We start from the raw sequence: 57,671 nt of genomic DNA, 5'->3' as shown, positions 1-57,671 counted from the left end.
TGTTGCGAGTGGTCGCACGGGACGGGCGGCTGGTGGTCGACGAGCGTCGTCGGCTGCCGGGCCGGGGTGCGTGGCTGCATCCCGAGCAAGGTTGCCTGACCAAGGCCGAGCGACGCCGGGCCTTTGCCAGAGCGTTACGGGTCTCTGGAACACTGGACGGCGGTGATCTGCGGCGGCACCTCGAGCAGCGCGCCGGAGAACCAGCGTGACGTGAGCCACGTTCGAATATCCGGGACATGTCCCGGCCGGGCATGGTTGATCGATCACCGGGTGGGGGACCTCCCCTCACTGAGTCGGAACGAAGGAAGCAGGTCGACCCGTCATGAGTCAGCCGTGAAGCTGAAGCCATGAACGCGCGACGATAGGACGAGGTCAGCGGGTCCTTACCGCCTGGCCTCATCAGTTGAGGAGAGCAGTGGCAGGTAAGGCCCGCGTACACGAGCTCGCCAAGGAGCTCGGTGTTACGAGTAAGGAAGTTCTCGCCAAGCTGAAGGAGCAGGGCGAGTTCGTGAAATCCGCGTCGTCCACCGTCGAGGCGCCCGTCGCCCGGCGGTTGCGTGACGCGTTTTCCGCCAAGGACGGCAAGCCTGGCGGCAGGTCGGGCGGCCGCAAGCCGATGCCCGGCCCCGCGCCGTCGAAGAACGGTGCCGTCCCGGCGCCCCCCAGGACTCCGGACACCACCCAGGACAAGCCGCGCCCGTCCGGCGTGCCGGGCCCCCGGCCCGGCCCGCGACCGGGCCCGCAGGCGCCGCGCACCCAGGAGGTGCCCGCGGCCAAGGCCGGCCCGAAGCCGCCGACGTCGCCGACATCGCCGACGCCAAGGCCGCCCGGCCCGAAGCCGGGTCCGGCGAAGCCCGCGCAGTCCGGCACTCCGTCCGTGGTGCCGCCCAAGCCGCAGGGTCCCAAGCCCGGTGGCCCGAAGCCCGGTCCGCGTACGCCGCGGGTGGGCAACAACCCGTTCGGCGTTGGTTCCGGTGCGCCCGCACCGCGTCCCACCCCGCCGCGTCCCGGTGGTGACCGGCCTTCCGGTGGCGACCGTGGCCCACGGCCCGGTGCCGAACGTCCGGGCGGCGAGCGTTCCGGTGGCGAGCGGCCGGCCGCGGGCCCGCGTCCGGGCGGCAACCGGCCGAGCCCCGGCAACATGCCGCCGCGCCCGAACCCGGGCATGATGCCCGGCCGCGCGCAGCGGCCCGCTCCGCCGTCCGGTGGCCGTGGTGGTCCCGGCGGTGGCCGTGGTGCGGGTGCACCCGGCCGTGGTGGTCCCGGTGGCGCCGGTCGTGGTGGTCCCGGTGGCGGTTACCGTGGCGGCCCTGGTGGCGGCGGCGGTGGCGGTTACCGCGGCGGTCCCGGTGGTGGCGGCGGCGGTGCGCCGGCCGGTGGTGGCTTCCGTGGTGGCGGTGGCCGTCCCGGTGGTGGCCGCGGTGGCACCGCGGGCGCCTTCGGCCGTCCCGGTGGCCCCTCGCGCAAGGGCCGCAAGTCGAAGCGGCAGAAGCGCCAGGAGTACATGGACAACATGCAGGCGCCCAGCGTCGGTGGTGTCCGGCTGCCCAAGGGTGGCGGCGAGACGATCCGGCTGCCGCGCGGCGCTTCGCTGACCGACTTCGCGGAGAAGATCGACGCGAACCCGGCCTCGCTGGTGCAGGTGTTGTTCCACCTCGGTGAGATGGTCACCGCGACCCAGTCGGTGTCCGACGAGATCCTCGAGCTGCTCGGCTCGGAGATGAACTACAACGTGCAGGTGGTCAGCCCCGAGGAGGAGGACCGCGAGCTGCTCGAGTCCTTCGACATCACCTACGGCGAGGATGCCGGCGACGAGACGGACCTGCAGGTCCGGCCGCCGGTGGTGACCGTCATGGGGCACGTCGACCACGGGAAGACGCGCCTGCTGGACACCGTCCGCAAGACGAAGGTGCGCGAGAGCGAGGCCGGTGGCATCACCCAGCACATCGGCGCCTACCAGGTCGAGACCGAACTGGAGGGCACGAAGCGGCTGATCACCTTCATCGACACCCCGGGTCACGAGGCGTTCACCGCCATGCGTGCCCGTGGTGCGCAGTCCACCGACATCGCGGTGATCGTGGTCGCCGCCGATGACGGCGTGATGCCGCAGACGGTCGAGGCGATCAACCACGCCCAGGCGGCCAAGCTGCCGATCGTGGTCGCGGTCAACAAGATCGACAAGGAGGGTGCGAACCCGCAGAAGATCCGCCAGCAGCTCACCGAGTACGGCCTGGTGGCCGAGGAGTACGGCGGCGACACGATGTTCGTCGACATCTCCGCCAGGGAGAACATCAACATCGATGGGCTGCTCGAGGCGATCCTGCTGACCGCCGACGCCACGCTGGACCTCCGTGCCAACCCGGAGATGGAGGCCCAGGGTGTCGCGATCGAGGCGCACCTGGACCGCGGACGCGGCCCGGTCGCCACGGTGCTGGTGCAGCGCGGCACGCTGCGGGTCGGCGACTCGGTCGTGGCGGGCGACGCCTACGGCCGGGTCCGGCGGATGGTCGACGAGTTCAACGAGGACGTCACCGAGGCGCTCCCGTCCCGGCCGGTGCAGGTCATCGGCTTCACCTCGGTGCCGGGCGCTGGTGACAAGTTCCTGGTCGTGGAGGAGGACCGGGTGGCCCGGCAGATCGCCGAACGCCGCCAGGCCCGCATCCGCAACGCGCAGAACGCCGCGAAGCGCAAGCGCGTCAGCCTGGAAGACCTCGACTCCGCGCTGAAGGAGACCTCGACCCTCAACCTGATCATCAAGGGTGACAACTCGGGTACCGTCGAGGCGCTCGAGGCGGCCCTGGTGCAGCTGGATGTCGGGGACGAGGTCGAGCTCAACGTGGTCCACCGCGGTGTCGGTGGGGTGACCGAGAGCGACATCGACCTGGCGACCGCGTCGGACGCGATCGTGCTGGGCTTCAACGTGCGGGCTCAGGGCAAGGCGACCGAGCGGGCCAACCGCGACGGTGTCGACGTCCGGTACTACACGGTGATCTACCAGGCGATCGAGGAGATCGAGCAGGCGCTCAAGGGCATGCTCAAGCCGGAGTACGAAGAGGTCGAACTCGGCAAGGCGGAGGTCCGCGAGGTCTTCAAGTCCTCCAAGTTCGGCACCATCGCCGGTTGCCTGGTGACCTCCGGCGAGATCCGGCGCAACGCCAAGGCCCGGTTGCTGCGGGACAACACGGTGATCGCCGAGAACCTGCCGGTCAGCTCGTTGCGGCGGTTCAAGGACGACGTGGTCGAGGTCCGCGAGGGCTACGAGTGCGGTCTCACCCTCGGGACCTACAGCGACATCAAGGTCGATGACGTGGTGGAGACCTACGAGCAGCGCGAGAAGCCGCGCGCGTAAACCATGGGTTGGGAGGGGCGTGCTCGCCCGGTGTCATGCGGGACACCCGCACCCGGGGCAGTTCGCCCCTCCGGCCTTTACGGTGTCCGTTGGGGGTAGCTCCCCCAACCCCGCCAGGGGGCAAGCCCCTGGACCCCGAGGTGGTTGCGTTTGGCATTGAGGGAGCCTGAGGGTCATTGTTCGTAGGTGCGTTGGAGCTCGACGTGCTGCTGGGCGACGTGCGGTCGTTGAAGCAGAAGCGGTCGGTGGTCCGGCCGTTGGTCGCGGAGCTGCGCAAGCGGTTCGAGGTGGCGGTGGCCGAGGCCGGCCATTTGGACCTGCACCGGCGGGCGCTCATCGGGGTGGCGGTGGTCGCTGCCGACGGCACGCACGTGCGTGACGTGCTCGACGAGTGCGAACGGTTCGTGGTGGGCAGGCCGGAACTGGAACTGCTGTCCGCGCACCGCAGGTTGATCGGGCCCGAAGACTGAGCGCGGAAACCAGCGCGTCGAAAAATCGGAAACAGCAGAAAGACTGTCCGAAAGCCGGACACAGGTGAAAGAGGAGCTGCGCCATGGCCGACCCGGCTCGCGCACGCAGGCTGTCGAAGCGGATCTCCCAGATCGTCGCGTCGGCGATCGAACACGAGATCAAGGACCCGCGGCTCAGCTACGTGACGATCACCGACACGAAGGTGACCGCGGACCTGCATGACGCGACGGTCTACTACACGGTGCTCGGTGAGAAGCTCGATTCCGTACCGGATTTCGCGGGCGCGGCCGCCGCGCTCGAGTCGGCACGCGGGGTGCTGCGCAGCAAGGTCGGGCAGGGCACCGGGGTGCGGTTCACGCCGACGCTGACGTTCGTCGCCGACACCGTCCAGGACACCGCCCGGCACATCGAAGACCTTCTCGCCAAGGCCCGGGAGGCCGATGCGGAAGTCGCGCGCCGAGCCACCGGCGCCCAGCACGCCGGCGAGTCGGACCCTTACCGCGCCCCCCGCGAGGACGAGGAAGACTAAGACTGATCGACGCGGCCGGCTTGCTTGACGGTGCGGATAGCGGGCCGGTTGCGTGTCTCATCGCAACCGGCCCGCCGCTTGTGAACCGGAAATCGGCCGGCCGCGAATCTGGGGCTAGATCGGCTTGCGGGCGACGATCAGGTCGCGGTTGATCGCCTGATCCACCCGGTGGCAGAAGTCCCCGAGGTCGGTGCGGACGGCGAGACCGGCGTTGGTGAGGATGTCGGCCAGTTCGTCACGCTTGACGACGTGGGTGTTCCACGAAAGGCCGATCGCTCCGCCGGGCTTGAGCGTGCGGACCCACACCGGCACCGCGGCCGCGAGGAGTTCGCGCGGGCTGCGGGAAAGCCCCTCGGCCTGGTGGCTGCCGTGCTGCACGCCGTAGGGCGCGTCGGTGACGATCACGTCGACCGAGCCGGCGGGCACCAGTTCGTCGGTGCGTAGCGTGTCGGAGTTGAAGAAGGTGAGCCGGCGCGTGTCGCCCGCCTTGTACGACTCCTTGGTCAGGCCGAACTCGATCTCCAGCCGCTGACCCAGCTTGACCTTGTTCCGGCGCAGCTGCCCGGAGTTCGCGGTGTGCTTGATCCGCTTGGTGCGCAACCAGGTGACGATGAACTTCTGGTATGCCTCGAAATCCCGGCGGTCGAGCTCGACTCCGGTCGCGTCGAGACCGTACATCATCGCCTGGTTGAGCGTGGTTCCCCGGCCGCACAACGGATCCAGCACGTGCCGCACCCGGCCGAATCCCTCCACAGTGGACAGCAAGGTGACGTTGAGCAACAGCTTGGTGAACAACTCGTTCGTCTTGCCGCTGTATTTCTGGATGGTGAGCAGGTCCGAGTCGAACCTGTCCAGCGGAGTCACCGTGAGCGGCCGGAGCACCTCGTCGCTGATCTCGAACAGCGCATACAGCGACGACAGGTTCGACAGCCGCGCAACGTCCTCTTCGGACATCGGCGTCGCGGTGGAGAAGGTCACGTAATCGACCCCGCCGAGGCGTCGTTGCCCCACCTCGACCGGTTCGGTGCTCAGCGTGGCGCCGAACGCGGTCAGCTCGGCGCGTAGCAGCGCGGGCGAGGCGTCGGCGTAGACCCGGTTGGCGGCGGGGTAGACGAGGATCGCGTAGTGGAACATCGCAGGACAGCGTAACTTGCGTGACATGAGCATCCCTGCCCAGCACGACCTTTCCGGTGTCGCCGAGCTGCTGCGTGCGGCCACCGACGTAACGCTGCTCGCGCACGTCCGCCCCGACGCCGACGCGCTTGGCAGCGCGCTGGCGCTCGGCCGTGCCCTCCACCTGCGCGGCGCTACTGTGCGCGTCTCCTTCGCAGTGCCCGGGCAGACCCCGGAAAGCCTGCGCGGCCTGGACGTGGCGAGCCTGATCGTGCCCGTGGCCGAGGTGCCCGCGAGTTCGTCGCTGCTGATCTGCGTGGACACACCGAGCCCGAGCCGGCTGGGCAGCCTCGCCGACCGGATCGAGGCCACCCGCGCGGCCGGCGGTTCGGTGCTGGTGATCGACCACCACGCTTCGAACCTGCGCTACGGAACACACCACCTGGTCGACCCGCACGCGGAAGCCACCGCGGTGCTGGTGCTCGAACTGCTCGACGAGCTGGGCGTGCCGCTCGACGAGCCGATCGCCCGCTGTCTCTACGCCGGCCTGGTCACCGACACCGGCGGGTTCCGCCGCGCGACCCCGGCCACGCACCAGGCCGCGGCGAGGCTGCTGCAGGCCGGCGTCGATCCGGAGCGGCTCACCCGGGAGATCATCGACGACCATCCCTTCGCCTGGCTGCCGATGCTGTCGAAGGTGCTGGGCACCGCGCGGCTGGAACCGGAGTCGGCGCAGGGCTTCGGGCTCGTGCACGCGACGGTGTCGGCCGAAGCCTCGGCCATGGTGCGCATGGAGGAAACCGAGGCCGTGGTCGACGTGGTCCGCTCGACGCGGGACGCGGAGGTCGCCGCGGTGCTGAAGGAGCAGGCCCCGGGCGAATGGACCGTGTCGCTGCGCGCGCTGGGCAAGATCGACGTGTCGGCGGCGGCCCGCAGCCTCGGTGGCGGAGGCCACCGCCTCGCTTCCGGCGCCACCGTGTACGGCACCGTCGAAGAGGCGCTAGCGCAGGTGCGGAACGCCCTTTCCGCGGCTCCGTTGATCGAGCTCTCCGCCGGCCGGGACGTCCAAGAGCGGTGAGAACACCCGAAACACGGACGTCACAGCCTGACTGTCCGCCCACGTTTCTGGAAAATCGGTAACTGTTGTAGCGGGGTTTGTCAGTTACGCTGATGGCCGTGGTCGTCGATCAGGTACCCGCCAAACGCGTGTTCGGGCTGGCTGTACCCGCGCTTGGCGTTCTCGCCGCGGAGCCGCTCTACGTCCTGGTGGACACCGCGGTCGTCGGGCACCTCGGCGCGCTGCCGCTGGCCGGGCTCGCGCTCGGCGGGGTCGTGCTGTCACAGGTGTCGACGCAGCTGACGTTCCTGTCCTACGGCACGACCGCGCGCACCGCCCGGCTGCATGGCGCCGGCCGCCGGGCCGACGCGGTGAGCGAGGGCGTCCAGGCCACCTGGCTGGCGATCGTGGTGGGCATCGTGGTGCTGGTCGCCGGCCAACTGCTGGCGGGGCCGATCGCGCAAGCGCTTTCCGGCAGCCAGGAGGTGGGCTCCGCGGCGGTCTCGTGGCTGCGCATCGCGTTGTTCGGCGCGCCGCTGATCCTGGTGACCATGGCCGGGAACGGCTGGATGCGCGGCGTCCAGGACGCGGTACGCCCACTCCGGTATGTGTTGGCGGGCAATGGAATGTCCGCCGTACTCTGTCCGGTGCTGGTGTATGGCGCGGGCTGGGGCCTGGAGGGCTCGGCCGTGGCGAACGTCGCGGCACAGGTCGTATCCGCGGCATTGTTCGTGCGTGCTCTGGTCAGGCAGCGGGTGCCGCTTCGGCCGCGGCCTTCGATCATGTGGGCACAACTGGGCCTCGGCCGGGACCTGGTGCTGCGGAGCCTCGGCTTCCAGGCGTGCTTCGTGTCGGCCGCCGCGGTCGCCGCGCGGACCTCGACCGCGGCGGTCGGCGCGCATCAGGTCGTCCTGCAACTGTGGGTGTTCCTGTCGCTGGTGCTGGACTCGATCGCGATCGCGGCACAGTCACTGGTGGGTGCCGCGCTGGGCGCGGGGGACGAGCGGCAGGCACGCGGGATCGCCGCTCAGATCACCCGGTACGGCCTGATTCTCGGCTGCGCGCTGTGCGTGCTGTTCGCCGTTGTGTCGCAGGTTCTCCCGCACGCGTTCACCTCCGACCCGGACGTGCTCGGCCAGATCCCGCACGCCTGGTGGTTCTTCGTTGTGCTGCAACCGATCGCCGGAGTGGTGTTCGCCTTGGACGGTGTGCTGCTCGGCGCCGGGGACGCCGCGTTCCTGCGCACCGCCACCCTGGTCAGTGCGGGCGCCGGTTTTCTCCCGTTGATCTGGATCTCGCTCGTGCTGGACTGGGGCCTGGCCGGGATCTGGACCGGCCTGTCGCTGTTCATGATCCTGCGCCTGGCCGCCGTCGTGCTGCGCTGGCGCTCGGGCCGCTGGGCGGTGGTCGGCGCGGTCCGCTGAGGGTAGCGTCCTTTTTGGACTTTCCGGGCGAGGTGTGGGCAAAACCACCGCGGCGACGGGTAAGGATCTCGGCCACGACACCGATACAAATACTGGGACGGCAGCGCGGGCGTCTCAGTATTGTTCAGAACGTGTTCGGGTAGCCAGGCCGTGACTTCTCCTCGCCGGTTGCCGGTTGATCACGCTGGCGGCCTGCCTCCCCGCCCGCGTGCAGCGTTGCGGTGTGTTCCCGATCGCGCCCGTCTCGCGTTTTGAATGGTCCTCCGTATTCCGCAACCTAAGAAGGGAATTCATCAGTGCCGCCCGAGCAGGCACCCGGGATCCGCAAGGCAAGCCGCCGATCCTGGCTCATCTGGTTGACCGCCGCCACCGTCTATCTCCTCGCCGTGTTCCACCGCACCTCTCTCGGGGTGGCCGGCCTGCAGGCCGCGGACCGATTCCACGTCGGTGCCGCGGCGCTCGGTACCTTCACCGTTCTCCAGGTCGGCGTCTACGCCGCCATGCAGATCCCGACCGGGGTACTGGTCGATCGCCACGGTCCCCGCAAGATCCTCACCGTCGCCCTGGTCTTCCTCGGCCTCGGACAGGTTCTGATGGCCGTCGCGACCTCCTACAGCCTGGGCCTGATCGCCCGTGGCGTGCTCGGATTCGGCGACGCGCTGACCTTCGTCAGCGTGCTGCGCCTGGTCGCCCTGCACTTCCCCGGCCGCCAGTACGCGGTCGTCACCTCGTTCACCTCGGCCATCGGCTTCGTCGGCAATTTCGCCGCGACCGTCCCGCTGACCCTGTTGCTGGCCGGCCCCGGGTGGGTCCCGACCTTCCTGGTCACCGGCCTGCTCACGGCCGCCTTCGCGATCTTCGTGTCCCTGCGGGTCCGGGACACTCCGGCGGGACGCATGGTGAAGCCATCCCGGGTGGACGGGCGCGAGCTGGCGCGCCAGGTCGCCGGCGCGTGGCGGGTGCCGGGCACCCGGCTCGGGTTCTGGGTGCATTTCGCCACGATGTTCGCGCCGAACACGCTGACCCTGCTGTGGGGCGTGCCGTTTTTGGTCCAGGCCCAAGGCTTGCCGACCGCGACGGCCAGCGCGCTGCTCACCGTGTTCGTGTTCGGCTCGCTGATCGGCGGACCGCTGATCGGCAGCACCATTTCGGCCCGGCCGAGCTGGCGCATGCCGCTGGTCTGCGGTTATCTCGGTGGCGCGGCCGGCGTGTGGGCCCTGTTGCTGGCCTGGCCGGGTACGGTCCCGATCGCGGTCCTGGTGCCCAGCTTCGCGTTTCTTTCCCTGGGCGGGCCCGCCTCGATGATCGGTTTCGCGCTGGCGCGGGACTACAACCCGTTGCGCCGGGTGGGCACCGCGACCGGCGTGGTCAACGTCGGTGGCTTCGTCGCCACGACGATCACGGCGCTGGCCATCGGTGTGCTGTTGCAAACCTTCGGCGGCAACTTCCGGATCGCGCTGCTGTCCGTGTTCGCGGTGCTCGGGTTCGGCACCTTCCGGGTGCTCGTGTGGTGGCGCCGGGCCCGCGCCGAAATGTTCGCGGCCCAGGCCCGTGGTGAGGAGATTCCGTTCCAGGTACGCCGGCGATCCTGGGACGCGCCAGTGCCGCAGACCGCCTCGGCCTGAGCCGGCCGGTGGGGGAGCGGGTGGCCTTCGGTGAGGAGGAGATCCCGGAGTGAGAAACCGCCTCGGGCCCGGCTACCCGCACCGCCACGCAAGCCGCTTCGAAACAGTCTCTAAAGTTCAGCCGTGCCCGAAGCGAAAAGGTCCCGTCCCGCACCCGAGCCCGGTCTCCTCGTCATCGACAAGGCGCCGGGGATGACCTCCCACGACGTGGTGGCTCGGGTGCGCAAGATCATGGGCACCCGCAAGGTCGGCCATGCCGGCACGCTCGACCCGATGGCCACCGGCGTGCTCGTGCTGGGTATCGAACGCGCGACCAAGCTGCTCGGTCATCTCGCGCTCGACCGCAAGACCTACCTCGCCACGTTCTTCCTCGGCGCCAGCACCGTCACCGACGACGCCGAGGGAGAACGAGTGTCCACAGCGGACCCCGCGGCCATGGCGGCGGTCACCGACGAGGCCATCGCGGCCGGAATCGCCGACCTCACCGGGGAAATCGACCAGGTGCCCAGCGCGGTCAGCGCGGTCAAGGTCGGGGGCAAGCGTGCCTACGCCCGGGTGCGCTCCGGCGAAGAGGTCGCCCTCAAACCCCGCCCGGTGACCGTCTACCGGTTCGATCTGCTGGCCACCCGGCGGGAAGCGGATCACATCGAACTCGACGCGGTCGTCGAATGCTCCTCGGGCACCTACGTCCGGGCGCTGGCCCGGGACCTCGGGCAGGCGCTCGGCGCCGGCGGGCACCTCGCCGCCCTGCGCCGCACCACGGTCGGGCCGTTCACCCTCGCCCGCGCGCGTACCCTCGCCCAGCTCGAAGCCGACCCCGGGCTGACCCACAACCTCGACGACGCCGTCGCTGCCGCCTTCCCCCGCTACGAAGTGGACGCACGCGCGGCCCGGTCTCTCCAATATGGACAGCAGATCCGAGCGTCCGGCATCGAGGGCACCTACGGCGTGTTCGGCCCGGACGGGCACGCCGTCGCGCTGGCCGTCGACGCGGGCGGCGTCTCCCGCACCGTCGTCGTCCTGGATCCCGCGTAGAGCCCGCGACGGTGTCCCCTCAAGGCTGACGGGCGCCGGCCGCGACGCTGTGTTGTTCTGGTCGCTCGCGCGGCCGGCGCGATGTCCTTTAAACCTGAATGACGTCGGCCGCTACGCTCCTGTTCCGTGCAGACATGGCGCGGCCTGGAAGATCTCCCCAGCGGCTGGGGACGGTGTGTGGTCACCATCGGTGTGTTCGACGGGGTGCACCGGGGACATCAAGCTCTCATCGGCCGGACGGTCGAGATCGCCCGGCAGCGCGGCCTGCCCAGCGTCGTGCTGACCTTCGACCCCCACCCCTCCGAGGTCGTCCGCCCCGGCAGTCACCCAGCCCAACTGACCACCCTGCGGCGCAAGGCGGAGCTCGTCGAGCAACTCGGCGTCGACGTGTTCGCCGTGCTGCCGTTCACACCGGAACTGTCCCGGCTCCCCGCGCACGAGTTCGTGCACGAGATACTGGTCGACCGGCTGCACGCGGCCGCCGTGGTGGTGGGCGAGAACTTCACCTTCGGTGCCAAGGCGGCGGGCAACGTGGCGTTGCTGCGCGAGTTGGGGCGCCGGTTCGGGTTCGTCGCCTACGGCGCGGAACTCCAAGGCGACACCATGCGTAACGGAGAGCCAGCCGAGATCAACTTCTCTTCGACCTACGTGCGGTCGTGCATCGACGCGGGTGATGTCGCCGCGGCCGCTGCGGCCCTGGGCCGGCCGCACCGGCTCGAAGGCATCGTGGTGCGCGGCGAAGGGCGGGGCCGCAAGCTCGGCTTCCCGACCGCGAACCTGTCCACCCCGCACTTCGCCGCGGTGCCCGCGGACGGGGTCTACGCGGCCTGGTTCGTCCTCGCCGCGGAGCCGCACCGCAGGCTTGCCGCGGCCGTGTCGGTCGGCACGAACCCGACCTTCTTCGGACGGGAGCGCACGGTCGAAGCCTTCGTGCTCGACCTGGACGAGGACCTCTACGGCGAGCGGGTGGCGCTGGACTTCGTCAGCCACCTGCGCGGTCAGGTCACCTTCACCGACGTCGAGGCCCTGGTCGAGCAGATCGACGCCGACGTGGCCAAGGTCCGGGAGATACTGCGGTAGCGGCGCGTGCGATTGCGAATCGATGTCCGAAGTCGACCCAGGCAGGCGGGCCCGGCTGGCAAGATACAAGTGGTCACTGGGGTGTCACACCGGGAGCTAGGGGAGCGGACTTAAGGTGGAGGACCACAAAATCGTCCAGCGAAATATCGCCCTGCAACGGGAGTGGTACGGCGAACCGCTCGGGGACCGGGTGCGCCGCCTCGTCGTGGCGTTCAATGTGTCGCAGGCCTACCTGGCCGAGGTGCTCGGGATCAGCGCGCCGATGCTGAGCCAGGTGATGAGCGGCCGGCGGGCGAAGATCGGCAACCCGGTGGTGCTCGCCCGGATGATCATGCTGGAACGCAAGTGCCTGATCCCCGAGGTCGCGGCCGGGCGCAAGGAGGCGCTGGAGGCCGCGCTGGAAGATGTGCGGGACTCGCGGCCGACGGTGGGCCGGGACAACATCCCGGTCGCCGCCGACGACCGGTTGGCGCTGGCCGCGCTGCGTGACATCGCCGAGGACGAGGACCTCGCCGAGGCCGCGAAGCGCCTGGACGAGGACTTCCCGGCCATCGCGGACCTGCTCCGCCGAGCCGGCTCGCGGGGGTGAGGAAGAGATGCCACTGCTGTTCTCCGCCCTGGTGCCGCCTCCCGAGGTCATCGAGTCGATTCGCGACGAGGTCTCCGGCATCTCGGCGCCCAAGAGCGTGCGCTGGTCCGCACCCGAGGGCTGGCATGTCACACTCGGCTTCTACGGCGAGGAGGCCGACCCCACGGACCGGGTGACCTGGCTGCGGCGCCGGCTGGCCGGGCAGGCCGCGCCGACGCTGCGGCTGGAAGGCGCCGGCTCGTTCTCTCACGTGCTGTACCTGGGCGTATACGGAGAGGGCCTGGTCGAGTTGGCGACCGCGGCCGGCGCGGGCCGGGACCGGCCGTACCTGCCGCACCTGACCCTCGCGCGTACCCGCGAGAGCGTTCCGCCCGAACTGCCGCGCCGCTTGTCGGCGTACACCAGCGAAGCCTGGACAGCGACCGACGTCGTGCTCATGCGCAGCGATCGGGCCCCGACCGGAGCCCGGTACTCGGTCGTCGAGACGTTTCCCCTGGAGTCCGGACACGCTCGATGAACCGGCTGATATCCTGACTCATTGGGTCCGGCTGCGGTCCGTGGCGGCCGGTACCGTCTCGCCAACACGGTACGTATATGCGGAGAATCGAGCCGTAGCGTCGATTCGATCCTCCCGAAGACGACAGGAGAAACGAAGCGTGGCGCTGTCCACCGACGAGAAGAAGACGATCCTTGCCGAGTACGGCGTGCACGAATCGGACACGGGATCGCCCGAGGCGCAGGTGGCTCTGCTCACCAAGCGGATCATCGGCCTCACCGAGCACCTCAAGGTGCACAAGCACGACCATCACTCGCGTCGCGGTCTGCTGCTGCTGGTCGGCCGCCGCCGCCGGCTGCTCAACTACGTGATGAAGGTGGACATCGAACGATACCGTTCGATCATCCAGCGACTCGGCCTTCGCCGATGAGATTCCGAGGGGGAGTGGCCACCGGGTCGCTCCCCCTCGGTACATAAGGGGGGAGCGCGGCCGTCGCGTGTAGGCGTCCGATTCGCGTTTTTCCCATAACAGCAAGAAAGAGGAGAGGGCGACGCACTCGCGAGGGCAAGAGATGCCGGTCCTCGGTAGTGGCTCCCGGGAGATACCCCGAGGGCTTCGATCGATGACCGGTTTCGCTCCTCGTGCGGTGGTGCGTGGCCTCAACGAACGAGGAGTAACACGACAATGACTGACACAGGTGCATTCGCCGTGCACGAAACCGAGGCCGTGATCGACAACGGCCGGTTCGGCACCCGCACGATCCGCTTCGAGACCGGCCGGCTGGCCCGGCAGGCCGCCGGCTCCGTGGTCGCCTATCTCGACGAGGAGACCATGGTGCTGTCCGCCACGACGGCGTCGAAGCACCCGAAGGAGCACTTCGACTTCTTCCCGCTGACGGTGGACGTCGAGGAGCGGATGTATGCGGCCGGCCGCATTCCCGGCGCGTTCTTCCGGCGTGAGGGCCGTCCCTCCACCGACGCGATCCTGACCGCCCGGCTGATCGACCGGCCGTTGCGCCCGTCCTTCACCGACGGCCTGCGCAACGAGATCCAGGTCGTGGTCACCGTGCAGAGCCTGCACCCGGACGACCCGTACGACGTGCTCGCGATCAACGCGGCGTCGGCCTCCACGCAGATCGGCGGGCTGCCGTTCTCGGGGCCGATCGGTGGCGTGCGCGTGGCGCTGATCGAGGGCCAGTGGGTCGCGTTCCCGACCTGGTCGCAGCTGGAGAAGGCGACCTTCAACATGGTCGTCGCGGGCCGTGTAGTCGGCGACGACGTCGCGATCATGATGGTCGAGGCGGAGGGCACCGACGCGACGCTGGACCTGATCGCCGCCGGTAACAAGGCGCCCGACGAGCAGGCGGTGGCCGACGGCCTGGACGCGGCCAAGCCGTTCATCCGGGCGCTGTGCCAGGCCCAGCAGCAGCTCGCCGAGGTGGCCGCCAAGCCGACCACCGAGTTCCCGCTGTTCCCGGCCTACGAGCAGGACGCCTACGACGCGGTGGCCGCGATCGCGACCGACGAGCTGGCGCGGGCGCTGACCATCGGCGGCAAGCAGGAGCGCGAGGCCGCGATCGACCAGGTCAAGGCCGACCTGCTGAGCAAGGTCGGCATCGGTGAGGGCGAGGCGTTCGCCGACCGGGAGAAGGAGATCGGCGCGGCGTTCCGCGGGCTGACCAAGAAGCTCATCCGGCAGCGCATCCTGCGCGACAAGGTCCGCATCGACGGTCGTGGCCTGACCGACATCCGCCGCCTCTACGCCGAGGTCGGCGTGGTGCCGCGGGCGCACGGCTCGGCGCTGTTCGAGCGCGGCGAGACCCAGATCCTGGGCGTGACCACGCTGAACATGCTGCGGATGGAGCAGCAGATCGACTCGCTGTCGCCGGAGACGACCAAGCGGTACCTGCACCACTACAACTTCCCGCCGTTCTCCACCGGGGAGACGGGCCGGGTCGGCTCGCCGAAGCGGCGTGAGATCGGGCACGGCATGCTGGCCGAGCGCGCGCTGGTGCCGGTGCTGCCCAAGCGGGACGAGTTCCCGTACGCGATCCGCCAGGTCTCGGAGGCGCTTGGCTCCAACGGCTCGACGTCGATGGGCTCGGTGTGCGCCTCCACGATGGCCCTGCTCAACGCGGGGGTGCCGCTCAAGGCGCCGGTGGCCGGCATCGCCATGGGCCTGGTCTCCGACGAGGTCGAGGGCAAGACCGAGTATGTGGCGCTGACCGACATCCTCGGTGCGGAGGACGCCTTCGGCGACATGGACTTCAAGGTCGCCGGCACCAAGGACATCATCACCGCACTGCAGCTGGACACCAAGCTCGACGGCATCCCCTCCGACGTGCTCGCGGGGGCGCTGAAGCAGGCCAAGGACGCGCGCCTGACCATCCTCGAGGTGCTGGCCGAGGCGATCGACCGGCCCGACGAGATGAGCCCGTACGCGCCGCGCGTGACCAGCGTGAAGATCCCGGTGGACAAGATCGGCGAGGTCATCGGCCCGAAGGGCAAGATGATCAACTCGATCACCGAGGAGACCGGCGCGGACATCTCCATCGAGGACGACGGGACCATCTACGTGGGCGCCGCCGACGGCCCGTCCGCGGACGCCGCGATCAGCAAGATCAACGCGATCGCCAACCCGCAGCTGCCCAAGGTGGGCGAGCGGTTCCTGGGCACGGTGGTGAAGACCGCCGCGTTCGGTGCGTTCGTCTCGCTGCTCCCGGGCAAGGACGGCCTGGTGCACATCTCCAAGCTGGGTAACGGCAAGCGCATCGGCAAGGTCGAGGACGTGGTCAACGTGGGCGACAAGCTCCGCGTCGAGATCGCCGACATCGACAGCCGCGGCAAGATCAGCCTGATCCTGGTCAAGGACGAGGACGAGGAAGGCGCCGAGAAGGCTGCCGAGGACAAGCCCAGCGAGTCCAAGTAGTCACTCTCGCTTTGTCAAGTCATAGTGGCCATGAGTGACCCGTTACTAGCAGTTTTTCGTTAGGAACGGGTCACTCATGGCTTTCACGCTCGAACCAAAGGGACGCATGGCGCGACAGATACCGGGATACGAGCAGCCGATCGGCCGTACCCGAACCCTCGACGTGGGAGTCCGGCGCACCGTTCTGCCCGGCGGGCTGCGGGTGATCACCGAGCACGTTCCGGGCGTGCGTTCGGTGACCGTCGGCCTGTGGGTGGGTGTCGGTTCCCGTGACGAGCCACCGAGCGTGGCCGGCGGCGCCCACTACCTGGAACACCTGCTGTTCAAGGGAACCGCGAACCGCAGCGCGACCCAGATCGCCGAGGAGATCGACGCGGTGGGCGGCGAGTTCAACGCCTTCACCGCCAAGGAACACACCTGCTTCTACGCGCAGGTGCTCGACGAGGACCTGCCGCTGGCCATGGATCTGGTCACCGACGTGGTGTTCGAGGCCCTCTGCACGGATTCCGACATGGACACCGAGCGCAGCGTGGTGCTCGAGGAGATCGCCATGCGCGACGACGATCCCGAGGACCTGCTGCACGAGACGTTCGCCGAGACCATCCTCAGTGGACACGCGCTGGCCCGGCCGGTGCTGGGCACCGAAGAGTCCATCAGCGGGATGTCCCCGGCGGCGCTGCGCGCCTTCTACCGCCGCCGCTACACTCCGCAGCGGATGGTGCTCTCGGTGGCCGGCAACATAGAGCACGCCAGCGTGCTTCGCTTGGTGCGCAAGGCTTTGCGGCCACGACTGTCCGGTTCGGACACTCCGCTGCCGCCGCGCCGGGGCGCCGCCAGGATCGCGGGCGGCCGCAAGCTCGTGCTGCATACCGACGACACCGAGCAGGCGCACGTCATGGTCGGGCTGCGCGCGCTGTCCCGGCACGACGAGCGCCGCCACGCGCTGAGCGTGCTCAACGCCGCGCTCGGCGGTGGCATGAGTTCCCGGCTGTTCCAGGAGATCCGGGAGAAGCGCGGGCTGGCCTACCAGGTCTACTCGTCGGTCTCGCAATACGCCGACACCGGGTACCTGTCGGTCTACGCGGGATGCCAGCCGGACCGGCTCGGTGACGTGACCGGCGTCCTGCGGGACGTTCTCGGCCGCGTCGGCAAGGAAGGGTTCACCGACGCCGAGGTCGCCCGCGCGAAGGGCCAGTTGCGCGGCGGACTGCTGCTGGGCCTGGAGGACACCGCTTCCCGCATGTCGCGGATCGGCAAGCGGGAACTCAACTACGGCACCTACTCCAGCGTGGACGAGACGGTCGCGCGGATCGATGCGGTCAGCACCGAGGAGGTCTACGAGCTGGCGCGCGGCCTGTTCCGCAAGACGGGCGTGTCGGTCGGTGCGGTGGTCGGCCCGTACGCTCATGAGGAGGACTTGCCGGAAGATCTGCACGAGGTGCTCGCATGACACACTTTGCGTCAACCTGCCGTTGCCAGGCCGACCCGAGAGCGCGCCGCCGTCAGGAGCGCCGTGTCGACACGATCGCGGTCGCGCGCAAACTCGCGGAGGGACAGGCATGATTCGCGTGGGTGTGCTAGGTGCCCGTGGCCGCATGGGCGCCACCGTGGTGAACGCCGTCCAGGCCGCTCCGGACCTGAAGGTCGTCGCCGCGATCGACTCGGGTGACTCGCGTGACGGCCTGGCCGAGGCCGAGGTGGTGGTCGATTTCACCCACCCCGACGCCGTACTGGACAACGTGAAATACGCGGTCGAGCATGGCATCCACGCCGTGGTGGGGACGACGGGCTTCACCGAGGAGCGGCTGTCGGCCGTGCGCGAGTGGCTGGCGGCCAAGCCCGGGGTCGGCGTGCTGGTCGCGCCGAACTTCGCGCTCGGCGCGGTGCTTGCGATGCGGTTCGCCCAGCAGGCGGCCCGGTTCTACGAGTCGGTCGAGATCATCGAGCTGCACCACAATCGCAAGGCCGACGCGCCCTCCGGCACCGCCGAGCACACCGCGCGGCTGGTCGCGCAGGCGCGTCGCGATGCGGGCCGGAAGCCCGGGACGGACGCCACCACCAAGGAGTTGGATGGTGCGCGCGGAGCGGTGGTCGACGACGTGCGGGTGCACTCGGTCCGGTTGCCCGGACTGATTGCGCACGAAGAGATCCTGTTCGGCGCCGACGGTGAGACGCTGACCATCCGGCACGACTCGATGGACCGGGCTTCGTTCATGCCGGGCGTGCTGCTGGGGGTGCGCGAGGTGGTTCGCCGGCCGGGCCTGACGGTCGGCCTGGAAAACGTTTTGGACCTGTGACGGGGGCCGTGGTGAAGGCCCGCAACGTCGCACTCCTGCTGACCGCCGCGCTCGCGGTCTACCTGTTCCTGCTCGCCGATCGGGCGGTCGCGTTGCTGCGCACTGGCACGGCGGCCGGCGTCGCGTTGGGTGCCGGTGTGCTGGTGTTGCCGTTGCTTGGCGTGTGGATGGTGGTCGCGACCTGGCGCTCGGGCACGCACATCCAGCGGCTCGCGCGGCGGCTGGAGGCGGAAGGCGGCCTGCCCGAAACCTCCGAGTTGCCGAGGATGCCCTCCGGCAGGGTGGACCGCGCGGCCGCGGACGAGTGGTTCGAGCAGCGCCGTGCCGAACTCGAACGGTATCCCGACGACTGGCGGCACTGGTACCGGCTCGCCCACGCCTACGACCTCGCCGGGGACCGGCGGCGGGCCCGTGCCACCATGCGCAAGGCCATTGAGCTGGAAGCCCTGGAATCCGCCGGCCGATGACCGGTCCGGCCGGTTCACCAGTGGTGTGTCCAGGACGCGAAGATGGCCGGGAACGCCGCGAGAATGGCGTAGCGGACGAACCTTCCGGCCAGGCCGGCGGTGAGGAAGGTGGGCATCGACATGTCGGCCAGCCCGGCCAGGACAACCGTCGCCATGAACGGCGGGATTCCGACCACCGCGCTCACCCCGTAGGTGCCGGCCATCCACGCGGGGTGGCGGTGACACCGCTCACGCAACGCCTCGATCTTGGCGCGTAACCATTTCGTACGCTCGCGCCAGCGCCCGCCGGATGTGCGCCGCCGCGTTACCCGGGTCATCCACCCCGGCAACCGGATCGAACCGCGTGCGGCGAGGTAGTACAGCAGTTTCCCGGCCACCTGCCCGATCGCCACCGCCGCCGCGACGAGCGCCCAGTGCAGCTGGGGCTGGCTGGCCACCAACCCCAGCACGAACATCTCGATGTTGATGAGAGGCACGATCGCCGAGCTGAACGCGACGCCCAACGTCACGCAGAACCAGCCGAGCATCGTGCCTCCAACAGTGCCTGTCCCCAACATTCGAAACGCGACATGACCACCGTGGAGGCACCGCCGCCGTGGTCCACCGAGGGCCGGCGATCGCCTGGCTACCCCACACGTTCGAACAACATCGTGACGGTAACAGTGGAGACGGGTCGTCACACTGGGGTTACCCCTACTATTCGTCAATCGGTGTGAAGTATGGGTTTTTCACCTCCGGCGTGGGTGCCGGGCCGGCCGTGACGGGGCTGGAATACCATCTGGCGCGGATTCTTGCGGGCGTCTACGCGGCGTGTGCCTGTGCTACGTCATGCGGTGGATGTGTTTTGTGGCCGCGGTTTAGCGGGACCCGCCGGTAACGGATCGCGCGTGGGAGACGAAGATAGGGACTGCCGTGTCAGTTTCGTGGGCACTGCTCGGCCGGGACCTGGGAGAGGCGATTTGAAGTCTGTCATCTCGACGATGAGGCACGGCAGCGCGGCGGAGCGGCTCCGCCTGGGTGCTGAACTGGTGCTGGCCCTGCTGTGCTTCGCCGCGATGGCGTACTACGCGCACGGCATCGTCAAATGGCCCACGGACGTCGACGTGTACCGGCTCGGCGCGGACACCTTCCTCCACGGCCGCTCCATCTACACCGAACTGCCGGTTTCGCCGGTCGGCGGTCCCCTGCCCTACACGTATCCGCCGTTCTCCGCGGTCCTGTTCACCCCGCTGGCGATCATCCCGCCGCACATCGGGTACCCGCTGCTCACCGCCGTCACCTGCCTCGCGCTGATCCCGATCGTGGTGGCCTACCGCAAGGCCTCGCCGCAGTTGGCCGGCCTGCTGGCCAAGCCGTGGATGGTGCTGGCCGGCTGCTTCGCGCTCGTGGTCGCGCACCCGGTGTCCAACACCATCTTCTGGGGCCAGATCAACGTCCTGCTGATGATGATGGTCGCGCTGGACGTGCTGTGGCCGAACCCGCGCTGGCCGCGCGGCGCGCTGATCGGCATCGCGGCCGCGGTGAAGCTCACCCCCGCCGGGTTCGTGCTGATTTTCCTGCTGCGCAAGGACTTCCGCGCGGTGGTCACCAGCTTCCTCAGCTTCCTGCTGATGACCGCGATCGCGTTCGTGCTGATGCCCCGTGACTCGATCCTGTACTGGACCGACCGGGTCTTCCACGCCACCGGCATGAACATCGGTCCGATTCACGCCAACGAGGCGGTGATCTCCAGCTACGTGAAGCTCGGCCTGGCCGGGAACAAGCTGCTGGTCATCGGCGGGCTGTCGGTGGTCGCCGTCGCGGTGATGACCTGGCTGGGCACCTCCCGCGCGCTCAAGGACGGCAACCTGGCGCTCGCGCTGGGCGTGACCGCGACCGGTGACCTGCTGCTGTCGCCGATTTCCTGGTCGCACCACTGGATCCTCGCCCTGCCCACCGCCGCGCTGGTGATGGTGATGGGCTACCAGAAGCACAACTTCTGGTTGCTGTTCGGCGGCTGGGCCGGGGTGGTGATCCTCTGGCTCGCCCCGCATTACCGGGTGCCGCTGGAATACGAGATCTGGAGCTTCCCGCAGAAAGTGGCGGGCAGCAGCTACCAGATCGTCGCCGTGATATTCCTCATCGTGATGACCGTGCGGTGGTTCCTCGGCCGGCGGCGGTCAGTCGACGAGCTCGATTTCGAGCTCCCCGGTCAGGCGCAGCTCGCGCAGCCGGCGTTGGCCGGTGTCGAGGGTGCGCACGGTGCCGTCCGGCCGCCAGCCCGCGCGGCGGAAGAAACTCAGTGACGCCGAGTCCGACTCGGCGACCCAGGTGATGCCGCGCTTCGCGCCGCGTCGGCGCAACTCCGCGGCGGCTCCGGCGAGCAGCCGGCTGCCGTGCCCCCGGCGTCCCCACCGCGGCTCGACCAGGATGGTCGCGATGAGGCCCGTGCTCTCCGCGTCGTCGGGAAGCTCACCCGCGGCGCTGGCGACTTCCTCACGCGGGGCCAGGCCGGCGACGCAGAAACCGACGATGAAGGTGCCTTCGGTGGCCAGCTGGACCGTGGTGTCCGGGTGCGCGATCGCGTCGACCCAGCTCTGTTCCGCGTCGGGCGAATCGAGCTGGGCAAGTGCCTGTTCACCCAACATGTCCGTGTACGCGGTGCGCCAGGTGATGCGCTGGATACGGGCGATCTCCGGGGCGTCCCCGGCGACGGCGGCGCGGACTTCGACGGTGCTCACGGAGTCGAACATAGCCAGTCACGCTCGATAGCCGGACCGCGGGCCGCGACCCCGGGTCGAAATTGGAAGGCGAACCTCCACTTAAAGTCGTTGCTTGTTAACTTCTCATGCGCGATGATCGAAATTATCGTGCATGCTGGGGTGACGAAGGAGTCGAACGTGGCCGATTTCAGCAGACGTACGGTGCTCAAGACGGGTTTGGCGGCGACCGGCGCGGCCGCCATGGGTGCGCTTCCGCCGAACCTGCGCAAGGCGTTGGCCAGTACGGAAACGCCTGGGCCGTTGTCCGGAATCGAGCATGTGGTGATCCTGATGCAGGAGAACCGCTCCTTCGACCACTACTTCGGCACGCTGCCGGGCGTGCGCGGGTTCGACGACCCGGACGCGATCATGCTGGCCAGCGGGAAGTCGGTTTTCTACCAGCCCGATGAGAAGAACCCCGCGGGCTATCTGCTGCCCTTCCACCTGGACACCAGGAAAACGAGCTCGCAGGCGATCCCGTCGACCAGCCATGCGTACACCGTGCAGCATTCCGCCTGGAACAACGGAAAGATGGACAACTGGCTGCCGGCCCACCGCAAGGCCGACGGCGACGCGCACGGCCCCTACACCATGGGCTACTACACGCGCGACGACATCCCCTTCCAGTTCGCGCTCGCCGAGTCGTTCACCATCTGCGACGCCTACCACTGCGCGCTGATGGGCCCGACCTGGCCCAACCGGCTCTACCACTGGACGGGCACGATCGATCCGTCGGGCCGGAATGGTGGCCCGATCATCAGCAACACGGTGCCCTCACCCTTCACCTGGACGACCTATCCCGAACGCCTCACCCAGGCCGGTGTGTCGTGGCACGTCTATCAGCAGGAGGACGACTACGGCTGCAACCCCCTGAAGTTCTTCGAGAATTTCCAGGATGCCGACGTTTCCTCTGCGCTCTACCAGCACGGCATGACCATCGGCCCGGCCGATCAGTTCGAGGAGGACGCGCGCAACGACCGGCTGCCCACCGTGTCGTGGATCATCCCGACCGCGGCGCAATGCGAGCATCCGCAGTACATCCCTGCTGCGGGCGCCGACTTCCTGGCGAGCAAACTCGACGCCGTCGCGGCCAACCCGGACGTCTGGCGCAAGACCGTGTTCATCCTCAACTACGACGAGAACGACGGGCTGTTCGACCACGTGCCGCCGCCCACCCCGCCGGCCGGGACCGCGGACGAGTTCGTCAACGGCCTGCCCATCGGCGCCGGCTTCCGCGTGCCGTGCATCATCGTCTCGCCGTGGACCGCCGGCGGGTTCGTCGCTCGCGAACGATTCGACCACACCTCGGTGCTGCGGTTCCTGGAGCAGTTCACCGGCGTGCGTGAACCGAACATCAGCCAGTGGCGACGGGACACCTTCGGCGACCTGACCTCGGCGCTCGGTCACCCCACCGGCAAGCCCTTCCCGGCCCTGCCATCGACGAAGAACCAGCTGTGGGAGGCCACGCACGAGGTGGCCACGTTGCCGCCGGCGACCATTCCCGGGGCCGACCAGGCCCCGCCGCACCAGGAACACGGTGGTCATCCGAAGCCGCGCGCGACCACTGCCACGGCGACCGTTTCCGCGGCGTTTGCCGGCCTGCCGATCCAGACCGCCGGCCGAGTGGCCGAGACCCTCACGACCCACCGGTCGGACTTCCCCGACGGTGTCGCGGGAACCAGCTTCCCGGGCATCCCGGTCGGCGCGATCGCCGCGGCGGCAGCCCCGAAGAGCACCGCGACGCACGCCTATGTCACCGCTATCAGCGGGTTCTCGATTGCGGTCATCGACACCGAGACCAAAACGTTGGTGAAGGCCGTCCACGCGGCGAACAACCCGTACGGGATCGCGTCCACACCGGACGGTTCGAAGCTGTTCTTCACCAACTCCGGCGCCAGCGATGTCTCGGTGTTCGATCCCGCGACGGACACGATCACCGGGACCATCACGGTCGGCCTGGCGCCGCACGGCATCACGATTTCTCGCGACGGGAAAGACGCGTACGTGGCCAACACCGGTCCGGACACCGGGCCCGGTGGTGCGCGGACGGTGTCAGTCATCGACGTCGCCACGGAAAAGGTGACTGGTGAGATCACCGTTGGCGAGGCGCCGCACTCGGTGGCTGTTTCTCCTGACGGGACAAAGCTTTTCGTCACCTGCCATGATGGACTGTCTATTGTGGATGCCGGGAGCAGGGCAATACGGTCACGACGTCCCGAGGCGCCGCGTGCGAACCGGATTGCGTTGTCGCCGGACGGCACGGTCCTGTACGCGGCGCTGCCGTGGGAAGGCGCCGTCGTCGTGGTCGACGTGGCGTCGGAGCAGGTCGTGCGGCGGATCAAGGTCGGCCGGACGCCCTGGGCCGTGGCGTTCCGGCCCGACGGTGCCTTCGCCTACGTCAGCAATGCCAACGAGGACACCGTTTCGGTGATCGACACCGGCAAGCACGCCGTCGTCGCGACGGTGCAGGTCGGCCACGTTCCCACCGGCCTCGGGGCCACGTCGGACACCCTGTGGGTCGCCTTGAACGCGGCGTCGAACGTGCAGGCGGTCGGTCTGGCGGACTTGCGCGTGTCCGCCACGGTCGAGCTCGGCGCGTCCCAGCAACCCTCGTCCATGGTCTTCGTCTAGCGCCCGGAAGTCGTTGGCGTTCTCAACCATCCCGTGCCACAGCCGGGACCGGTGACGAAGGTGCCGCACACCTTCGTCACCACCGGCGTGGCCGACGCGATCGCGCGCACCTAGAAACACTGCCTAGGCGGTCAGGTCCGTTTCGACCCATGTCTTGCCTCGCGCGCGAGGGGAGAGGCGGTTACCACCGAGCAGTTCGGTCAGGCGGGCCGCCTCCTTTTCCACCGCGGCGGTGGCCTCGGAGCCGACGTCCTCCAGGAACCGGTACACGATCACCCCGCCGGCGTCCTGTGCCCAGCCGCCGACGATCCGGCCGTCCCACCACAACGTCGGGCCGGCGTTGCCCGCCTGGTCGAACAGTTTCGGGCCGTGCTCGCCGAGCAACCACTCCCGCCGCCGCCAGCCCATCGGCACGGGATCGAGGGCCGGCAGCAGCGCCGCGGACGGCTCGGGCGCCGGTGGCGGCTCCAGGTCGTCGGCGAGCACGATGCCCGGCCCGTCCTCCAGCTCGACCTCGGCCAGCCGTAATCCGGCGAGGGCCCGCTTGACCTGTGTCTTGGTCCAGCCCGTCCACCACTGCAGATCCTCCGGCGTCGCCGGACCGTAAGTGGCGAGCCACCGGCGGGCCAGCTCGGCCTGGCCGTCCGGCGTGGCCAGGTGGTCCAGTCCACCCGGGATCCACGCGGTGCTGGGCGTCCAGCTGTACTGGCTCGACAGCCAGGAGCCGCGAGGGCGGCCGCGGACCACCTTGCCCTCCGCGGCGAGCAGAAACATGAGCCTGCTGGAGACGCTCTGGCGACCCTCGTAGCTCTTGCCCCTGGAGAGCACGACCTTGGCCCCCAGGCGCGGGTCGTCGGTGGCCAGCTCGGCGGCGGTCGCTTCACCGCGCGCGGCCAGCGCGTGCAACGCGATCTCGCTCGTTTCGTCCAGCCACCGTTCGGCGTTCTTGGCGATGTCCGAGTCGGTGAGCAGCTGGATCAGCTTGCGCCGCTCCCGGGCGGCGACGTCACGTGAGCAGCCCGCTTGGATCGCCGGTGCCACCTCCAGCGAGGCGACGAAGACCGTCCGGCGCATACCGAGCAACCGGAGCAGGCTTCGGTCCTCGTAGAGCGCACGCTCGATCGTGCCGATGTTCCCGTCGGTCATGCGGACCAGGGCGGAGAGGTACACCGACGCCGGATCGGTGCTGTGCAACGCGACCACGCTGTCGGCGACCGCCACCGGATCCTTGGTTCTGGCGTCGACCGCCAGCCGATGCCGCTGGGCCAGCCGCGCGCGCCGTTCCCCGGTTTCGATTCGTCGCCGCATGCGTTCCCGCACCCCCATCGCACCCCGATCGAACACCTGTGCGCCGATCATATCTTGGCGCCGGTCGTGCGGGATGGTCTGCACTGTCGGTGGGACACGGCGGTGTTCGTCGGTGTTTTTGTCAGTGCCGTGCGGTGTTTTGTCGGTGGGTGCTGGCACCATGTCCGGCGATGGAGACGATGAGTTCGGGCGTGGCCCGGCGGATCGCGCTGGCCGCGCAGGGCTTTGCGGATCCCCGGCCGGAGGTGCCCACGCGGAGGCATCTCAAGCGGGTGCTCTCCCGGGTGCAGCTGATCCAGCTGGACTCGGTGAACGTGGTGGCGCGGGCGCACTACTCGCCGCTGTTCGCGCGGCTGGGTGCCTACGACCAATCGCTGATCGACGAGGCGGCCTGGTCGCACAGCGCCCGGAAACCCCGCCTGCTGGTGGAGTACTGGGCGCACGAGGCCAGCCTGGTCCCGGTCGAGGACTGGCCCCTGCTGCATTCGGGCGCGAAACGGCCGGGCTGGTGGCGCCACTACGCGAAGATCGTCGAGCACTCGCCGGGCCTGGCCGAGGACATCCTCGCCGTGGTCAAGGAGCTCGGCCCGATCGGCGCGGGCGGCATCGAGCGCGAGGTGGCGGGGGAGTCGAAACGCACTCCGGGCCCGTGGTGGGACCGCTCGGAGGTCAAGAAGGTCTGTGAATGGCTGTTCGGCATGGGCCGGCTGACCACCGGCACCCGCCGCGGGTTCGAACGGCTTTACGACCTGCCCGAGCGGGTGTTGCCGCCCGAGTCGCTGACCCGTCGCGTCGACGCGGCCGACGGCGCGCGGCAGCTGATCGCCCGCGCCGCGAGCGCGCTGGGCGTGGCCACCGAGACCGACCTGCGCGACTACTACCGGCTGGGGCCGGAGGTGAGTCACCAGGCGGTGGCCGAACTGGTCGAGGCGGGGGTGCTGGAGCAGGTGCGGGTCCGCACCTGGCGTGCCCCGGCGTACCGGCATGCCGACGCGAAGGTGCCACGGAAGATCACCGGTCGCGCGCTGCTGTGCCCGTTCGACCCGTTGATCTGGGAACGGGCCCGCACCGAGCGGCTGTTCGGTTTCCGGTACCGCATCGAGATCTATGTCCCCGAGCCGAAACGGGTTCACGGTTACTACGTCTTCCCGTTCCTGCTCGACGGCGAGCTGGTGGCCCGGGTCGACCTGAAGGCCGACCGGGAGGCGGGCCTGCTGCGGGTGCCGGGCGCGTTCGCCGAGCCGGGCGTGGACGTTCCCCGCGTGGCCGATGAACTGGCCGGGGAACTGCGGCTCATGGCCGGCTGGCTCGGCCTCGACGGCGTTGCGATCGGCGCCCGCGGCGATCTCGCACCGGCCCTGGCGCGCCAGGCGGGGTGAGGCGCCGGGAGTTGGAGCAAGGGGCGTTTGCTACGAAACGATCCGCGGCAAACGCCCCCTGCTACCCCCTTGGTGGTGTGTCCCAGTCGGCGCCCCGGGTGCGCCGGTGAAACACCGGATGGCCTACTGAGCCGCGCGGGTGACCACGGCGCTGCCGGAGCCGGTGCGGGCGCGGACCTGGAGCGGGATCTCCCCGTCCGGCGGCTCCTGCGCCAGGTCCAGCTCGGTGGACACCTTGCCGGAGCCGGAGGTGAGGTCGATCTCCGCGGCCACCCCGGGCCGGACGCCGACCCGGATCTCCCCGGAGCCGGTGATCAGTTCGAGCGTCCCGCCCGCCGCGTCGGCGACGGACAGGTCACCACTTCCGGTGCGGGCCATGATCTCGCCGGCGGCGGCGCCCAGCCAGATGTCGCCGGTGCCGGTGACCAGGGTGGCCGAGCCCGACAGCGACGACGCTTCGACGTCGCCACCGCCGGTGCGGACCTGAAGCCCGGACAGGGCCGGGCCGAGCCGGACCGGCCCGGTTCCGGTGCGGACGGTGGCGGCTCCGTCGGCCCGGTCGAGCTTCACCTCGCCGGACCCGGTCAGGATGTCCGCCCGCCCGGCCGCACCGGTCACCGTCACGTTGGCCGAGCCCGCACGCACCTGGACATGCGTACCGGACGGCGCGCGGACGGTCACCGCGAGCGGGGTGCCGCGCAGCGGCAGGGCCTTCGGCGCGTGCACGACCAGGCGGTTGCCGGTCAGCTCGATCCGGGTCTGCTCGACCGCGTCGCCCGACCCGCCCCGCAGGTCGGTGCCCCACTGGGCGGTCCATTGGTCGCCGAACCGCTCCGTGACCCAGTTCAGCACGCTGGTCACGCTCTGGGCCCACGGCTGCTGGATGGACGGGTCGTGCCGGACCTCCACCACCGCCTCGTTCTCGGCGTCCAGCGATATGTCGACACGCCCGAACGTGACGTTCACGTCGAGCTCCACCGCCCCTTCGACGGGGAAGGTCTGGGTACGTGTCACGTCTTCGTCGCTCATGATCGCACTGCTTTCTCCGTGCTGCTGTTTCCGCGAGTTGCGCGCCACCGCAACCGTGTCGACAGGGCGCTATGGGGTGTCATCCGCGCACCCAGCCGTGCAGGTGCGTTTCGGACTGGTTGCCGGGGCGCGACTTGGGCTCGCCCTCCTGGGTGCGCGACGCGCCGTAGAGGGCGCCCTGCACCGCCTGGGAAATGAAGGTGTTCAGCGAAACGCCCTGTGCCGCGGCGGCCCGCTCGGCCTGGCCCTTGATCTGCTCGACCAGGCGCAGGGTCATGCGGGCGATGTTCTCGCCGCCTTCCCCCAGGGGCGGTGGCGGTGGCGGGGGTTGCGGAGGCGGCGGGGGCTGAGGCCGGCCGGCGGGCTCGGTCGCCCCCGGCGAGCCGGTGACCACGACGCGGACGTCGCGGCCGTCGAGCCGGACCTCCACGACTTGGCCGGGCAGTTGCGCGGTGATCTCGGCGGCCAGGTCCGAGAGCGCGTGCATCAGCGTCAGCCGTACCGACGGTTCCAGTGCGGCAGTGAGCAGCGTTGCGGCACGCCGGGTCTGCTCGTCACCCGCGGAGGCCGTGGCGGCCAGATCCTCGCGAAGGCTGGTCAGGTAAGGCGTCAAATCCATGACACCACCATGACACCACTCATGGTGTCAGTCAAGCGTCACAGTGGTGCGGCCGGTGCCAGGCCCGGAAAGATCGGGGCGGACAGTTACGCTGCCTGGTAACGAAGCAGGGGAAAGGAGCGCGATGGCCGGGACGGTTTCACCCAGGGTGCAGTTGATCGCGAAGACCGAGTTCTTCACGCCCGAGGACGTGCCGTGGTCCACCGATGCCGACGGCGGCGAGGCCCTGGCCGAGTTCGCCGGCCGCGCCTGCTACCAGTCCTGGAGCAAGCCCAACCCGCGGACGGCCACCAACGCCGGCTACCTCGACCACATCATCGACGTCGGGCATCTGTCCGTGCTGGAGCACGGGTCGGTGAGCTTCTACATCACCGGCATCTCCCGTTCGTTGACCCACGAGCTGATCCGGCACCGCCATTTCTCCTACTCCCAGCTGTCCCAGCGGTACGTGCCCGAGCGCGACGCCGCCTTCGTCGAACCGGACGTGATCGCGAACGACCCGGTGCTGCACGAGAAGTTCCTGGCCGCGGCACAGGCCAGCGTCGACGCCTACAACGAGTTGCTGGCCGGGCTGCAGGAGAAGTTCGCCGACGCGCCGAGTGCGACCCTGCGGCGCAAGCAGGCCCGCCAGGCCGCGCGTGCGGTGCTGCCCAATGCCACCGAGACCCGCATCGTGGTCACCGGGAACTACCGCGCCTGGCGGCACTTCATCGGCATGCGTGCCACCGAGCACGCCGACGTGGAGATCCGGGCGCTGGCCGTGGAATGCCTGCGGCAGCTGCAGAAGGCCGCCGCGAACGTGTTCGCCGACTTCACCATCTCGACGCTGCCCGACGGCACCGAGGTGGCGTCCAGCCCGCGGGTCCTGGAGGGGTGAGTCCCGCGCCGTGAAACGGCTGGTGATCGACGTCGCGGCCGGGGACTACGCAGTGGCCAAGCTCGGTCCGGACGCCGACTTCCCGGCTGGGTTACTGACGCCCGGTGCCGGTGGGCTCGTCTCGGTCACGCGCACGCCCACCGAGCTTTCGGTGATCTGCCCGGCCGGCCGGGTGCCCGCCGGCGCGGAGGTCGAGGCCGGCTGGCGGTTGCTGACCGTGCGTGGGCCGCTCGCGTTCACGCTCACCGGCATCATCGCCGCGCTGGCCAACGAACTGGCGTCGGCCGGTGTCGCGCTGTTCACGATGTCCACTTTCGACACCGATCACGTGCTGGTGAAGGCGGTCGACCTGGCGCGTGCCGTGACCGCCCTCCGCGCGGCCGGTCACGAGGTCGAAGCCTCGGCATAAGGCCCGGCGAAACCAGGTGATCAGCCCTTTGTGAGCCTTGCTGTACATTGATCTTCGGCATACCTAAACTTGAAGTTCGGTCCGGAGGTGAACGCATGGCGCTGGCGGAGTCGGTTCGTCCCGCACTGGCGCGGGTGCGTGCCGGAACGGTGCTGCTGGGGCCGGCCTTCATCGCCGCCGTCGCCTACGTCGACCCCGGTAACGTCGCGTCGAACGTCAGCGCCGGCGCGCAGCACGGTTACCTGTTGGTGTGGGTCGTCGTGGCAGCCAACCTGATGGCCGGGCTGGTGCAGTACCTGTCCGCGAAACTGGGCCTGGTCACCGGGAGGTCGCTGCCCGAACTCCTGCGCGACCGGATGCCCCGCGGCGGTCGTCTCGCGTTCTGGGCACAGGCCGAACTGGTCGCCGTGGCCACCGACCTGGCCGAGGTCCTCGGCGGTGCGATCGCGCTCAACCTGCTGTTCGGCCTGCCGCTGCTGATCGGCGGCCTGATCACCGGCGTGGTGTCCATCGGGCTGCTGCTGGTTCAGGACCGGCGCGGTCAGCGCCGGTTCGAATGGGTGATCACCGGCCTGCTGGCGATCATCGCGATCGGGTTCCTGGCGAGCCTGTTCGTCGCACCCCCGTCGGTGCCGGACACCCTCGGCGGCCTGCTGCCGCGGTTCGACGGCACGGGCAGCGTGCTCCTGGCTGCCGCGATGCTGGGTGCGACGGTGATGCCCCACGCGGTGTACCTGCATTCCGGCCTCGCGCGCGACCGGCACGGCCGGACCTCCGGCCGGCGGCGCGCCCGGCTGTTGCGTGCGACCAGGCTCGACGTGGGGCTGGCGATGGTGCTCGCGGGCGCGGTGAACCTGGCCATGCTGCTGCTCGCCGCGACGAACCTGCAGGGCAAGGACGTGGATGATTCCATCGAGGGCGCGCACGCCGCGGTCGGCCAGGCGCTCGGCCCGGGGGTGGCGCTGCTGTTCGCCGTCGGCCTGCTGGCTTCAGGGCTGGCGTCCACCTCGGTCGGTGCCTACGCCGGTGCGATGATCATGCAGGGGCTGCTGCGCAGGCGGGTTCCCCTGCTGCTGCGCCGCGTGGCCACGCTCGCGCCCGCGGTCGTGGTGCTTGCCATCGGCGTCGAGCCCACCCCCGCCCTGGTGATATCCCAGGTGGTGCTTTCCTTCGGTATCCCGTTCGCACTGGTGCCGCTGGTCCGGCTCACCGGCGACCGGGGCCTGATGGGCAGGGACGCCAACCATCGCCTGACCACGATCCTGGCCTGGCTGGCCGCGGGCGTGATCATCGTGCTCAACGTGGCCCTGATCGTCCTGACCTTCAGAGCTTGAGGGAACTCACGAGGCCGTTGGCCGGTCGGACTATTGTCCTGCTGTCCGATTTCCGAGGAGGGGGCCTGGTGTGGCCGACGATCTGACGACCCAGCGAACCGCGGCGCGGCGGTTGATCACCGGACGTTACGAGCTGTTCGGGGAGCTCGGCCGGGGCGGCATGGGGGTGGTGTGGCGCGGCGAGGACACCCTGATCGGCCGCCAGGTCGCGATCAAGGAGATCCGGCCGCCCGAAGGCGTCGAGGACAGCACGTTCAGCGAGCGCGTGATGCGTGAGGTCCGCAACGGCGGCCGCATCAACGATCCGGCCGTGGTCACCGTCTACGACGTCGTGTCGGAGAACGGTTCGACCTACATCGTGATGGAACTCGTCGAGGCGCCGACGCTGGCCGAGCTGGTACGCGCCCACGGTCCGCTGTCGCCCGTGCAGGCGGCGACGATCGGGCGGCAGGTGCTGTCCGCGCTCCACGCCGCCCACCAGTCCGGAATCGTGCACCGGGACGTCAAGCCGGGCAACATCATGGTGTCGCCGACCGGCCGCGTGAAGCTCACCGACTTCGGCATCGCGCAAGCGGTCGACGACCCGCGCCTGACCACCAGCGGCATGATCGTCGGCTCGCCCGCGTTCATGGCGCCGGAACGGGTCGCCGGGAACGAGTCGGTGCCCGCCTCGGACCTGTGGTCGCTGGGCGCGACGCTGTATTTCGCGGTGGAAGGCACCATGGCGTTCGACCGCCCGACCACGGCGGCGACCCTGCACGCGATCATGAACGAGGTGCCCTACCTGACCCGCACCCAGGGGCCGCTGGCCTCGGCGATCATGGGTCTGCTGATCGCGAGCCCGGAAGCGCGGATCTCGGCCGCGCAGGCCGACGGGCTGTTCGCGATGGCCGAGCGCGATGGTGCGGTGCACGGTGTGCCCAATGTCAATCCCCACACGCTGCTCTACTCGGGCGGGAATCCGACCATGGTCGGCGCGCGTCCGGCCGGGAACCGGCGTGGGCCGCTGGTCATCGCCGGTGCGGTCCTCGGCGTGGTGTTGCTCGTGGGCGGGGTGTTCCTTGGCCGGTGGTGGGGGACACCGGCCGTCGACGAGGCGATGCTGCCGACGCTGACCTACGGCGCGGAGGGCCAGGTGCCGCGCTTCGAAACGTCGTCCTCTTACTACTGCACCAGCAAGCCGGTCAAGCCCGGAGAGGGCCTGACCGAGAGCGACGACTGGGTCGACTGCAAGAACCTCCACTACCAGGAGTACTACGCGTCGACGGACATGTTCGGTTCCAACTCCTCCAGCTCCTCCAAGGCCACCGCGGCCGCCTATCCCGACGAGGCGAAGCTCCGGACGTGGGCCGAGTCCTACTGCGCCGTGGAGTTCTATGCAAGGACCAGCGCCGAGTCAAGGACCAGTGCCGACGGTAGGCCGTTGACCTACCAGGCGCTGGTGCCCAGCCAAAAGGCGTGGGAGACCCAGACCTCGAGCGACTACTCGCGCGACCCGGTGCGGGAGATCTACTGCCTGCTGGGGGCGCGGGACGGGACCCTGACCGGCTACCGAACGCAGCCGGTGAAGTAGTTCGCCGTAGATGTTCCTGCTCGCGGGCCACCGTGCGGGCAATCCTCCGTTTTGCCAAATAGCCTGGCATTCCGGTGACCCACAAGAGGTAACGTCTTCTCATGCCCACCCCACCTACCGCAGCGCCCGGCCGGCCGTTCGGGCGCGTGCTCACCGCGATGATCACCCCCTTCGACGCCGATGGAGCCCTGGACCTGAAGCGGGCCCAGGAACTCGCCGAGCATCTCGTGGAGCTGGGTAACGATGGTCTCGTCGTCAACGGCACGACCGGTGAAGGCCCGACCACGACCGACCGCGAGAAGGCCGATCTCGTCCGCGCCGTGGTGGAGGCGGTGGGGGAACGCGCGGCCGTGGTCGCCGGCTCCGGCACCTACGACACCGCGCACAGCGTCGAACTCACCCAGCAGGCCGAAAAGGCGGGCGCCCACGGCGTCCTGCTGGTCACGCCGTACTACTCGCGCCCGTCACAGGCCGGCGTGTACGCGCATTTCACCACGGTCGCCGACGTCACCGAACTGCCGGTGATGCTGTACGACATCCCGCCCCGGTCGGTCGTGCCGATCGAGGTCGACACCCTGTACCGGCTCGCCGAGCACCCCCGGATCGTGGCGGTCAAGGACGCCAAGGGTGACCTGCTCGCGGGCAGCGACGTCATCGCCAACACCGACCTTGCCTACTACTCCGGTGACGACGCGTTGAACCTGCCGTGGCTGTCGGTCGGCGGGGTCGGCTGTGTCAGCGTGATCGGGCACGTGGTCGCCGGCCGGATCCGGGGCATGATCGACGCGTACGAGACCGGCGACACGTCGACCGCGCGCACCAACCATCGCGGTATGCTTCCGGTGCTGCGCGCGTTTTCCCGTGTCGGCGGGGTCGTGTTCGCCAAGACCGCATTGCGGATGCGGGGAATCGACGTCGGGGACCCCCGGTTGCCGATCGTGCCGGCGACACCGGAGCAGACCGAGGCGATCGCCGGCGATCTCAGCCGGGGCGGTGTCCCGCTCGACGAGGCCGCCGGCTGGCACGGTTCGCGGGTCGCGCAGGCGGACTCGGCGGCGGCATACGTCGCCCCTACCACTCACACCAGCGTTGGGACCATTCATAGGTGACAGGAAATCCGACCATTGACAGTGCTCGTGGGTCTGGCGGCGGTGCGCTTCCGTCCATCCGGAATGCCCCGGTGACGCGTTCGAGGGGGCAACGGACCCAGTGAATTCCACTGTCCCAGGACCCGGCCCGGCCAACCCGCCACCCCCGCTGCCCGGTGGAGGGCTGCGCGTCGTAGCGCTCGGCGGGATCGGCGAGGTCGGCCGCAACATGACCGTGTTCGAGTTCGACGGGCGGCTGCTGATCGTCGACTGCGGGGTGCTCTTCCCCGAGGACGACCAGCCCGGCGTGGACCTGATCCTGCCCGACTTCCGGGCGATCGAGGACCGGCTCGACGACATCGTCGCGCTGGTGCTCACCCACGGGCACGAGGACCACATCGGCGCGGTGCCGTTCCTGTTGCGGCTCAAGCCCGACCTGCCCGTCTACGGATCACGGTTCACCCTCGCCCTGCTGGAGGCCAAGTGCCGGGAGCACCGGCAGCGCCCCAAGCTGGTCGAGGTCGCCGAGGGGGAGCGGCGCCCGGTGGGGCCGTTCGACCTGGAGTTCTTCGCGGTCAACCACTCCATCCCGGACGCGCTGGCGGTGGCGATCCGGACGCCGGCCGGTGTCGTGCTGCACACCGGCGACATCAAGCTCGACCAGTTGCCGCTGGACGGCAGGCTGACCGACCTGGCCGGGTTCTCCCGGCTCGGTGACGAGGGCGTCGACCTGCTCTGTGTCGATTCGACCAACGCCGAGGTGCCGGGCTTCGTGACTCCGGAGCGCGATCTGGGCCCGGTGCTCGACGACGTGATCGGCAAGGTCACCCAGCGGGTCATCGTCGCCTGCTTCGCCAGCCACGTGCACCGCGTGCAGCAGGTGCTCGACTCGGCGCAGAAGTACGGGCGCCGGGTTGCGTTCGTGGGGCGTTCGATGGTGCGCAACATGGGCATCGCGGCGGAACTGGGCCTGCTCGACATCCCCGACGGCTTGCTGATCGATCTCGATGACGCGGTCAACCTGCCGGAGACGCGGGTGTTGTTCGTGTCCACCGGTTCGCAGGGCGAGCCCCTGTCCGCGCTGTCCCGGATGGCGCGCGGGGAACACCGGCAAATCTCCGTCCGCGCCGGGGACACCGTCGTGCTGGCCAGTTCGCTCATCCCCGGCAACGAGACCGCGGTGTTCGGCGTGGTCAACGGCCTGGTCCGGCTGGGCGCGAACGTGGTGCACCAGGGCAACGCGAAGGTGCACGTGTCCGGTCACGCGTCCGCGGGCGAGCTTTTGTTCCTGTACAACGCGATCCGGCCGAGCAACGTGATGCCGGTGCACGGCGAGTGGCGGCACCTGCGCGCCAACGGGGCGCTGGCGGTGCGGACCGGGGTGGCGCCGGAGAACGTGGTGCTGGCCGAGGACGGCGTCGTGGTCGACCTGATCGACGGGCGGGCCAGGGCGACCGGGCGGGTGGAGGTCGGGCACGTCTACGTGGACGGGCTTTCCGTGGGCGACGTCGGCGAGTCCACCCTGTCCGACCGGCTGATCCTCGGTGAGGGCGGGTTCATCGCGATCACGGTGGTGGTGGACTCCACCACCGGCCGGGCGGTGAGCACGCCGACCGTGTCCGGGCGGGGTTTCTCCGACGACCCGAAGGCGCTCCACGCGGTGATTCCGCTGATCGAGATGGAGCTCTCGCGCACGGAAATCGAGGGCATCACGGACTCGCACCGCATCGCGCAGTTCGTGCGCCGGGTGGTGGGCCGCTGGGTCGCCGAAACCTACCGGCGCCGGCCCATGATCGTCCCCACCGTGATCCCCGTCTAATCACATTTGCCCCTCGCGGGGGGCCCGTTCCGGGCCGAAAATCGGTTAGTCTCCAACGCCGTTCCTTGACGGCACGTCGTAGGCCCTCCGGGGCATCGCGCAGTTCGACGCCAGGAGGCGATACCGGTGGGGCGACACGAGCCGTCTGCACGACGGAGGCGGCGCGTGCCGTTCCTTGTTGCCGGGGTCATGGTGGTGACGGCCGTGGCCGTGCTGTTCACCGTTGTCCGCGGCGCCAACGGATCCGCCGGCTGTCACGAGCCCACCGATGTCCGGGTGGTGGCCGCGCCGGAGATCGCGGAGGCGGTGCGCGAGGTCGGGCGGAGCATCAGCGCCGCCGACGAGTGCTACCGCTTCCGCGTGGACGCGCGCGATCCCGGCGCGATCGAGGGCTCGGTGAGCAGCACCTTCGGCAACGCTCGCCCGGACGTGTGGATCCCGGAGTCGTCGTTGCGCCTGCGGCGGGCGCTCGCGGCGGGTGCCGGTGACCTGCCCGCCTCGGGTTCCTCCGTCGCCAACTCGGCGGTGGTGTTCGCGGTGACCGAGCAGGCCGCCACCCCGCTCGGCTGGCCAGGCCGCACACCGAGCTGGGCCGATGTCCTCAACGCCGGCGAGATCACGCTCGGCATGCCCGATCCGGCGCGGGACCCGGTGGGCGTGTCGGCGTTGCTGGGGGTGCAGCAGTCGATCACGTCGAGCAACCTGGCGACCGCCTACGCCGCGACGCTGCGCCGGCTTTCGCCGAACACCCTGCCCGCGGTGGAAGACCTGTACTCCCGCCTTCCCGGCGCCGGGAGCTCGAAGGCTCCGGTCGACGCGTTCCCGACGTCGGAGAACTCGTTGCTGCAATACAACATGCGGAACAGCGCGGCGGGACGGCAGGAGCGCCTGGTCGCGGTTTATCCGCCCAAGCCGATCCCGTCGCTGGACTACCCGTTCACGATCCTGTCCGGGCCCGGAACAGCCCAGCGCGAAGGCGCCGGCAAACTGCTGAGCGCGCTGCTCGGCCCGGACGGTCAGACGGCCCTGGGCGAAACCGGCTTCCGTGGGCCGGACGGTCGCGCGCTGCGGAATCCTTCGCCGGCCGAGCGTGTCTCGGTGCTGCCCCAGGCGGTCACCCGGATGCCCGGCGACGGTGACCTCGACACCCTGCTGAACCAGTGGGCCAAGGTGAACCAGAGCTCGCGGGCGAGGGTGCTCATCGACGTGTCCGGTTCGATGAACGCCCTCGTGCCCAAATCCGGCGGAAAGACCCGGTTGCAGCTCAGCCTGGACGCCGCCGCGCGCGGGCTGAACCTGTTCAAACCGACTTCGGAGGTGTCGGTCTGGACGTTCTCGACCAACCTCGACGGCGACAAGGACTACCGCGAGATCGTGCCGATGTCGGAGGTGGGCAAGCAGCTGACCAACGGCTCGATGGACCGGATCCGGGCGATCCGCGCGACCCCGAACGGCGGGACCGGCCTGTACGACAGCGTGCTGGCGGCCTACCAGCGGGCGCGGGAGGAATGGGAACCCGGCAAGCTGAACCTGGTCATCGTGCTGACCGACGGGCATAACGACGACCCGCACGGGATCACTCGCGGCGATCTGCTCACGCAGCTGTCCGCGCTGGCCGATCGGAGCCGGCCGGTCGAGATCATCGGCATCGGCCTCGGGCCGGACGTCGACCGCGGCGAACTGACCGCGATCACCGACGTCACCGGCGGAAAGACGTTCATCACGCCGGACCCGGCCAAGATCTCCGACGTCTTCTACAGCGCTCTCGCCGCCCTCAGCGACCCCGGCCAGTGACGGCCGGGTGCGCCGCGGGCGGGTTGAGCTGCACGAGCAAGGCGCCGCCGAGCAGCGCGGCTGCGCCGAGAGCCTGCACCCAGGCCAGTGTTTCGCCGAGCAGCGCCCACGCGCCGGCGGTCGCCACCAGCGGCTCGAGCAGCCCGAGCACGGACGCCACCGGCGCCGGCAGGTGACGTAACGCCGTGATGCCGAGGAGGTAGGCCAGAACCGTGGAGAGCAGCGCGAGGGCGGCAAGCAGCAGCCAGACCGGCGGATGCCAGGGCCCGAACCGCGCGGGCGCGGTCAGCACCGCGCTGGGCAGTGTCCAGGGCGGGGCCAGCGTGCACACCACGACCGCGCCGACGATCATTCCCCAGGTCACCATGCCCAGCGGCGGCTTGGTGGGCACGCCGCGCGCGCCGAGCAGGAAGTAGGCGGCCGAGCAGACCGCCGCGCCGAGCCCGGCGAGCAGGCCCGGCGCGTCCAGGCGCAGCCCCTGCCAGACCTGGGCGACCAGCGCCAGCCCGAGCATGGCCAGCCCGATCCCGCCCCACATGGCACGGGGCAGCCGCGTCCTGCGCACGAACCGCGTCCACAGCGCGATCAGCACCGGGGAGGCGAACTCCAGCACGATCGCGATGCCGACCGGCAGGCGCGCGGCGGCGACGAAGTAGCACAACTGCACCCCGGCCACGGCCAGCAGGCCGTAGCCGGCCAGCCACGGCCATTCGGTCCGGCGCACCCGGAGCAACGCCGGCCGGAACAGCGCCACGCAGATCGTCAGCATCAGCGCCGCGCCACCGATCCGCGCCGCGGCGACCTGCTCCGGCGACAACCCGGCCAGCATGGCCGGCTTGGCGAGCGCGCCCGAGCCGCCGAAGAAGACCGAGGAGGTGAGAATGAGGGTCGTGCCCCGCCCGCGATGTGGCAGGACCGCCGGGGCGCGGGAGGGCAGTTCGGCGATCACGGCGCAAGCTTACGTGGCAGACTCCTTTACGTGGTACGGAAATTGTCCGCCACATAACCGGCGATGCCTGCTGGCCGGTTACGACCCATGGTGTCCAAAAAGGATTGGAAACGTCACGGACGCCACGGGCTGAGCTTGTCCGTGGGCCGCGTCGGGTCGCGGAAGCGCGGCAGGTCCGGCTCGTCGGCGCGCAACGGGATCAGACCCTTGGTGATCGCCCGCATGATCCTGGCGTGGGCGCGCATCGCCGCGCCCGGTTGCGCGGCGTCGATGTCGGACAGGTCCACCGGCGCCCCGAAATGCACCCGGAACGTCGGCCGGCGCAGCGGCGCGGTGAGGCCGGAACGGGCCAGCGGCATGAGATCGGCCGGGCCCTCCACCCGCTCCGTGCCCCAGTAGACGGCCTCGTGCGCGCCCCACTGGCTGATCGGCACCACCGGCACGTTCGCCGCGAGCGCCAGCCGCGCCGCGCCGGTCTTCCCGCGCTCCGGCCACAGCCCGGGGTCGTGGCTGATCCGGCCCTCGGGATAGACCAGGATCGGGCTGGTCGTGGTGCGCATCTCCTCGACCGCCTGCGCGAACTGCTCGACGGCGCTCGCCTTGCCGCGGTCGACGCGCAGGTGCCCGCTGGCGCGCAGCGCGGGCCCGATCACCGGCGCGTCCAGGATCCCGCCCGCGAGCATGAACCGGGGCATACAGCCGATCCGGCGGCAGGCCGCGATCAGCACGAACGGGTCGAACACGCCGATGTGGTTGGCCGCCAGCAGTAGCGGCCGGCCCCGCAGCGCGGCCGGGATGCGGCCCGTCACCCGCAGTCGTCCGGCCAGGCTGACCAGGCCGCTGTCTATGCGCGACAGCGTCCGCCAGACCGCCGGGGTCCGTCGGCGCGCCTGGTGGTTTTCGTCGTGGTGAAGCGCGAACATGTCGCAGAGCATTGCAGAAGGCGTTGCCGGCAGCGGTGAAAGGCCGGGTTTCACCGGGATGGCTCAGGGGCCCGGGGCTCCCCCCAGCCGGGGTGTGGAGGCGGAGCCCCCACAAAACAGAGCCGGGAACGTGAGTGGCATGCGGGGCTGATGGGGCTGGAGCGGCTACCGTAGAGACCATGGCGAGCCGTTCCGCGACCAGAAGGAGTAATGCGACGAAGCGCAGCAGCGGCGGCCGGAGCCCGGCGCGAAAGTCGCGCGGGGCCGCCAAACCGCGCGCCGGCGCCAAACCGCGCGCTGGCGCCAAACCGCGCGCTGGCGCGTCACGCCGCAAGCAGCCGACGGTCAGCAAGGCGGTGCGCGGTGGCTGGACGCTGCTCGCCCGCGGATCGGGCAAGCTCGTCCGCACCGCCGGCCGCGGCCGCGAACTGGAACCGGAGCACCGCCGGGATGGGCTGGCGCTCGCGCTGATCGCGCTGGCCGTGGTGCTCGCGGCCGGGGTGTGGTGGCGCGCCGCCGGTCCGGTCGGCCACTACGTCGAGGTGGCCACCCGGACGGTGTTCGGCGCGGGCGCGGTGATCCTCCCGCTGGCGCTGGTGGTCACCGGGATCGCCCTGATGCGCACCGAACCGGATCCGGAGACCCGGCCCAGGATGACCATCGGCACCCTGCTGATCACCTTCGCGCTGCTGGGTTTGCTGGACCTGTTCAACCACATGCCGATCGACAACGAGGACCGGATGTACGCCGGCGGCGTGCTCGGCTCACTGTCCGGCCGCTTCCTGGCGGGCGGCTTGACGTCGTGGGTCGTGGCGCCGCTGCTGGTGCTGGCGCTCATCTACGGCGTGCTCGTGTTCACCGGCACCAGAATCCGCGAGATTCCCCAGCGCCTGCGTGAATGGGGCCTCGATCCCGAAGAGGTCGAGGCCATGCGGGAGGCCGGGGAAGGCCGGGATCGCGGCGAGCCGGACTCCGGGCGCGACGCGGTCACCGATGCCGACCCCACCACGAAGCGGCTGCGTAAACCGTCGCGGCGGCGGCAGGCCAGCGGCGCGGGTGAGCAGCTCGAGCTCGAACCGGCGGCCGCCGAGGCGCCCGCGCCCCGCCCGCCGAAGGTCAAACCCGAGCAGGTGCCGGAAAAGAAGCCGAAGAAGACCGAGCAGGCCGATCCGCCGCTCGCGGTCACCCGGACCGTCGAGGGCGACTACCGGCTTCCGACGCCGGATCTGCTCCAGCTCGGGGATGCGCCGAAGACGCGCAGCAAGGCCAACGACCTGATGATCGAGGCGATCACCGGCGTGCTCGAACAGTTCAACGTCGACGCGCAGGTCACCGGGTTCACCCGGGGGCCGACGGTGACCCGGTACGAGGTCGAGCTCGGGCCGGGTGTGAAGGTCGAGAAGATCACCGCGCTGACCAAGAACATCGCCTACGCCGTGGCCACCGACAACGTGCGCCTGCTCGCGCCGATCCCGGGCAAGTCGGCGGTCGGGATCGAGGTGCCCAACTCCGACCGCGAGATGGTGCGACTCGGTGACGTGCTGCGCTCGTCGAAGGCGGCCAAGGACAACCACCCGATGGTCATCGGGCTGGGCAAGGACATCGAGGGCAACTTCGTCACCACCAACCTGACGAAGATGCCGCACCTGCTGGTCGCCGGGTCGACCGGCTCCGGTAAGTCGAGCTTCGTCAACTCGATGCTGGTCTCGCTGCTGGCGCGGGCGACGCCGGACGAATGCCGGATGATCCTCGTCGACCCGAAGATGGTCGAGCTGACCCCGTACGAGGGCATCCCGCACCTGATCACGCCCATCATCACCCAGCCGAAGAAGGCGGCCGCCGCGCTCGCCTGGCTGGTGGAGGAGATGGAGCAGCGCTACCAGGACATGCAGGCCAACCGGGTGCGGCACATCGACGACTTCAACAAGAAGGTGCGCTCCGGAGAGATCACCGCGCCGCCGGGCAGCGAACGCGAGTACCGGCCGTATCCCTACATCCTGGCGATCGTCGACGAGCTCGCCGACCTCATGATGACCGCGCCGCGCGACGTGGAGGACGCCATCGTCCGGATCACGCAGAAGGCGCGCGCCGCCGGCATCCACCTGGTGCTGGCGACCCAGCGGCCGTCGGTGGACGTGGTCACCGGCCTGATCAAGACGAACGTGCCGTCCCGGTTGGCGTTCGCGACGTCGTCGCTGACCGACTCGCGGGTCATCCTCGACCAGCCGGGCGCGGAGAAGCTGATCGGCATGGGCGACGGGCTGTACCTGCCGATGGGCGCGGGCAAGCCGATCCGCGTCCAGGGCGCCTACGTCGGCGACGACGAGATCTCCGCGATCGTGAACTTCACGAAGGAACAGGCGCAGCCGGACTACACCGATGGCGTCACCGCGGCCAAACCGGGTGAGGCCAAGGAGATCGACCCGGATATCGGCGACGACCTCGACGTGCTGCTCCAGGCCGCCGAGCTCGTGGTGACCTCGCAGTTCGGCTCGACGTCGATGCTGCAACGGAAGCTGCGCGTCGGTTTCGCCAAGGCGGGCCGGCTGATGGACCTGCTGGAGAGCCGCGGGGTGGTCGGGCCATCGGAGGGCTCGAAGGCGCGTGACGTGCTGGTCAAACCGGACGAGCTCGATTCGGTCATCCTCCTCATTCGCGGCGGCAATCCACCCGAGAGCTGAGCCCGGCTCATCGCCGTGTTGCACGACGGGACGGTTTGCGCCGAGGTGGATCCTGCAACCGCACCGGGCCCGGGCCGTCTTCCTGCAACGTGTCGTACGGGTTCAACAGCGCGCACGCCTTCATCGACAGGCATCCGCACCCGATGCAGCCGGTGAGCTCGTGCTCGAGGTTCTCCAGGATCTGGCGGCGTTCCTGGAGCTGCCGCTTCCAGGTCCGCGACACCCGCTGCCAGTCCTCCTGGGTGGGCGCGTGGTCTCCAGGCAGCGTGGCGAACGCGGCCGCCAGGTCGGCGAGCGGAATGCCGAGCCGCTTGGCGACGATGATCAGGGAGATCCGGCGCAGCATGTGGCGCTCGTAGATCCGTTGGTTGCCACCGTTGCGGGTGGTGAAGATCAGGCCCTTGCGCTCGTAGAAATGGAGTGCGGAAGCGGGCACCCCGGTTCGCCTGGTCACCTCGCCGATGGTGAGGTGATCGGTCGAACTGACCTGCATGTCGTTCCTAACCAGTAGTGCGGACTGGACCCACGCTAGGACCTCAACCATGGTTGAGGTCAAGTGATCTCGAAGTGCCGACGGGTGACGCCTGCACCGTAAGCGAGGACTTGACCTCAACGGCGGTTCAGCTGATGGGCTCGCGATGCAACGTCTCTTGATCATCGAAAGCGAGTCACCATGAGCACGCCAGGCACGGCCGCAGCCCCTGAAGCCACCGTCAGACCCGCACAACTGACCCTCACCGTGGTGCTCGTCGGCGTCGTGCTGGTGGCGATGTCCATCTCGGGAACCGCGGTGGCCCTGCCCGGCATCGGCATCGACCTCGACGCCTCGGGGTCACCGCTGAACTGGGTCGTCGCCGGCTACAACCTGGCCTTCGCCGCCATGACCCTGGTGGCAGGTTCGGCCGCGGACCGGATCGGCCGACGCCGGGTCTTCATCATCGCGGCCGCGGTCTTCTCCATCGGGTTTCTCGCCACCGCGCTGAGTCCCTCGATCGTGCTCACGGACGTCGCCCGGGTCATCTCGGGAGCCGGCGGTGCGGGCATCATGGCGGCAGGTGGAGCGATCCTCGCCGCTGCTTACCACGGCGCAGCACGCAACCGCGCATTCGCGCTGATGGGCACCATGGCCGGGATCGGCATCGCGGTCGGACCGACCCTCTCCGGCCTGCTGATCACCGCCACCGGCTGGCGCGGCAGCTTCATCGTCTTCGCCGGCGTCGGCCTGCTCGTCGCGTTCGGTGCCATCCGGGTCCACGAGTCACGCTCGCCCGGCGGCGCCACGGATTGGCTCGGCAGCGTCCTGTTCATCGCTGCCCTGTCCATCCTGATGTTCGCCGTCCTCGAAGCGCCCGCCACTGGATGGGGCGGCTCCCGCATCGTGCTGTCTCTGGTCGTCGGCCTGTGTGCCCTGGTCGTGTTCGCGATCGTGCAGCGACGCAGCACCTCACCGGTGCTGGCGCCCGCACTGGTGTCGAACCGCGGGTTCATGGGGTGGAGCCTGGCCACCTTGACGACGTCGATCGGATTCCTCGGCGTGCTGGTGTTCCTGCCCACCTACCTCCAGGCCGCGACCGGCCTGACCCCGGCAGTCGCGGGTGTTGCGATGCTGTTGTTGACCGCACCGGTGCTGGTACTGCCGATGATCGCCGTCACGCTGGTGAACAAGGGAGTTTCCGCACGAGTGGTCATCATGATCGCGCTCGCGCTCGTGGTGGGCGGGAACTTCTGGCTCATGGCGCTGCGACCCGAGAACACCGTCGCAGTCGTCGCCGCACCACTGCTCATGATCGGCATCGGCATGGGAGCGTCCTTCGGCATCACCGACGGTCAGGCGATGAGCCTCGTCCCGCCGGATTCGGTAGGCATGGCCGCAGGGTTCCTCAACACCCTTCGCGGTGCCGCCGAAGCGCTGGTCATCGCCGGCTTCAGCGCGTCCCTTCTCGGACTCCTGTCCAGCAAGCTCGGCGACGCAACACATGCCGCCGCCGTCAGTTCCGGACGGCTCGGCGAACAGTCCGCCGGCGAACTCGAAGCCTTCACCTGGTCCTGGCAGCTGACCCAGCTCGGGATCAGCATCCTCTGCCTCGTCCTGAGCGTCTTCGTCGCGATCTTGATCCGCCAGCAGCGGCGCCCGGCAACCAGCGCGTAGCGGGGGAGTCGTGACGGGGCTGGGCCGGCGGACCTCAAAGCTCGAGGAGCATGCGCGTGTTTCCGAGCGTGTTCGGCTTCGCGTAAGGGAGTTCGAGGAACTCCGCGACCCCGGGGTCGATCGAATGCCGCATCTGCTCGTAAACCGACTGCGGCACCGGGGTGCCGTCGATCTCCCGGAAGCCGTGTGCGGCGAAGAAATGCGTTTCGAAAGTGAGGACGAAAACCCGGCGCAGCCCCAGTTCCACCGCGAGTTCGACGAGCGCCCCGACGAGGGCGTGCCCGATCCCCTGGCCGCGCGCCGCCTTGTCCACCGCCACCGTGCGGATCTCGGCGAGGTCCTCCCACAGCACGTGCAGGGCGCCGCAGCCGAGAATCTCGCCGCGCGAATCGGCCACCCAGAACTCCTGCACGTCCTCGTACAGGGTCACCAGTTCCTTTTCCAGCAGCACCCGCCCGGCGTCCGCGTCGACCAGCGCCTTTATCTTGCGGACGTCGGCGATCCGGGCTCGCCGGATCGCCACACTGGTCGGGGGTTGGTGCCGCACCGTTCGACAGTATCCGGACGGTACCGGCGTTGTCGCGGTGGGTTCCGCCACGTCGTCGAGTGCTCGTATGCTGCCAGGCGATGCATCGCGAAAACGGTTGGGGGGACGATTGACTCGCGCCGGATGGGATCCGTTTCTCGACGCGGAACGGCAGGCCGCGATGGGTCGCACGACGATGCTGCGAGCACCGGATGGCGTGGCCTGGCTGCTCGTTCCCGGCCGTCCGTGGCAGTGGGCCCGCCAGGGGATGGCCTGGCAGTTCGGCCAGCCGCCCCTGGACCCCCGCTACCGGAGCGCCAGCCGCCCCATGCCGCTCCCGCCGCCGGCCTCCGGCCCGCCCAGCGGGCCCACCCCGGCACCCGCGCCGCAGAGCGGCCCGCCGCCCCTGCCGCCGCAACCCAGCGGCCCGCCGCCCCTGCCGCAAAGTAGCCCACCGCCTGCGCCGCAACTCAGCGGCCCGCCACCGTTGCCGCAAACTAGCTCACCACCTGCGCCGCAACCGAGCGGCCCGCCGCCGTTGGCCGCGCCGCAAAGCGGACAGCCGGCCCCCACGGCACTGCCATCGCGTGCCAGCTCCGTGCCCGCCGTGGCACAGCTGGCCACCGGATCGCGGTTCGTCTGCACCGGGGAGCCGGTCGGCGAGTTCGTCGCCAAGGTGGTGCGGATCGTCAGCTGGGCCGACCGCACGCGCCACCCGGGTGAGGCCCCGGCGCAGACCCCTCCACCGGCCGAGCCGCCGCCCCCGCCGCCCGAGCCCACACCGCCCACGCAGGAGGAGAATTCCGGCGGGCTGCTCGGCGACATGGCCCGGCACAGCCGCTCCGTCACGCTGGACATGCTGGCCGCGGGCAATCGCGCCCTCAAATGGCGGGAGGGGCGCAAGCATCAGGAGGAGTACGAGCAGGCGTACCGCCAGTGGCAGCAGCAGTACCAGTTCTGGGAGCAGCAGAAGCAGGCCTATGACCAGGCGTACCAGGAGTGGGATCGCCAGCGGCAGGAGGCGCAGCGCCGGTTCGAGCTGGAAGCCAAGGAACAACGGCAGCCCAACCCGCTGGTCCTGCTGGTCGGCAGTCCGCACACCGGCCAGCGACGGCTTTTCCGCGGCATGGTCGCGGCGCTGGAGGGCGCCGAGGTGGGGTTCGGCGGTCAGCGGGTCACGCCGGCACCGGACCTGCTGCTCGACACCAACCGTGACGACTGGCCCACCGATGCGGTGCTGCGGCATTTCATCGGCGATTGCGACAGCAGTTTCGACCCCCCGGCGATGCTCGTCGAAGAAGCCGACGCGCTGTTCGGCGGGAAGTCGGGCGGCCTCGCGGACTATCTCGGCGAACTGGCACACGACCAGGAAAGCTGCCGCCTCGTCGTGCTGGCCGGCACCGAGGACTTCCTCGACCAGCTCCAGACCCACGCGGCCGGGCTGGTGCCGAGGTTGCTCATCTACCGGATGCCGGACCTGTCGCAGCCGCCGGCGGTTTCGGCGATGGTCGACATCCTCGCCGCGGAGCGGTCGTTGGTACTGGCGCCCGAGGCGCGTGAGCGCCTCGCCGCGTTGGCGCACGACGGCGGCGACGCCACCGATGCCCGCGAAATCGAGTCCCTGCTCGCCGCCGTGAGCCAGAACGCGCTCGGTCGCGGCGTGGGCGCCGACGGTGCCGTGCGTATCGAACTCGCCGATATCGAACAGCTCGCGGCGATCACCAGGCAACGGAACCAGGGCGAGAAGTCGATCGAGGAACTGCTCGCCGAACTGGACGCCATGATCGGTCTGGAATCGGTGAAGCAGCGGGTGCGGCAACTGGCCAACGAAATGACCGTCGACGCGCAGCGCAGGCAGGCCGGGCTCCCGGTCGCGGCGCGCAGCCGGCACCTGGTGTTCACCGGCAATCCCGGCACCGCGAAGACCACGGTGGCCCGGCTGGTCGCGCAGATCTACCGCGGCCTCGGCGTGCTGCCCAAGGGGCAGGTGGTCGAGGTGACGCGATCCGATCTGGTCGGTGAATACGTGGGCCAGACCTCCCCGAAGACCCGGGCCGTCTGCGAACGCGCCATGGGCGGGGTGCTGTTCCTGGACGAGGCGTACAACCTGGTCTCCGATGAGAGCGACGACTTCGGAAAGGAAGCGGTCACCGAGTTGTTGCTCCAGATGGAAAACCACCGCGACGATTTCATCGTGTTCGCGGCCGGTTATCCGAAGGAGATGGACGAGTTCATGGAGTCGAACCCGGGGTTGCGGTCCCGGTTCGGCGGCAAGGTGGATTTCCCGGACTACACCAACGAAGAACTCGCCAAGATCTTCGAACTGATCGCGAAAAACCAGGGTTATGAGCTGTCGGAGGAATTCTCCAGGGTGTTGCCGGAGGCGATTCGCCGGATTCCGCGTGGCCGCGGTTTCGCCAACGGACGTTCGGCGCGCGGACTGCTCGAGTCGACGATCGCCAACCAGTCCACCCGGCTGGCGGCCCAGCCAGGGGCCGACGCCGCCGCGCTCTCGTTGCTGGTGCCCGAGGACCTGCCCGGCACGGGCGAGGCCGGGGTCGGGCAGGCCGACGACGCGGGACCCCGCCGCAGCCTGGAAGAGCTCTTGGCCGAGCTCGACGGCTTGATCGGGCTGGCACCGGTGAAGCAGCGGGTCCGGGCACTGGTCGCGGAAACCCGGCTGGACGCGCGCCGGCGCCAGGCCGGCCTGCCGGTCGCGCCGAAGAGCAGGCACCTGTTGTTCGTCGGCAATCCCGGGAGTGCGAAGACCACGGTCGCGCGCCTGATGGGCCAGCTCTACCGGGAGCTCGGGGTGCTGCCGTCCGGGCATCTCGTCGAGGTGGCGCGCCCGGATCTGGTCGGGCAGTACCTGGGCCAGACCGCGCCGAAGACGCGCGAGGTGTGCGAGCGGGCGATCGGCGGCCTGCTGTTCATCGACGAGGCGTACAACCTGATGCAGCAGTACGGCAACGGTGAGGACGCCTATGGCAAGGAGGCGATCGCCGAGCTGCTGGTGCAGATGGAGAACCATCGTGACGACCTGATCGTCATCGCCGCCGGATACCCGGGCGACATGGAGCAGTTCCTCGACGCCAACGAGGGACTGCGGTCCCGGTTCGGCGGCTCGGTCTCCTTCCCTGACTACACCGATGACGAGCTCGCCGCGATCTTCCGGTCGATGGCCGCCAAGCAGGGCTACCAGCTCGCGCCCGAACTCGACGCGGCCCTGGTGGCCGTGATGGCCGGGATCGACAGGGGCAAGGGCTTCGCGAACGGTCGCTCGGCGCGCGGCCTGCTGGAGCAGGCCATCAGCGCGCAGGCGATGCGGCTGGCCGGTCCCGAGGTCGATCTGGCGGACCTGGCCGACGAGGACCTGACCCTGCTGACGCTCGCCGATCTGCCCGGCCAGCTACCCTGACTGGCGTGTCTTCCCCTCGCCGCGTCTCTCTTTTGACCCTGGGCTGTGCCCGCAACGAGGTCGACTCCGAGGAACTGGCCGGCCGGCTGGCCGCCGGGGGCTGGGAGCTGGCCGACGATCCGGAGTCCGCCGACGTGGTGGTGGTGAACACCTGTGGCTTCGTCGAGTCGGCGAAGAAGGACTCGGTGGACACCCTGCTCGCCGCCGCGGACACCGGGGCGAAGGTGGTCGCGGTCGGCTGCATGGCCGAACGCTACGGCGCCGAGCTGGCGGAGAGCCTGCCGGAAGCCGACGCGGTGCTCGGTTTCGATCACTATCCGGACCTGGCCGAGCGGCTCGGCGAGGTCGCGGCCGGCCAGCAGATCGCCGCGCACGTGCCGGTCGACCGGCGCACCCTGCTGCCGATCACACCCGTGGCGCGGCCTGCCGCGAGCGCCGGGGTCACCGTCCCCGGCCACGGCTGGGGACCGCGTGTGCTGCGCGCCCGCCTGGACGACTCCCCGGTGGCGTCGCTGAAGATCGCGTCGGGTTGCGACCGCCGGTGTTCCTTCTGCGCGATCCCGTCGTTCCGCGGCTCGTTCGTCTCCCGGCCGCCGGAGGAGATCCTGGCCGAGGCGGCCTGGCTGGCCGGCCAGGGAGTCCGGGAACTGTTCCTGGTCAGCGAGAACTCCACGTCGTACGGCAAGGATTTCGGGCGCGCGCACGGCGGCACACGCGCCCTGGAGCGCCTGCTGCCCCGGCTGGCCGGCATCGAGGGCATCGACCGGGTGCGGGTGTCCTACCTGCAACCGGCCGAGACCCGCCCGGACCTGGTGCGGGCCATCGCCACCACCCCGGGCGTGGCCGCCTACTTCGACCTGTCGTTCCAGCACGCCAGTGAGGCGGTGCTGCGGCGGATGCGCCGGTTCGGCTCCACCGCGTCCTTCCTCGCGCTCATCGACCAGATCCGTGAATTCGCACCGGCGGCGGGTATCCGCACCAACGTGATCGTGGGATTTCCGGGCGAGACCGAAGCCGACGTCGACGAGCTGGAGCGCTTCCTCTCCAAGGCGCGGCTGGATGCCGTCGGGGTGTTCGGCTACTCCGACGAGGACGGCACCGAAGCCGAGGGTTTCGACGGCAAGCTCGACGAGGAAGTGATCGCCAAGCGGGTCGCGCGCATCTCCGGGCTGGTCGAGGAGCTGACCGCGCAGCGCGCCGAGGAACGGGTCGGCGAGTCGGTCGACGTGCTCGTCGAGGAGGTCGAGGACGAGGTCGTCGGCCGCGCGGCCCATCAGGCGCCGGAGGTCGACGGCGCCTGCGTGCTGATCGACGCCGACGATGTGCAGATCGGGGAGATCGTCCGCTGCCGTGTGGTGGACAGCGAGGGTGTGGACCTCATCGTGCGCCCGGACGCCGACAGATGAGTAGCCCGGTATCGAGTCGCGGCTCCCGAATCGCCCTCGCGCGCGAACTCGCGGAGAAGCGGGCATGACGGTGGAGAACCGCGATCTGCCCGGCGATGGCAAACCGGAACCGCGCGCCGTTCCCACCCTCAACGTGGCGAACCTGCTCACGCTGTCCCGGATGGTCCTGGTGCCGGTGTTCGTGCTGGCGCTGTTCGCCGGGGGCGGGCACGACGTGTGGTGGCGTTCGGTGGCGACGGCGCTGTTCGCGATCGCTTCGCTCACCGACCAGGTAGACGGCTGGGTCGCCCGCCGCTACGGCCTGATCACCGACTTCGGCAAGATCGCCGACCCGATCGCGGACAAGGCGCTGATCGGCGCCGCGCTGGTGGGGCTGAGTCTGCTCGGCGAGTTGCCCTGGTGGGCCACCATCGTGATCGCGGTGCGCGAGATCGGGGTGACCCTGCTGCGGTTCTGGGTCATCCGGTACGGCGTGATCCCGGCCAGCCGCGGCGGCAAGGCGAAGACGTTGACGCAGATCGCCGCGATCGTGGTGTTCCTGCTACCGCTTCCCACCACGGTGACGGGGCTAAACTGGACGTTGTTGGGTGCCGCGCTGGTCCTCACGGTGGTGACGGGCATCGACTACGTGTTCCAGGCGGTCCGCCTGCGGACGGCGGCGAGGGCGTGATCGCCGAGGTGGTGTCGGCGCTGATCGAGCGCGGTGAGACCGTCGCCACCGCGGAGTCGCTCACGGCGGGTCTGGTCTGTGCCACGCTGACCGAGGTGCCCGGGTCGAGCAGGGCCGTCCGCGGCGGCTTGGTGGTGTACGCGACGGAGCTCAAGGCGCGGCTGGCCGGCGTCGATCCGCGGCTGCTGGCCGAGCACGGCGCGGTGCATCCGGAGGTCGCCGCCCAGCTCGCCACGGGCGCGCGGGAGCGCTGTGGCGCGGACTGGGGCCTCGGCCTGACCGGCGTCGCCGGTCCCGACGACCAGGACGGGGTCGCTCCGGGGACGGTGCACATCGGGCTCGCCGGGCCCGGGGTGCGGCAGGTGCGGACTCACCGGTTCGAGGGTGATCGGGCCGCCGTGCGAACCGCGTCGGTGCGCGCCGCGTTGGAACTGTTGAGGCAAAGTTTGGCGTGAGGTGGCAGCCGGCGATGACCATGCGGGCACGTCCGCGGGCGGGCGGCCCGGGGAACACCGGCCATGATCGAAGCGTTCGCCCTGGGCGTACGGCCGTGTCAACCGATGCGGTGAGGGCCTCGGTCTGGGTAACGTGTTCCGTATCAGGAAGGGAGGCGCGCGATGACCGTGCTGTTGCGTGAGGCGATCGGTGATCGGCTCCGTCATGCTCGCACCAACCAGCGTCGCACGCTGCGCGACATCTCCCGCGCCGCCAAGGTGAGCCTCGGTTACCTGTCCGAGGTCGAGCGGGGACAGAAGGAGGCGTCCAGCGAGCTGCTGGCCTCCATCTGCGAAGCACTGGCGCTCCCGCTGGGGGAACTGCTGCACAACGTGGCCGCCGACATCTCGGCCCTGGATCACGTCGATGTCGCGTCGATGCCGGCCGACGCCGAGCGCGGCGACGGGCGCGAGGAACGCAGTGCCGAGGGTGCCGCCCAGCAACTGGAGGGCGGTCGCCTGGTGAACGGTGCGATCGGTAACGACCTGGCCGACCTGCGGGTATCCACCCCGGCCCCGCGCATGAGCCCGTCGCTGCGCACGACGATCCACGCGCCGAAGATGGTCGCCGCCTGATCCCTTCGAGACCGGCGTGGGCCGGACCGTCACCGTGCGATCGGCGTGACGATGGCCGCCGCGCGGTCGGGGCCGCGCTGCCGGTCGGAAACCTGGCCGAGCCCACCCGCGGGTGCCGAACGCCCCGTAGGGTGGGCTTGACGGCTTCCGGAGCGCTCAGGGTGTCCCTGAATTCTCCCGGGGTCGCCTGGAACCCTGCGTGGTGACCTGACACGATGGAACCCAACGCCGGGGGCGGAGCGTTGCTCGTGGGGGAGAGTGGCGCCCCACACACGATCACCGGGCAAGTGCAGACAGTGGGACGTAAGAAGGCAGGCGGAGCAGATGGCCAACCCGTTCGTAAAAGCCTGGAAGTACCTGATGGCGTCGTTCTCGTCGAAGATCGACGAGCATGCCGACCCGAAGGTACAGATCCAGCAGGCGATCGAGGAGGCGCAGCGGCAGCACCAGGCGCTTTCGCAACAAGCCGCAGCGGTGATCGGTAACCAGCGGCAGCTGGAAATGAAGCTGAACCGGCAGCTCGGCGAGGTCGAGAAGCTGCAGGCTTCGGCGCGCCAGGCGCTGGTCCTGGCTGACGAGGCCCGCGCGAAGGGCGACAACGAGAAGGCCGTCCAGTACGAGAACGCAGCCGAGGGCTTCGCGACTCAGCTGGTCACGGCCGAGCAGAGCATCGAGGACCTCAAGACGCTGCACGACCAGTCGCTGCAGGCTGCGGCTCAGGCCAAGCAGGCCGTCGAGCGGAACTCGATGATGCTGCAGCAGAAGCTGAGTGAGCGGACGAAGCTGCTCTCGCAGCTGGAGCAGGCGAAGATGCAGGAGAAGGTCTCCGCCTCGCTCAACCAGATGTCCCAGCTCACCGCGCCCGGCACCACCCCGTCACTGGACGAGGTCCGGGACAAGATCGAGAAGCGCTACACCACCGCGCTCGGCCAGGCGGAGCTGGCGCAGAACTCGGTGCAGGGCCGGATGCTCGAGGTCCAGCAGGCGACCACGGAGCTGGCCGGCCACTCGCGGCTGGAGCAGATCCGTGCCTCCATCAAGGGCGACTCGGTCGCGCCGCAGGTCACCGACGGGAAGAGCTCGTCCTCGGGTGCCGACATCCAGCGTGAGATCCAGGCGCGCGTGCAGGCCGAGCAGCAGAAGAACCAGGCATAAGGAGGGGCCGCGGGCCGGGAGCGGGGGCTGCCCGGCCGCGGGGGCGCGTGAACCGGGAGGTAACGGTGTCGGGTAGGCGGGACTTCGGGGAATTCTCCGCCAGGCTGGAGAAGCATCTGGAACGGCTGCCCGACTACGCGCAGCGTGCTCAGGACAAGCTCCAGCGCTACTTTCCGCCCACGGAGGAGCGGCCCAACCCGCTGCGCCGGCCGCAGGCGCGGCCGCCGTCGGTCACCGACGTGCCGGTGTTCGCCGAGGTTCGGGCGAAGTGGGAACGGTGGAACGAGCCGGCCGCCCGGCTGGCCCGCCAGAAGCGCCGTACGTCGCGGGCGCTGACCCTGTGGATCGTGCTCACGCTGCTCTGCGGCTTGATGGCGGTCGCGGCCGGGTTCGGGCTGGTGGCCGCGCAGGGCGCGGGCACGCTCACGACCGGGATCGCCGGCGTGATCGTGTTCGGTGTGCTGGGGACGCGCTCGGGGCTGCGCCTGCGGCAGCTCAACCGGACCGAGCTGCCGGTCAGCACGACCCCTCCGCCGCTGCCACCGCCCGGTTCGGCGGCCCACGAGCCGATGCGGCGGCTGGCCGAGGCCGAGGAGTCGCTCGCCGAACTGCTTCGCCAGTTGTCCGCGCAGTCGGCTGCGGTGCCGGAGAACTCCGTCGAGGACGCAGGGACCACCGCTGCCGAAGCCGCCGCGGCCCTGCGTGGCATCGCCGCTCGTATCGAGGCCGTCGAGCGGGCTCGCAAGGCTTCGCCCGTTGGTCAGCGGGCTGCGCTGGACTCGGCCGTGCAGACGCTGCGCGAGCAGCTCGATGACGGTCTCGATGGTTACGGCGCGCTGATCGCCGCCGCGGGCCAGGCGGTCGCCGCCAGCGGCAACGGCATGCAGCAGTCGAAGGAGGCGCTGACCGACGCCACCGACCGGTTGGCCGGACTGGCCATAGCCCTCCGCGAACTGTCCTGACACTGTTTGTAGTGGTTTGCGTGGCGGTGCGGGTAGCGGGCCTCCGGTGCCTTCTCGCTCCCGAGACCGCTTGCGGATGCGAATCGAAGCGCTTTTCTCCGCAGCGATGAGTTCCAACCTGTCGGCAGGTCTACGTCCATGAAGCCGAAAAGGAAGGGATTGACGGTGCGAGAGACGAGTCGACGTGTTGTTGCGTGGGTGACCACGTCCATGGACGGCTACACCAGCGGTCCCGAAGGAACCGCGCACGACAACTGGCTGTACGAGCACGTGAAGCACGAAGCGTCGGCCGCTCACTTCGAGGGCATCTGGCGCGGCGCAAGCACGGTGCTGCTGGGACGCACCAACTACGAGGGGTTCTACTCCGTCTGGCCGGGCATCACCCGCGACCCCGCGACCGATCCACGAAACCGGGACCTGGGCGAGTTCCTGAACACCGTGGAGAAGGTCGTCTTCTCCAGGACGCTGGAGACGGCCGGTTGGGAGAACTCCCGCATCGCCCGCAACCTGGAAGCAGAGGTCGAAGCGCTCCGGGACGCACCAGGCAAGGACATCCTCGTGGCCAACAGCGCGAGCATCATCCAGGCGCTGTTGCGTGCCGACCTGATCGACGACCTGCGCTTCGTGGTGGTCCCCTCGCTGCTGGGCGGCGGCCTGCGCCTGTTCGAGGCGGGCATTCCCGCGTCGAACTGGTCCCTGGCCCAAACCACCGTCCTGCCCGATGGCGCGATCGGCGTGCACTACACCCGAGCCTGACCGAATGATTCCGGACACGACGAAGCCCCCGGCCGGCTGGGGACTCGTGGAACCGGTCGAGACCAGTGTGTGACGTGAGAACGCTTTTGCTTTGAACATCCACTGCTTAGCGTCGAGTGGATGAACACCCTGCCCTTGCCACCCGACGCCGTGCCGTTGCCACCGCCCGGCGCTCGCCGGCAGGTCTTGGCCGCCTACGACAAAATCGCGGGGGCGAACCGGCCGGAACTGTGGACATCGTTGCGTTCCTGTGAAGACGTCCTGGTCGACGCGAAGGCCGTGGACGAGCGCGTCCGGGCCGGCGAGCGCCTTCCGCTCGCGGGCCTGCTCGTCGCGGTCAAGGACGACGTCAAGGTCACCGGATTACCGGCCACCGATGGCCCGGACGGCGCCGGGAAGCCGCAGCCGACCGCGGTCGCCGTCCAGCGCCTGATCCAGGCGGGTGCGGTGGTGCTCGGTAAGACCGGTCCGGAGGCCGGTGCGGCGGGCCGGGGCAAGGTCGCCGGCTGGGGTTCGGCACTGGCAGTGGCGCTGGGCCTGGTGGACGTGGCCCTCGACAAGGACCCGGCGGGCTCGGGCGGGGCGGCGTGCCACGGGATCATCGGGATCAGGCCGACGCGGGGCCTGGTACCCACGACGGGCCTTTCCCGCGCACGCGAGGGCGTCACGGTGTTCGCCCGCACCGTCGCCGACGGCCAGCGTGCGCTGTGCGCGATGACCGGCCCCGACGCCTCCGATGCGGGCAGCCGCCGCTGGCCGGCGGGGGTCCGGCTCGCGGCGGGCGAGCGGCCCCGGGTCGCGGTCGCCGACCAGGCCACGCTTTCCCTGCCATCCGAGGAGGCCGGGTGCGCCTACCAGCGGCGGATCGAGGACCTGCTCGCCGCGGGCGTAGTGGTCGAGACCATCGACATCGTGCCGTTCGTCGAGGCCGTATCCGTTGCGCGGGGCCGAAACCCGCGATCCGGCGAATGGCGTGCCCGCGTCCTCGAGGCGCTGGACGGTTGCCTTGCCCTGGTGCTACCGGTGTTGGCACACCAGCCGGCACGCGCGACCCGCGGGGCCGACCCACGACTGGCGGGACTGCTCGACCTGGCCGCGGTGACGGTTCCCGCCGGCCAGGCGGATGGCGGCCCGTTCGGCATCAGCGTGCTCGCCCGGTCCTTCGACGACCAGGTCGCGCTGGACCTCGCCGCGTTGCTCACCGGTGAGCAGGTGAACGAGCCCTATCCCGGGCCGGGCATCGATCTCGTCGTGTTCGGCGCGCACCTGCGCGGGCAGCCGCTCAACCACCAGCTGGCGGAGCTGGGCGCGCGCTTCCGGGGCCAGGTGGCCACGGCCGAGCGGTACCGCATGGTCGCGCTGCCCACGGTTCCGCCGACCCCGGGCATCGTCCGCGCGTGCCCCGGCGCCGCGCTGGCAGGGGAGCGGTGGACGATCTCACCCGCGGGCCTCGAGCGGTTCCTGGCCGGGTTGCCGGAAGCGATGGCGCCGTACGAGATCGAGCTCGAAGGCGGCGGTACGGCGCTCGGCTTCCAGTGCGACGCCGGCCAGGCCGCCGGGGCGAAGGACATCACGAAGTTCGGTGACTGGCGGGCCTACCTTCGCCACCTCACCGCCACTCGTCCCATGATTCCCCTTCGCTGAGCGGAATCCGCCCGCCCGTGAACGCCGCTTCCCGCGAGCGCGCGGTGGATCTCGCGGACCAGACCGGGACCGCGCAACACGAACCCGGTGTAGACCTGCACCAGGCTTGCCCCGGCGTCGAGCATGCGGCGCGCGTCGTCACCGCTGAAGATGCCGCCCACACCGATGATCGGGAGCTTGCCTTCGGTCCGGTCGTGGATGAACCGCACGACTTCGCGGGCCCGGCCGGCCAGGGGTCGGCCGGACAGCCCGCCGGTCTCGTCGGCGGTCCGCGCGTCGGCCGGCGCCAGTCCCTCCCGGGAGAGTGTGGTGTTCGTCGCGATGACACCCGCGACGCCGTGGGCGTCGCACACTTCAAGCAGTTCGGCGAGCGCGCTGTCGGAAAGGTCCGGCGCCACCTTGACCAGCAGCGGGGTCGGCGCCCGGTCCCCGGCGAGGGAGGCGGCGGTCGCGCGTAGCTCCGCGAGCAGTTCCGTCAGCGCCGATTTGTCTTGCAGCGCACGCAATCCCGGTGTGTTGGGCGAGCTGACGTTGATCGCGAAGTAGTCGGCGTAGGGATAGAGGCTGCGCAGCGAAGCCTGGTAGTCCTCGACCGCGTCCTCCAGCGCCACGACCTTGGACTTCCCGATGCTCACACCCAGCGGCACGCCGGGTTTTCCGCGTGCGGCAAGGCGTGCGGCGAGCGCGTCGGCGCCGGCGTTGTTGAAGCCCATCCGGTTGATCAGCGCGTCGCTGCCCGGGAGGTAGAACAGCCGCCGCCTGGGGTTACCGGGCTGCGGGAGCCGGGTGACCGTGCCTACCTCGACGAAACCGAACCCGAGGGCCGGCCACGCGCGCAACACCCGGCCGTTCTTGTCCACGCCCGCGGCCAGACCGACCCGGTTGGGAAAGAGGAGCCCGAGCACCGTCACCGGATCGTGCCCGCCGTAGGGCAGCGGCAGCCATGGCAACACCGGCGCGGCCGCGGCCAGCACTCCGATGGTGCGCTCGTGCACCAGTTCGGGATCGTTACGGTTGAGTCGGTAGAGGGCGGGGCGGACCAGGTTCTCGAACAGCACGTATTACATCTTCACGCCTGGCCTCGCGGCCCGGGTGGCCGGGCCGTGTTCAGCGCCTCCGCCATTCGGCGGCCAGCATCGCGTAGACGAGCTTGTCCGTCCATTCGCCCTTGACCAGCTCGTCCTCCCGCAGGTGGGCCTCGCGGCGCATGCCCAGCCCCTCCATCAGGGAGGCCGACGCGATGTTGCGCCCGTCGCAGCGGCCGAAGATCCGGTGCAGCCCCAGTTCTTCGAAACCCATGCGCAGCAACTCGGTCGTGGCCTCCGCGGCGTAGCCCCTGCCGTAGTGCTTGGGGTGGAATATGAAGGAGAGTTCGCCACTGCGGTGCTCCGCACTGGCCCAGCGGAGCGTCAGATCCCCGATCAGCTCACCCGTCTCGATCAGCTCGACCGCGACCGACATCGACTCGCCCGGCTCCCGCAACGTCGAGTGCTCGATCTTCTCCGTCAGTGCCTTCGCGGTGTCGGCCCGGCTGCGTGGCTCCCAGTGCAGGTAGCGGGTGACCTCCGGACGCGACTGGAAGGCGTGCAAAGGAGACAGATCGTCTTTCGTGAAGGGGCGCAGGATCAAGCGGGCCGTCTTGACCGGGTACGTGGGCTGCAGCACACGCCAGAGCGTAGTCCCTGCACGTGCATTTGTGTCGGTACTTTTGCCAAGATTATGAAGAGAACCCCCGGCGAGGCTCCTGAGCGTCGTCAGCCGCTCGGCCCGAGCCGGACCGGTGCCCGGGACGCCGGGGGTTCGGTGACCGCCTGGTATTCACCAACGTCACCAGCGGGATCCGTTAGCGGACGGCCACCTCACGAGTCCTGTAGTTACACAACTTTGGACCACCTCCTTTCCCGTGTAACCGCAACGCTAGGCGACGAATCGGGGGCCAGGCAACCAGATTATTCGTAATCCTGTGATTACGGCCGGCCGTGCCGGCCGGTCGCCTCCGGCGCCGGGCCGGGCTGGCAGCGGGGACAGAACCACGTCGGCCGCGCCTCGACGCCGTGGCCCTGACCGGCGACCCGGACCGGCCCGCCGCAGCGGAAGCAGCCCTGCCGGGTGCGCTCGTAGACCCAGGTACGGCGGCCGCGGGCCACCTCGCCGGTGGTGCTCTGCTCGAAGCGCCACGCGTTGGCGAGCAGTAGCTTGCGTGCCAGCGTGACGGCCTGGAGAGCATCCACTTCGGACACCGGTGTCCACGGGGAAACGCCCAGCAAGAAGCAGATCTCGGTCTTGTATAGGTTGCCCAC

49 protein-coding genes and 1 pseudogene (2 of these 50 cut by a window edge) are annotated in these 57,671 nt (G+C 69.8%); 37 read left to right on the top strand and 13 right to left on the bottom strand.

Annotation, left to right across the window (positions count from 1 at the left end):
- The 4 genes from A3CU_RS51290 to rbfA form a co-directional block, all read left to right on the top strand.
- Positions 1 to 209: the 3' portion of a YlxR family protein gene (locus A3CU_RS51290; RefSeq protein WP_084143598.1), read on the top strand. The gene continues 100 nt to the left of window position 1, outside the view; only the last 209 of its 309 coding nucleotides appear in the window; the start codon falls outside the window, past its left edge; the stop codon is at positions 207 to 209.
- A gap of 206 nt (positions 210 to 415) precedes the next feature.
- Positions 416 to 3,349 carry a translation initiation factor IF-2 gene (gene infB, locus A3CU_RS0122580; RefSeq protein WP_027944223.1) on the top strand — a complete coding sequence of 978 codons (2,934 nt, stop codon included), beginning with the start codon at positions 416 to 418 and terminating at the stop codon, positions 3,347 to 3,349.
- Positions 3,350 to 3,525: 176 nt separating this feature from the next.
- Positions 3,526 to 3,819: a DUF503 domain-containing protein gene (locus A3CU_RS0122575; protein ID WP_027944222.1), complete on the top strand. Its 294-nt coding sequence runs from the start codon at positions 3,526 to 3,528 to the stop codon at positions 3,817 to 3,819.
- 83 nt (positions 3,820 to 3,902) lie between these two features.
- Positions 3,903 to 4,349 (top strand): 30S ribosome-binding factor RbfA, encoded by a 447-nt coding sequence (gene rbfA, locus A3CU_RS0122570; protein ID WP_027944221.1) that lies wholly within the window; start codon positions 3,903 to 3,905, stop codon positions 4,347 to 4,349.
- A 114-nt stretch (positions 4,350 to 4,463) separates the two neighbouring features.
- On the opposite strand, the gene A3CU_RS0122565 is transcribed toward rbfA, so the two are convergent.
- Positions 4,464 to 5,483, bottom strand: a complete 1,020-nt coding sequence (locus A3CU_RS0122565; protein ID WP_027944220.1) for a TRM11 family SAM-dependent methyltransferase — start codon at positions 5,481 to 5,483, stop codon at positions 4,464 to 4,466.
- 25 nt (positions 5,484 to 5,508) lie between these two features.
- Here A3CU_RS0122565 and A3CU_RS46105 point away from each other — a divergent pair, with 25 nt between their 5' ends.
- From A3CU_RS46105 to A3CU_RS0122505, 12 genes are all read left to right on the top strand, one after another.
- Positions 5,509 to 6,540, top strand: coding sequence for a DHH family phosphoesterase (locus tag A3CU_RS46105; RefSeq protein WP_052371996.1), 1,032 nt, complete (start codon positions 5,509 to 5,511; stop codon positions 6,538 to 6,540).
- 98 nt (positions 6,541 to 6,638) lie between these two features.
- Complete coding sequence (locus tag A3CU_RS0122555; protein WP_425388271.1) at positions 6,639 to 7,943, top strand: MATE family efflux transporter; 1,305 nt, start codon at positions 6,639 to 6,641, stop codon at positions 7,941 to 7,943.
- 296 nt (positions 7,944 to 8,239) lie between these two features.
- On the top strand, positions 8,240 to 9,568 hold the full coding sequence (locus A3CU_RS0122550) for an MFS transporter (protein ID WP_027944218.1): 1,329 nt from the start codon (positions 8,240 to 8,242) through the stop codon (positions 9,566 to 9,568).
- Positions 9,569 to 9,691: 123 nt separating this feature from the next.
- The gene (gene truB, locus A3CU_RS0122545; protein ID WP_084143596.1) at positions 9,692 to 10,603 is read left to right on the top strand and encodes a tRNA pseudouridine(55) synthase TruB; all 912 of its coding nucleotides are present in this window, start codon (positions 9,692 to 9,694) and stop codon (positions 10,601 to 10,603) included.
- A 126-nt stretch (positions 10,604 to 10,729) separates the two neighbouring features.
- Positions 10,730 to 11,683, top strand: a complete 954-nt coding sequence (locus A3CU_RS0122540; protein WP_084143594.1) for a bifunctional riboflavin kinase/FAD synthetase — start codon at positions 10,730 to 10,732, stop codon at positions 11,681 to 11,683.
- A gap of 115 nt (positions 11,684 to 11,798) precedes the next feature.
- Entirely contained in the window at positions 11,799 to 12,272 is a 474-nt protein-coding gene (locus tag A3CU_RS0122535; protein ID WP_027944215.1) for a helix-turn-helix domain-containing protein, read from the top strand.
- A gap of 7 nt (positions 12,273 to 12,279) precedes the next feature.
- Complete coding sequence (gene thpR / locus A3CU_RS0122530; RefSeq protein ID WP_027944214.1) at positions 12,280 to 12,789, top strand: RNA 2',3'-cyclic phosphodiesterase; 510 nt, start codon at positions 12,280 to 12,282, stop codon at positions 12,787 to 12,789.
- Between the two features lie 139 nt (positions 12,790 to 12,928).
- On the top strand, positions 12,929 to 13,198 hold the full coding sequence (gene rpsO / locus A3CU_RS0122525) for a 30S ribosomal protein S15 (protein ID WP_027944213.1): 270 nt from the start codon (positions 12,929 to 12,931) through the stop codon (positions 13,196 to 13,198).
- 255 nt (positions 13,199 to 13,453) lie between these two features.
- Entirely contained in the window at positions 13,454 to 15,697 is a 2,244-nt protein-coding gene (locus A3CU_RS0122520) for a polyribonucleotide nucleotidyltransferase (RefSeq protein ID WP_027944212.1), read from the top strand.
- Positions 15,698 to 15,803: 106 nt separating this feature from the next.
- Entirely contained in the window at positions 15,804 to 17,147 is a 1,344-nt protein-coding gene (locus tag A3CU_RS0122515; protein ID WP_027944211.1) for a M16 family metallopeptidase, read from the top strand.
- A 109-nt stretch (positions 17,148 to 17,256) separates the two neighbouring features.
- Entirely contained in the window at positions 17,257 to 17,994 is a 738-nt protein-coding gene (gene dapB, locus A3CU_RS0122510; RefSeq protein WP_027944210.1) for a 4-hydroxy-tetrahydrodipicolinate reductase, read from the top strand.
- A gap of 11 nt (positions 17,995 to 18,005) precedes the next feature.
- A complete protein-coding gene (locus A3CU_RS0122505; protein WP_027944209.1) occupies positions 18,006 to 18,461 on the top strand; it encodes a tetratricopeptide repeat protein in 456 nt (151 codons plus the stop codon).
- A 14-nt stretch (positions 18,462 to 18,475) separates the two neighbouring features.
- On the opposite strand, the gene A3CU_RS0122500 is transcribed toward A3CU_RS0122505, so the two are convergent.
- On the bottom strand, positions 18,476 to 18,988 hold the full coding sequence (locus tag A3CU_RS0122500) for a YqaA family protein (RefSeq protein ID WP_027944208.1): 513 nt from the start codon (positions 18,986 to 18,988) through the stop codon (positions 18,476 to 18,478).
- Positions 18,989 to 19,441: 453 nt separating this feature from the next.
- Here A3CU_RS0122500 and A3CU_RS54620 point away from each other — a divergent pair.
- Positions 19,442 to 20,347 (top strand): annotated as a pseudogene (locus tag A3CU_RS54620) (glycosyltransferase family 87 protein); the annotation flags it as partial.
- Positions 20,348 to 20,620: 273 nt separating this feature from the next.
- Here the strand turns inward: A3CU_RS54620 and A3CU_RS0122490 are convergent.
- On the bottom strand, positions 20,621 to 21,181 hold the full coding sequence (locus tag A3CU_RS0122490; RefSeq protein ID WP_027944207.1) for a GNAT family N-acetyltransferase: 561 nt from the start codon (positions 21,179 to 21,181) through the stop codon (positions 20,621 to 20,623).
- A 114-nt stretch (positions 21,182 to 21,295) separates the two neighbouring features.
- On the opposite strand from A3CU_RS0122490, the gene A3CU_RS0122485 reads away from it, so the two are divergent.
- The gene (locus A3CU_RS0122485) at positions 21,296 to 23,833 is read left to right on the top strand and encodes an alkaline phosphatase family protein (protein WP_245617266.1); all 2,538 of its coding nucleotides are present in this window, start codon (positions 21,296 to 21,298) and stop codon (positions 23,831 to 23,833) included.
- Positions 23,834 to 23,956: 123 nt separating this feature from the next.
- On the opposite strand, the gene A3CU_RS0122475 is transcribed toward A3CU_RS0122485, so the two are convergent.
- A complete protein-coding gene (locus tag A3CU_RS0122475) occupies positions 23,957 to 25,177 on the bottom strand; it encodes a winged helix DNA-binding domain-containing protein (protein ID WP_342668923.1) in 1,221 nt (406 codons plus the stop codon).
- Between the two features lie 134 nt (positions 25,178 to 25,311).
- Between A3CU_RS0122475 and A3CU_RS0122470 the strand changes: the two genes are divergently transcribed.
- On the top strand, positions 25,312 to 26,520 hold the full coding sequence (locus tag A3CU_RS0122470) for a winged helix-turn-helix domain-containing protein (RefSeq protein WP_027944204.1): 1,209 nt from the start codon (positions 25,312 to 25,314) through the stop codon (positions 26,518 to 26,520).
- A 123-nt stretch (positions 26,521 to 26,643) separates the two neighbouring features.
- Here the strand turns inward: A3CU_RS0122470 and A3CU_RS0122465 are convergent, their stop codons facing one another.
- Together A3CU_RS0122465 and A3CU_RS0122460 are read right to left on the bottom strand one after the other, a co-directional pair.
- Positions 26,644 to 27,549, bottom strand: a complete 906-nt coding sequence (locus A3CU_RS0122465) for a DUF4097 family beta strand repeat-containing protein (protein WP_027944203.1) — start codon at positions 27,547 to 27,549, stop codon at positions 26,644 to 26,646.
- Positions 27,550 to 27,628: 79 nt separating this feature from the next.
- Entirely contained in the window at positions 27,629 to 28,168 is a 540-nt protein-coding gene (locus A3CU_RS0122460; protein ID WP_027944202.1) for a toxin-antitoxin system HicB family antitoxin, read from the bottom strand.
- A gap of 124 nt (positions 28,169 to 28,292) precedes the next feature.
- On the opposite strand from A3CU_RS0122460, the gene thyX reads away from it, so the two are divergent.
- The 7 genes from thyX to A3CU_RS0122425 all read left to right on the top strand — a co-directional run bounded on the left by thyX (position 28,293) and on the right by A3CU_RS0122425 (position 37,062).
- Positions 28,293 to 29,045 (top strand): FAD-dependent thymidylate synthase, encoded by a 753-nt coding sequence (gene thyX, locus A3CU_RS0122455; RefSeq protein ID WP_027944201.1) that lies wholly within the window; start codon positions 28,293 to 28,295, stop codon positions 29,043 to 29,045.
- 10 nt (positions 29,046 to 29,055) lie between these two features.
- Positions 29,056 to 29,454: an ACT domain-containing protein gene (locus A3CU_RS0122450; RefSeq protein WP_027944200.1), complete on the top strand. Its 399-nt coding sequence runs from the start codon at positions 29,056 to 29,058 to the stop codon at positions 29,452 to 29,454.
- A gap of 95 nt (positions 29,455 to 29,549) precedes the next feature.
- Positions 29,550 to 30,788, top strand: coding sequence for an Nramp family divalent metal transporter (locus A3CU_RS0122445; RefSeq protein ID WP_027944199.1), 1,239 nt, complete (start codon positions 29,550 to 29,552; stop codon positions 30,786 to 30,788).
- Between the two features lie 70 nt (positions 30,789 to 30,858).
- Entirely contained in the window at positions 30,859 to 32,361 is a 1,503-nt protein-coding gene (locus tag A3CU_RS0122440; protein WP_027944198.1) for a serine/threonine-protein kinase, read from the top strand.
- A 101-nt stretch (positions 32,362 to 32,462) separates the two neighbouring features.
- Positions 32,463 to 33,470 (top strand): 4-hydroxy-tetrahydrodipicolinate synthase, encoded by a 1,008-nt coding sequence (dapA, locus tag A3CU_RS0122435; protein ID WP_052371995.1) that lies wholly within the window; start codon positions 32,463 to 32,465, stop codon positions 33,468 to 33,470.
- Between the two features lie 163 nt (positions 33,471 to 33,633).
- On the top strand, positions 33,634 to 35,268 hold the full coding sequence (locus A3CU_RS0122430; RefSeq protein WP_425388274.1) for a ribonuclease J: 1,635 nt from the start codon (positions 33,634 to 33,636) through the stop codon (positions 35,266 to 35,268).
- A 165-nt stretch (positions 35,269 to 35,433) separates the two neighbouring features.
- The gene (locus tag A3CU_RS0122425; protein WP_156960493.1) at positions 35,434 to 37,062 is read left to right on the top strand and encodes a substrate-binding and VWA domain-containing protein; all 1,629 of its coding nucleotides are present in this window, start codon (positions 35,434 to 35,436) and stop codon (positions 37,060 to 37,062) included.
- Here the strand turns inward: A3CU_RS0122425 and A3CU_RS46095 are convergent.
- Both A3CU_RS46095 and A3CU_RS0122415 read right to left on the bottom strand, forming a co-directional pair.
- Positions 37,043 to 38,011 carry an EamA family transporter gene (locus A3CU_RS46095; RefSeq protein WP_043842116.1) on the bottom strand — a complete coding sequence of 323 codons (969 nt, stop codon included), beginning with the start codon at positions 38,009 to 38,011 and terminating at the stop codon, positions 37,043 to 37,045. The genes A3CU_RS0122425 and A3CU_RS46095 overlap by 20 nt on opposite strands.
- A 113-nt stretch (positions 38,012 to 38,124) precedes the next feature.
- Entirely contained in the window at positions 38,125 to 38,934 is an 810-nt protein-coding gene (locus A3CU_RS0122415) for a lysophospholipid acyltransferase family protein (RefSeq protein ID WP_043842149.1), read from the bottom strand.
- A 179-nt stretch (positions 38,935 to 39,113) separates the two neighbouring features.
- On the opposite strand from A3CU_RS0122415, the gene A3CU_RS0122410 reads away from it, so the two are divergent.
- Positions 39,114 to 41,615 carry an FtsK/SpoIIIE family DNA translocase gene (locus A3CU_RS0122410; protein ID WP_084143592.1) on the top strand — a complete coding sequence of 834 codons (2,502 nt, stop codon included), beginning with the start codon at positions 39,114 to 39,116 and terminating at the stop codon, positions 41,613 to 41,615.
- 7 nt (positions 41,616 to 41,622) lie between these two features.
- Here A3CU_RS0122410 and soxR read toward each other — a convergent pair whose 3' ends face one another.
- Positions 41,623 to 42,108 (bottom strand): redox-sensitive transcriptional activator SoxR, encoded by a 486-nt coding sequence (soxR, locus tag A3CU_RS46090; protein ID WP_052371993.1) that lies wholly within the window; start codon positions 42,106 to 42,108, stop codon positions 41,623 to 41,625.
- A gap of 180 nt (positions 42,109 to 42,288) precedes the next feature.
- On the opposite strand from soxR, the gene A3CU_RS0122400 reads away from it, so the two are divergent.
- The gene (locus A3CU_RS0122400; protein WP_027944192.1) at positions 42,289 to 43,764 is read left to right on the top strand and encodes an MFS transporter; all 1,476 of its coding nucleotides are present in this window, start codon (positions 42,289 to 42,291) and stop codon (positions 43,762 to 43,764) included.
- Positions 43,765 to 43,798: 34 nt separating this feature from the next.
- Here A3CU_RS0122400 and A3CU_RS0122395 read toward each other — a convergent pair whose 3' ends face one another.
- A complete protein-coding gene (locus A3CU_RS0122395; RefSeq protein WP_027944191.1) occupies positions 43,799 to 44,311 on the bottom strand; it encodes an amino-acid N-acetyltransferase in 513 nt (170 codons plus the stop codon).
- Between the two features lie 109 nt (positions 44,312 to 44,420).
- Between A3CU_RS0122395 and A3CU_RS49950 the strand changes: the two genes are divergently transcribed.
- The 9 genes from A3CU_RS49950 (at position 44,421) to A3CU_RS0122350 (ending at position 55,371) form a co-directional block, all read left to right on the top strand.
- Entirely contained in the window at positions 44,421 to 47,708 is a 3,288-nt protein-coding gene (locus A3CU_RS49950; protein ID WP_084143590.1) for an AAA family ATPase, read from the top strand.
- Positions 47,709 to 47,713: 5 nt separating this feature from the next.
- On the top strand, positions 47,714 to 49,114 hold the full coding sequence (gene rimO, locus A3CU_RS0122385) for a 30S ribosomal protein S12 methylthiotransferase RimO (protein ID WP_027944190.1): 1,401 nt from the start codon (positions 47,714 to 47,716) through the stop codon (positions 49,112 to 49,114).
- A 64-nt stretch (positions 49,115 to 49,178) separates the two neighbouring features.
- Positions 49,179 to 49,784 (top strand): CDP-diacylglycerol--glycerol-3-phosphate 3-phosphatidyltransferase, encoded by a 606-nt coding sequence (gene pgsA / locus A3CU_RS0122380; protein WP_052371990.1) that lies wholly within the window; start codon positions 49,179 to 49,181, stop codon positions 49,782 to 49,784.
- Positions 49,781 to 50,239 (top strand): CinA family protein, encoded by a 459-nt coding sequence (locus tag A3CU_RS0122375; RefSeq protein WP_156960492.1) that lies wholly within the window; start codon positions 49,781 to 49,783, stop codon positions 50,237 to 50,239. Before pgsA ends, A3CU_RS0122375 begins: the two co-directional genes overlap by 4 nt.
- A 162-nt stretch (positions 50,240 to 50,401) precedes the next feature.
- Complete coding sequence (locus A3CU_RS0122370; protein ID WP_027944187.1) at positions 50,402 to 50,854, top strand: helix-turn-helix domain-containing protein; 453 nt, start codon at positions 50,402 to 50,404, stop codon at positions 50,852 to 50,854.
- A gap of 324 nt (positions 50,855 to 51,178) precedes the next feature.
- Positions 51,179 to 52,009 (top strand): PspA/IM30 family protein, encoded by an 831-nt coding sequence (locus A3CU_RS0122365; protein ID WP_027944186.1) that lies wholly within the window; start codon positions 51,179 to 51,181, stop codon positions 52,007 to 52,009.
- A 65-nt stretch (positions 52,010 to 52,074) separates the two neighbouring features.
- Entirely contained in the window at positions 52,075 to 52,971 is an 897-nt protein-coding gene (gene pspM / locus A3CU_RS0122360; RefSeq protein ID WP_043842114.1) for a phage shock envelope stress response protein PspM, read from the top strand.
- A 198-nt stretch (positions 52,972 to 53,169) separates the two neighbouring features.
- Positions 53,170 to 53,727 carry a dihydrofolate reductase family protein gene (locus A3CU_RS0122355; RefSeq protein ID WP_245617263.1) on the top strand — a complete coding sequence of 186 codons (558 nt, stop codon included), beginning with the start codon at positions 53,170 to 53,172 and terminating at the stop codon, positions 53,725 to 53,727.
- A 120-nt stretch (positions 53,728 to 53,847) separates the two neighbouring features.
- A complete protein-coding gene (locus A3CU_RS0122350; RefSeq protein ID WP_027944183.1) occupies positions 53,848 to 55,371 on the top strand; it encodes an allophanate hydrolase-related protein in 1,524 nt (507 codons plus the stop codon).
- Here A3CU_RS0122350 and A3CU_RS46080 read toward each other — a convergent pair.
- The 3 genes from A3CU_RS46080 to A3CU_RS0122335 form a co-directional block, all read right to left on the bottom strand.
- Positions 55,323 to 56,429, bottom strand: a complete 1,107-nt coding sequence (locus tag A3CU_RS46080) for a quinone-dependent dihydroorotate dehydrogenase (RefSeq protein WP_052371988.1) — start codon at positions 56,427 to 56,429, stop codon at positions 55,323 to 55,325. The two genes, A3CU_RS0122350 and A3CU_RS46080, sit on opposite strands and share 49 nt — an antisense overlap.
- Positions 56,430 to 56,478: 49 nt before the next feature.
- Positions 56,479 to 57,036, bottom strand: coding sequence for a GNAT family N-acetyltransferase (locus A3CU_RS0122340; protein ID WP_027944182.1), 558 nt, complete (start codon positions 57,034 to 57,036; stop codon positions 56,479 to 56,481).
- A gap of 302 nt (positions 57,037 to 57,338) precedes the next feature.
- Positions 57,339 to 57,671, bottom strand: the 3' end of a protein-coding gene (locus A3CU_RS0122335) for a DNA-formamidopyrimidine glycosylase family protein (protein ID WP_027944181.1). The gene runs 492 nt beyond the window's last position; 333 of the gene's 825 nt are visible here — the last part of the coding sequence; its start codon lies off the right edge, out of view — the gene reads right to left on this strand; the stop codon is at positions 57,339 to 57,341.

Origin of the sequence: Amycolatopsis taiwanensis DSM 45107, from assembly GCF_000519205.1 — a bacterium.
Taxonomy (GTDB): Bacteria; Actinomycetota; Actinomycetes; order Mycobacteriales; family Pseudonocardiaceae; genus Amycolatopsis_E; species Amycolatopsis_E taiwanensis.
The sequence above is the reverse complement of the archived record's forward strand: the minus strand, read 5'-3'. Positions and strand labels throughout refer to the sequence as shown.

Coding starts and splice junctions, on each gene's coding strand:
- rbfA (WP_027944221.1), top strand. CDS start 3,903: ATGGCCGACCCGGCTCGCGCACGCAGGCTGTCGAAGCGGATCTCCCAG.
- A3CU_RS0122565 (WP_027944220.1), bottom strand. CDS start 5,483: ATGTTCCACTACGCGATCCTCGTCTACCCCGCCGCCAACCGGGTCTAC.
- A3CU_RS46105 (WP_052371996.1), top strand. CDS start 5,509: ATGAGCATCCCTGCCCAGCACGACCTTTCCGGTGTCGCCGAGCTGCTG.
- thpR (WP_027944214.1), top strand. CDS start 12,280: ATGCCACTGCTGTTCTCCGCCCTGGTGCCGCCTCCCGAGGTCATCGAG.
- A3CU_RS0122520 (WP_027944212.1), top strand. CDS start 13,454: ATGACTGACACAGGTGCATTCGCCGTGCACGAAACCGAGGCCGTGATC.
- A3CU_RS0122515 (WP_027944211.1), top strand. CDS start 15,804: ATGGCGCGACAGATACCGGGATACGAGCAGCCGATCGGCCGTACCCGA.
- dapB (WP_027944210.1), top strand. CDS start 17,257: ATGATTCGCGTGGGTGTGCTAGGTGCCCGTGGCCGCATGGGCGCCACC.
- A3CU_RS0122500 (WP_027944208.1), bottom strand. CDS start 18,988: ATGCTCGGCTGGTTCTGCGTGACGTTGGGCGTCGCGTTCAGCTCGGCG.
- A3CU_RS0122485 (WP_245617266.1), top strand. CDS start 21,296: ATGATCGAAATTATCGTGCATGCTGGGGTGACGAAGGAGTCGAACGTG.
- A3CU_RS0122470 (WP_027944204.1), top strand. CDS start 25,312: ATGGAGACGATGAGTTCGGGCGTGGCCCGGCGGATCGCGCTGGCCGCG.
- A3CU_RS0122465 (WP_027944203.1), bottom strand. CDS start 27,549: ATGAGCGACGAAGACGTGACACGTACCCAGACCTTCCCCGTCGAAGGG.
- A3CU_RS0122460 (WP_027944202.1), bottom strand. CDS start 28,168: ATGGATTTGACGCCTTACCTGACCAGCCTTCGCGAGGATCTGGCCGCC.
- thyX (WP_027944201.1), top strand. CDS start 28,293: ATGGCCGGGACGGTTTCACCCAGGGTGCAGTTGATCGCGAAGACCGAG.
- A3CU_RS0122445 (WP_027944199.1), top strand. CDS start 29,550: ATGGCGCTGGCGGAGTCGGTTCGTCCCGCACTGGCGCGGGTGCGTGCC.
- dapA (WP_052371995.1), top strand. CDS start 32,463: ATGCCCACCCCACCTACCGCAGCGCCCGGCCGGCCGTTCGGGCGCGTG.
- A3CU_RS0122415 (WP_043842149.1), bottom strand. CDS start 38,934: ATGTTCGCGCTTCACCACGACGAAAACCACCAGGCGCGCCGACGGACC.
- A3CU_RS0122410 (WP_084143592.1), top strand. CDS start 39,114: ATGGCGAGCCGTTCCGCGACCAGAAGGAGTAATGCGACGAAGCGCAGC.
- soxR (WP_052371993.1), bottom strand. CDS start 42,108: ATGCAGGTCAGTTCGACCGATCACCTCACCATCGGCGAGGTGACCAGG.
- A3CU_RS0122400 (WP_027944192.1), top strand. CDS start 42,289: ATGAGCACGCCAGGCACGGCCGCAGCCCCTGAAGCCACCGTCAGACCC.
- pgsA (WP_052371990.1), top strand. CDS start 49,179: ATGACGGTGGAGAACCGCGATCTGCCCGGCGATGGCAAACCGGAACCG.
- A3CU_RS0122370 (WP_027944187.1), top strand. CDS start 50,402: ATGACCGTGCTGTTGCGTGAGGCGATCGGTGATCGGCTCCGTCATGCT.
- A3CU_RS0122365 (WP_027944186.1), top strand. CDS start 51,179: ATGGCCAACCCGTTCGTAAAAGCCTGGAAGTACCTGATGGCGTCGTTC.
- A3CU_RS0122350 (WP_027944183.1), top strand. CDS start 53,848: ATGAACACCCTGCCCTTGCCACCCGACGCCGTGCCGTTGCCACCGCCC.